This window comes from Mesorhizobium album (assembly GCF_033977205.1).
Classification (GTDB): Bacteria; Pseudomonadota; Alphaproteobacteria; order Rhizobiales; family Rhizobiaceae; genus Mesorhizobium; species Mesorhizobium album.
The window spans coordinates 1-55,609 of the sequence record NZ_JAVIIW010000039.1; the positions used below are offsets into that span (position 1 = coordinate 1).

The following is a 55,609-nucleotide window of genomic DNA, read 5'->3' on the forward strand; positions in this document are numbered from 1 at the left end:
CGCGCCGACCGGCCACACCGTGCCGGTGCGCGAGGTCAGGCTTGCGGCCGGCGCCGGCTTCGTCGTCATCATCTGCGGCGAGATCATGACCATGCCCGGCCTGCCCAAGGCGCCCTCCTCGGAAAAGATCTTCCTCAACGAAGAGGGCCAGATCGAAGGCCTGTTCTAGGGACACCACCCATTCCCCCGGGGCGCCACAAAAGCACCTTCTTTAAGTCTTGGCACAATGTGCCAAGACTTCTTTTGGACGGTTGATTGCCTGCTGCTTTAGAGGGCCGACCCGGTCACGACGACATCGATAATGCGGAGCTTTATTCGCGAGAGGCGTCGCAGGTTCGGCTGGCGGTCCAGGGGATGGATCGAGTCGTACGCCTGGTCACGTGCAAGCCGATGCTTGGCGAACCTATTGGCGAACCGCCCTATAAAGCATTGATAAATAACGACAATGGTGGGCCCGGAGTCGTCGTTTTCTACCGGAAATCAAGAGGTTAGCGGGTGGTTCGCCAACCCATTCCCTTCGCATTCTCTCGTATGGTCTGGCGAACCTAGTGACGAAAGTAAGAAATGATTCAAACCTGGAGGGAATTCCAGCGTATGTCCTAGCGACTCCTTTCCCTTCGCCGCAACACCTCCTGACCGATAGGGCAAGCTTTGAACCGTGCCACTCTCTCCAGCCTCGGCCGATTGCTGCTTTGAGAGCAGACCGGCAACTTTAAGGGGCGGAAAGCCTGACGACACTTTTAGGGCACCCTGATTGCAGGGTCGTGGGATGGTCGTTCGCAGGCTAATGCCTTGGCCGCGTGGAGCATGGCGCCGAACGAAGGAGGCTCAGTCAAAGAAGCCCGCATCCTCGTCCCTGAGATATTTCTTAGCTGCTTCGGCGTCTATATCGAGGCCTAGCCCCGGCGCTTCCAGCAGGTCCACCATGCTGTCCTTCACGATCTGTGTCGGCAGACCGATCACGAGGTCCTCCCACCAGGGGTCGGAGGCGCTGGGGTACTCGAAGGCGATGTAATTGGCGGGCAAGGTGGCGCAGACATTGATAAGCGCACCGAGGCCGAGCAGGCCGTTCGCGGTTCCGTGCGGTGCCATCAGGATCGAGTGCATGTAGGCGTGCTCGGCGACCCATTTGAGTTCGGCAATGCCACCGACATCGGCTGGATCGGGGCCGATGACGCGCACCGCCTGCGTCTCGATCAGCTCCTTGAAATTGTGCCGCAGGTAGATCTGCTCACCGGTATGGATCGGCGTCGAGGTGGAGGTGGTCAGCTCCCTGTAGGCCTGCGGATTGACCCACGGCACGTAGTCGCCGGTGAGCAAGTCCTCGAGCCACATCAAATTGTATTTCTCGACCGCGCGGGCGAACTTGATCGCATCGGGCAGCATCCAGCCCGGGCCGCAGTCGAGCGCCAGGCTGACCTTGTCGCCTAGCACTTCCTTCATCGCAATCACACAGTCGAGCATGTGATTGAAACCGCGCTCACTGATCACCCCCTGATCCATGGCACCGTGATAGCCGGCCTTCTTCTGCGTCACGCCGTAATGGAAGCCCTCGATGGAGTCCTTCATGTTAGAGTGGAACGAGATTCCCTGCTTGATCATGAAGAAGTTCTGCGGCTGCTCCATCATCCATTTGACGTCGGCGGCGTAATCCTCCGGCCGATCGCCCGTGCGCTTCCGGCGGATCGAGCCGTTATAGACGCGCACCTTGTCGCGCACCTTGCCGCCGAGCAGCTTGTAGACCGACGCGCCCGCGGCCTTGCCGGCTATGTCCCACAGGGCATGCTCGATGGCGCTTACCGCCGCGCCATAGGGCTTGAAAGAGCCGCGTTGGCGGATCTTCAGCATCACCCGCTCGACGTCGGTCGGGTCCTCGCCGATCAGCGCGTCGCGGAAATGCAGCACCCAAGGCTTGAGGTAGGTCTTGGTGAACTCGACTTCGCCGAGGCCATAGAGACCCTCGTCGGTCACGATGCGCACGATCGGGTGCTTGCCGATGACGGCGCAGCGGAGGTCGGTGATCTTCATCTTCGGTTCTCTTCGCTTCAGCTCCAGGTGCGGTCCCAGGAATATTCGTTGTCCCAGTAATCCGTGGGCTGCCAGATGCCGGTGACACCCGGCTGCAGATGCTGCGAGATGACCTCGTCGACGACATCGTCGATACCCAGGCCCGGCTTGTCCGGAACAGTGATAAAGCCGTCCTTGACCAGCGGCTTGGGAATACCTGTGACGATGTCGTCCCACCACTCGACATCGGCGGAGTGGTATTCGAGCGCCATGAAGTTTTCGGTCGCGGTCGCGACATGCGCCGCGGCCATCGCAGCGATTGGACTTTCAGCCATATGGATGGCCATGGCGACGCCGTGATCCTGCGCCATGTCGCCGATCTTCTTGGTCTCAAGGATGCCGCCGCTGGTGAGCAGGTCCGGATGGATAACGGAGACGCCGCTGCTCTTGAGCAGAGGCTCGAAGGCCTCCTTGAGATAGATGTCCTCGCCCGTGCAGATCGGCACCGTGGTGGCGTCCTGCAGCTGCCGATACTGCTCGGTATATTGCCATGGGATCACGTCCTCGAGCCAGGCTGGCACGTATTTCTCGATGCGGCGCGACAGGCGTATGCCGTCCTGCAGCGAAATGTGGCCGACATGGTCAATGGCCAGCGGGATCTCGTATCCGATGACCTCGCGCACCTCGTGGATATACTGCTCGAGCAGGTCTATCCCCTTCTCGGTGAAATGCAGGCCCGTGAACGGGTGCTGCACGTTCTGCGTATCGTAGGCGAGATTGCGGGCCTTGCGCTCCTCGAGCGTGCCGCCACGGCCGCGCGGATTGGCGTGAAACCTCTCAAGCGCGCCGGCAGGTGCGACCACGGCGCCCGGGACATGGGCGATCTGCATCAAGCCCAGATCCATCTTCAAGAAAGTGAAACCGCGCTCCATGCGCTCCTTGAGGCGCCTGCCGGTTTCGGTGCCGCTCGGCTTCTCCGCATCGGTATCGCAATAGATGCGCACCTTGTCGCGAAACTTGCCGCCGAGCATTTGGTAGATAGGCACGCCATACGCCTTGCCGGCGAGATCCCAGAGCGCGATCTCAACCGCCGAGACGCCGCCGCCTTGGCGGCCGTGCCCGCCGAATTGCTTGATGCGGCGGAACAGGCGGTCGACATCGCAGGGGTTCTCGCCAAGCAGCCGGCTCTTCAGCATCAGCGCATAGGTGGCGCTGGCGCCGTCGCGTACCTCGCCAAGCCCGACGATGCCCTGGTTGGTGTAAATCTTGAGCAGCGCCGAAGTAAACGGCGCGCCGACGATCTCGGCTACCCGCATGTCGGTGATGCGAAGGTCGGACGGCTTGGAATTCGTGTTCACCCGATCGAGGGCCTCGTCGGCCTCGTCCATCTTTGGCATGACTTATCCTCATTCTCGTCGGCGGGGACCCATAGCTCCGAACGGCCACTGAGCGTTGTTAGTTCAGCTCAATCTCATGGGCCTGAAGGTAGTCGCGGTTCATTTCGACACCGAGACCGGGTTTCGACGTCAGCCTGAGGCTGCCGTTCGAAACGTCGAGCGGTCTGTCGATGAGATGATCGTATTTGCTCAGGTTCCACTCCGAGGTTTCGAGCTTGTAGAAGTTGGGAACCGTCATCATCACTTGCGCTCCCGCAACCACATTGATTGGACCCGCGGCGTCATGCGGCGAGACCGGGATGTAGTAGGCTTCGCAAAGGGCGGAAATCTTCTTGAGCTCGGTGATGCCTCCTGTCCAGGTGACGTCCGGCATGATGTAGTCGGCGAGCTTGTTCTCGAGCACCGGCACGAAATCCCACTTCGTGTGGCCGCGCTCGCCCCACGAGATAGCGGCACTCACCTTCTCACGCACCTGCTTGAGGGCGTTGAGGCTCTCGGGCGGACAAGGCTCCTCGAACCAGTCGATCTGGCCGGCTTCCTCGAGGCTCCGACAGAGGCGAATGGCGGTGGGAACATCGAAGCGGCCATGCGCATCGATGAGGATATCGACATCAGGGCCGGCCGTTTCGCGGATCAGAGCCGTTAGCTCGGCCGCCTCGCGCTCGTCCTTGCGGGTCATGCTGCCGTCGAGGTAGCCGTCCCGTTGCTCGCGCGACAGGCCATCGGCGGTGCGGCCCTGATGGGGGAAAGGATCGAACTTGAGCGCGGTATGTCCGGACTGGACGATGTCCTGAATTTCGCGGACCACTGCCTCCGTGCTGGTGAATTTGGCCTGGTTCGGGTGGGTGTAGAGGGCGATCTCATCGCGCACGGGTCCGCCCAGCAATTCGTAGATCGGCTTGCCGAGGACTTTGCCGCGGATGTCCCAGAGTGCTATGTCGATGGCGCTCACGCATTCGACGGCGGCGCCGCGACTGCCCATGTAGGTGAAGCTGCGGAAGATCTTGTGCCAAAGATGCTCGATGCGCGCCGGATCCTCGCCCGCCACGGCGGTACCGATCTGGCGCAGGATCGTGCAGAGCGCGCGGTTCGCCAGCTTTGTCGTGGTGGTGATTTCTCCCCAGCCACTCACCCCCTCGTCAGTCGTCACTTCGACGAACAGGTACTCTCCCCAGTAAGAAGCACCGGACTTGATCAGCCACGGCCGAACGCTCGTGATTTTCATCTGAACTACCTTATCGAATGGCCAGCTTGACGATGTTCGGGACCGGATATCCTATCCGGCCCGCGCGGCGTTGCGCGCACGCATGTGTTCGAGGATATGCCGGCCGGAGCCCTCGACGTGGCGGGCAACGAGTTCGGCCGCCTTGTCGGCATCTCCCGCCTTTACGAGCGCGATGAGCTCGCGGTGCTCGCGAAGGATCGCGGCACGTCGTGCGAGTGTGAAATCGAAACGCCGGCTCACGGCACGCAGCACTTCCCGATGCTTCCACCACAGCTCGGCGGCATGTCGGTTGTAGTGTCGCTGATACATCACCGTGTGAAAGGCTGTATCCAGCTCGCTGTGCCTAAATGTGTCGGCAAAGTTGTTCTCTTCGATCAGGTCCTGGATACGTTCGAGTTCGGCGATGTCCTCGACGGTGGCCATATTCACAAACCATCGCGTCAGGGCCGGCTCGATCAGAACGCCGATCTCGTAGATATCACGGACAAAATCCTGATCTATGGGTCGGACGCGCGCCCCGCGGTTGGGGGCAAAGGTGACAAAGCCCTCGCCGCGCAACAGCTGCAGGGCCTCGCGCACGGGGTTGGTCGAAGTGCCGTGACGCCGGGCGAGATCGCTGACCACGAGCCGTTCGTTGGCGGCCAGCCGTCCCTCGATGATGTCTTCCCTGATCAGTTCATAGAGCGAGGCACCCTCGCTGGAGGCCCCTATGGGGTCAATCCCCGCTGGTGGCTCGGCTTTAAAATCGCTTGGTTCGGCCAAGGCCCGCTCCCCTAGGCTAATACACACTCTATTCGATTATCACGCAAAGTTTCGATAAACAATGTACGATCCAGCTCGTTGACAGACAATTCACGATCTGAAAACGTACAAGCCAGCCGATGGGATACACAAAACGGTGTCCTGCGGTCGAACGAGCAAGGACCGCTTGCCTCGAAGCAAAGCGGCGTGGGAGAGAACCAGGAGGATACCTATGGCGAGGATTACACTCGGCGGTGCCGTCCTGCGTGGCACCGTTTCCACTACTTTAATGGCATCGTTGATGTCCGCACCGGCGCTGGGTGCGCCGCCGGTCGACCTGAACAAGTGGTCGCCGGAATATGTGCGCTCGATTGCGGGCACGCAGGATTTTGACACGGCGGCCGATTGCGCCAAAGTCACCCCGCTCGACTACAAGGGGCGACTGACTTTCTGGTATCAGGGCGTGTTCGAGGGTGACCCCGATCTTCTGCGCCAGTACTACAAGAACTTCTTCGAGACCTTCCGCAAGACCTACCCGAACATCCAGCTCGAGGAACAAGCCCTCACCTATAATGACCTTCTTGACAAGTTCCGCACGGCGCTGCTCGGCAATGCCGCGCCGATGGCGGTCCGCCTGCAAATTCTGGGCGGCACCGAGTTCGCCTCAAAGGGGTATCTGCAGCCGCTCAAGCCCGAGGATGTGGGGTATTCGACCGAGGACTTCTGGCCAGGCGCCATGAAGGCGGTAACCTGGGACGGCGTGACCTACGGCATTCCAACCAACAACGAAACGATGGCGTTCATCTGGAACGCCGACATCTTCAAGCGCGCGGGCCTGGATCCCGACAAGCCTCCGGCAACCTGGGACGACGTGGTCAAGTATTCCAAGCAGATCCACGACAAGCTCGGCATTGCCGGGTACGGCCTCGTGGCTCGCAAGAACGCCGGCAATACGCCCTACCGCTTCATGCCGCAGCTATGGGCCTATGGCGGCGGCGTCTTCGACGAAGCAACGGCAAACCCGACCTATAAGAAGATCGAGCTCGACAGCCCGCAGAGCAAGGCGGCGCTGCAAGCCTCCTACGACATGTATGTTCGCGACAAATCGGTTCCGGTTTCGGCACTCACCAACCAGCAGGCCGACAACCAGCCTCTGTTCCTGGCCGGCCAACTCGGCATGATGATCTCGCACCCGTCCGACTACAACGTCATGCTCGACCTGCAGAAGAAGGCGACCGGCGCCGACAAGGACAAGGCGCAGACCGTCATCGACAACATGCGCTACGGCCTGATTCCGACAGGCCCCGACGGCAAGCGGGCAGTGGTATTCGGCGGCTCGAACATTCACATCCTGAAGCCCGAATATGTCGAGGGCGGCAAGGTGGACGAGCCGGCGGCAAAAGCTATCATCTGCATGTGGACGAGCCCGGAATGGTCGCTGAAGATGGCCTACGCCGGCTCGAACCCGGGCAACCTCAACGGTTTCAAGACCAAATGGATGAAGGAACGTTTGGACAACATCAAGTTCCTTGATGTCACGACCTCGATGCTGCCATACGGCATCCCATTCCCAGCGTTGCCGCAGTCGCCCGAGATCATGAACATCATCGTCCCGGACATGCTGCAGAATGCCCTGACCGGAGCGATGACCGTCGACCAGGCAGCGGACGACGCGGCCAAGAAGGTCAAAGACCTGATGGGAGACGGGCTCTAGCCCAGGCCTGACCGACGATCCGATCGGCTGCGCCGGAGCGCAGCCGGTTCTTCCCGAAGAACAAGGGCACGCCACAGTGACGATCGTGACCGGCAAGGCTGAGGCTCGCCGAAAATTGCAATCCGACAGGTCCGGCGTGCTCCGGGAGGTGTGGGAGCATCGCGCCGACTACGCTTACGTTCTTCCGGCGATCGCCGTGATGCTCGTCGTCATCGCCTATCCGATCTACTACACGATCGAGCTTTCGTTCTTCAACACGCCGCCTGGCCTGCAGCTTCGCGACAAGATCTTCGTCGGCTTCAACAACTACACGGCCATCTTGACCAGTCAGGTGTTCTGGCAAGTCACCTTGAACACCCTGATCTGGACATTTGTCTCCACCTTCTTCTCCTTTGTCCTGGGGTTTGCCGCCGCGCTGGCGCTCCACCGCGACTTTATCGGCCGTGGTGTCCTGCGCGCTATCCTGATCATCCCCTGGGTCATCAGCGCGGTCGCCGCCTCCTACATCTGGAAGTGGATCTACCATTCGGACTTTGGAATCATCGGCGCGATCCTGGTCGGCCTCGGGTGGGCCGACCGGCCGCCGAACTTCATCGACAGCGTCAGCACGGTGCTGCCCTCGCTGATCGTGGTCAATATCTGGCGCGAGTTTCCGTTTGCCATGATCATGCTGATGGCCGGCCTGCAGACGGTCCCCGATCAGTTGCTGCGCGCCGCGAAAGTCGACGGGGCCAATGCATGGCAGCGCTTCTGGCACGTCACCTTCCCGCATTTGAGGAACGTCTCGACGGTGACGATCCTGCTGCTCGCAGTGGCCAACTTCAATTCCTTCATCATCCCATGGATCATGACCGGCGGCGGGCCGTCGAACGCATCGCATATCTGGATCACCCACATCTATGAGCTTGCCTTCGGCCGCCAGCGCTGGGGGGTGGCATCGGCCTATTCGGTGCTTTTGTTCCTCATCCTGATGACGCTGGGCTACTTCTACGTCCGAGCGCTGAGCGGCAACGAGCGGAAGGATGGGAGCGCATGAGCACGATTACCGCGACAGCCTCTCGAGGCCAGACCCGCCGCCGCGTGCGCATCGATGGATGGCGGTGGGGCGGGCGCATCTTCCTGGTGTTCATGCTGCTCTACACCGCGTTGCCGATGATCTGGATGCTGCTCACCTCGATCAAGTCCGGCTTCGCGGCGATGCAATTCCCGCCGCAATGGTGGCCTGACCAGCCTACCCTTGCCAGCTATCAAAAACTGCTCGATCCGCAGAACAGCGTCGGCCAGGACTTCCTCCGCTTCTTCTGGAACAGCCTTTTCGTCTCGACCGCCACGACCATCCTTTCGGTCATCGTAGCTGTCCCTGCGGCCTACGCGTTTTCGCGCTTCACCTTCCCGGGCCGGAATTTTCTGTTCTTCGCCGTCTTGCTGCGCAACATGTTCCCGGCGGTGATCTTTCTCGTGCCGCTCTTCGTCCTGATGCGCGCCATCGGACTGGTGAACACGCATGGATCGCTCATTCTCACGTACCTGACCTTCGGCCTGCCGCTGGCGATCTGGCTGCTCAAGGGCTTCTACGACAACATCCCGGTGCAGCTCGAGCAGGCGGCTCGCATCGACGGGGCGACGCGGTTCCAGGCCTTCGTCATGATCGTGATGCCGCTCTCGACGCCGGGAATCATCGCCACGGCGATCTATTCCTTCATCGGCGCGTGGAACGAGTACATCTACGCCTACACCTTCCTTTCCAAGAACGAACAGTTGACACTGCCGGTCGGCATCCAGCGCTTCTTCTCGGAAAACACGACGGACTTTCCGGGCCTGATGGCGGCCAGCTTCATGATGAGCGTGCCCGTCGTAGTGCTGTTCCTCGTCCTGCAACGATACTTCGTACGCGCCCTTACGGAAGGCGCGGTCAAGCACTAGGAGCTGCCGATGGCCCACGTGGTCCTCAAAGATCTCGTCAAGACCTACGGCAGCTTCAAAGCCGTCAACGAGGTTTCACTGACGGTCAATGACGGTGAGTTCGTTGCGCTCGTCGGCCCGTCAGGCTGCGGCAAGACGACCACGCTCAATCTCGTCGCGGGCCTGACCCCGATCACATCGGGCGACATCATTATCGGCGACCGGGTGGTCAACGACCTCGACCCCAAGGACCGGGACATCGCAATGGTGTTCCAGAACTACGCGCTCTATCCGCAAAAGTCGGTCTATATGAACCTCGCCTTCCCGCTGCAGATGCGCAAGCTGCCCAGGGATGAGATCGACAAGAAGGTCAGGGAAGCGGCGCGCGTGCTCGACATGACGCAGCTGCTCGAGCGCAAGCCGCGCGAACTTTCGGGCGGGCAGCAGCAGCGCGTGGCGCTCGGCCGCGCCCTCGTTCGAGATCCGGCGGTATTCCTGATGGACGAACCGCTCTCCAATCTCGACGCGAAGCTGCGCGTGCAGATGCGGTCCGAGATCAAGCGGTTCCATCAGGACCTGAAGGCGACGATCATCTATGTGACGCACGACCAACTCGAGGCCGTGACCATGGCAGACAGGATGGCCGTGATGAACGGCGGCTATCTGCAGCAATACGACTCGCCGGCGCAGGTTTTCGCCCATCCCGCCAACATGTTCGTCGCAAGCTTCGTGGGCAGTCCGGCGATGAGCCTTATTCCGCTAGAGGCATCCACGGCAAACGGCGAGACCGTTCTGACGAGCGCCGAGGGCTGGAGCCTTGTGCTCTCGCAACCCAACGCGCGCAAGGTCCTGCGAGCGAGCACCAAGAAGATCGTGCTCGGTGCACGCCATTCGACGATCAAGCTGCACAACAGCGCGGTGACCGGCGCCATCCCCGCCAAGGCTTATACGGTGGAGCCAACCGGAGACGTCACCTTCGTGCAGGCTTTCCTCTCCGGCGCCATCGTCAATATCAGCGTGTCACCCAACATCGCCGTTACACCTGACGAACAGATCTGGCTCGAGTTCGACCAGGAGCGCATGCACCTGTTCGACGGCGAGACGCAGACGGCCCTCGAGGCCAACTGAGACAGGGCGAATGCGCGTGGACCGTGGCGTGAATGACTACCAAGCTTAAGATCACCGCGATCAGGCCCTATCCAATGTGGGTGGGAACGCGTAACCAGATGCTCGTCAAGGTCGAGACCGACCAGGGCATCTTCGGTTGGGGCGAGAGCGGCCTGAGCGGTCGCGAAAGAGCCGTGGCCGGCGCTCTCGAGCACTATCGCGAATTTCTCATCGGCCGCGACCCGATGCAGATAGGCCGGATCTGGCAAGAGGCTTATCGCAGCCAGTACTTCGAAGGCGGGCGTGTTCTGCAGGCAGCGATTTCCGCCATCGACATTGCCCTTCACGACATCAAGGGCAAGGCGCTGGGGGTGCCGGTCTACGAGTTGCTCGGCGGCAAGCAGCGCGATCGCATCCCCACCTTCGCCTCGACCGGAGACGAGGCCGAGGGCGATGTTGCCATCGAACGGGCCCGCGAACTGCGGGCCCAAGGTTGGCAGGCGATCCGCTTCTTCCCGGTCGGGCAAGGCAGCAGGGACATCTTCGAGCCCCGCGAGTCGATAGGCGCAACCGCGAGAATGCTGAACAGGGCGCGCGAGGCGCTTGGCGACGACGTCGTGCTCGGCATCGACTATCATCATCGGCTGTCGGTGGCCGAGGCGGCGAGCTTCTGCAACAAGCTCGACCGCGGCGTGCTTGATTTCCTCGAGGAGCCAATTCGGGACGAGACGCCGGCGGCCTACGAATCCCTGCGCACGATGACCGGGATCCCCTTTGCCATCGGCGAGGAATTTGCCAACAAATGGCAGTTCCTGCCCTACATCGAGCGCGGCATCCATCAATTCAACCGGCTCGATGTCTGCAATGTCGGCGGGCTCACCGAAGCGATGAAGGTCGCTGGCTGGAGCGAGGCGCATTATGTGGACCTGATGCCGCACAATCCCCTTGGTCCGGTCTGTACCGCCGCGACCATGCATCTCGCCGCCGCGGTGCCGAACTTCGCGTGGCTCGAGACGAGAGCACCCGAAAGAAAGCTGGGCTTCGACGATTCCGAGCTCTTCCCCGTGCAGCCACGCCTCGATGGCCCCGACTATCCGGTAAGTGAGCTGCCAGGGCTCGGCGTTGACGTCAACGAAGAGGCCATCCAAGCCCAGAGTTTCCGTTTTTGGGAAGCGCCTCACCTCAAGCGCCGCGATGGTTCCGTCACGAACTGGTAGTTCCTTATCATCTGGAGTCCACAATGACGCATCCTCCCGACATCACGCGTCCGCCCAAAGAGCTGATCGACGCACTGAAGGAAATCGGCGCCGCGACGGTTGCCGGCACGCTCGGCCATATGGGTTTTCGCAACCCGCACATGGTCGGCCCGGTGGCGCAGAACCATGGGAAGTCGATCGTCGGGCCGGCGCTGACGCTGCAGTTCCTGCCGCAGCGGCCGGATCTCTTCACCGAGGGAGAATATGCCAATCCGGAGACCCAACTGCACCGGCACGTGCTCTATCACGCGCAGCAGGGCGACGTAGTCGTGGTCGACGCGCGCGGCGACATGAGCTCTGGCGTCTTCGGCGATATGATGTCGACCTATTTCAAGGGCAGAGGCGGTGCCGGCATCGTCATCGACGGCTGCATGCGCGACCGACCCAATGTCGAGAAGCTCGATCTGCCGCTATGGCTGCGCGGCTGGACGCCGAACTATCATGTGCAGACCAGCATCTATCCCAACGCCGTCAACGTTCCGATTGCCTGCGGCGGCGTCACGGTCATCCCCGGCGACATCATCGTCGCCGACGACGACGGGGTGGTTGTGCTCCCCGTCGCAATGGCCCCGAAGGTCATCGAAGAAGCACAAAAGCATCACGATTGGGAGGAGTTCTCCCGAGAGAAACTGATGCAAGGCGCGCCGCTGCAACGCTACTACCCGCTGCATGACGATGCCCGCGGGGAATACGAGGAGTGGCGCAACTCCAGGCGCCGACACGGCCGTTGACTATTATGATGTTATCCACGCTGCGGAATAGACGACACAGCGGAGGCTGTTGCTCACCGGCCACGCCTCCCTGAGGGCGGGCTCGCAACAGCCCACCAGTCAACAAAATCAAAGCGATGCGCGGAGGTTCGCCCACCCGTAATCCGACCTAAAGCGCATGGAGCGAACCTGAAAGATCGCGTCGCGCTTTAGGCGTTCGATGCCCTTCGCGTCCCCGAGCGCGTCCTGCCGATTGTGAAGATATGCTTCATAACCCATCGACGTTATCGCTGATAGTCGATCGCGGGGGGCAGCGGTAGATCTGGCCATATCTGGCCTCGCACCGCAATTCGGGAGCCCTGGGTGCGCCATCGAGGCCCCAGATGCGCGACGCTCCGTAGAGAAAGAGAAAGACAATGCCAGACGCGACATTTTCCCGACGCGACGTCCTCTGGGCGGGGGCCGCGCTTAGCGTCGGCGCCGCTTTCGCGGAGCCGCTCAAAGCCGCTGCCGCTCAACCCGGCGGAAGTGGCCCGGAGCTGGAGTCCTGGGTGGATTCGGCGATGCCCGAGGTTACGCATCGCATGATCGAAACGAACGGCATCCGGTTGCACGTAGCCGAGCAGGGAGAAGGTCCGCTCATCATCTTGTGTCACGGCTTTCCGGAATGCTGGTATTCCTGGCGGCATCAGCTTGGCGCGCTGGCGAAGGCTGGGTTCCGTGCGGTGGCGCCCGACTTGCGCGGTTACGGGCGAAGCGACCGCCCGGCGGAGGTGGAGAAATATACGATCCTCCATAACATCGGCGACATGGTGAGTCTCGTCGACGCTTTGAACGCCAAACAAGCGGTGATCGCCGGCCACGACATCGGCGCCGCGATAGCCTGGCAAACGGCGCTTCTGCGCCCCGACCGCTTCCGCGCTGTCATCGCATCCAGCCCGCCGTTCCGCTCGCGTGGGTTTGGCGAGCCGGGGCCGCCGACGACGCTCATGCCGCGCACCAAGGACGCCGTGTTTTATCAGCTCTACTTCCAGACCGCGGAGGCCGAGGCAGCGCTTGGGCAGGATCTGCGTCGCACGTTCCGTTCTATGTTCTACTCCCTCTCGGGCGACAGCCCGCCGCCGGCAGAGGCCGGAGGATTTGTCGCCGGGATGGTGCCCCGCAACGGGGATTTCCTAACCAATCCGGTGTCGTTGCCTTCCTGGATCACGGAGTCCGACATCGATGTCTATGTCGAGGCATTCACGCGCAGCGGATTCCGCGGGCCGCTGAACTGGTGGCGCAACATCGATCGCAGTTGGGAACTCATGGCCGCGTTTAGCCAGGCGGTGGTAACTGTTCCGGCGCTCTACATTGCGGGCGATCACGACATCATCGTCGAAGTGTTTCAACCGATCATTGCCAAGCAGTCGGCAATGGTTCCCAAGCTCCGGCCGGCGATCATGCTGCCGGGCTGTGGCCATTGGACCCAGCAGGAACGTGCGCCGCAGGTAAATGCCGCCATGATCGACTTCCTTCGGAGTCTTTAGTCGAGGAAGGTGGCTCGGCCACCGGGCGCGACATTTGAGGCCGCGACAGCTTGCCGGACGAAACCACCTCCCAGGAGCTCACATGTCTTCGCAAATCGTGTTCCTAACCCATCTCGTCCTGGGTTGTGTTCCGTGGCTACTTTTCTTTGGCGCTCACATCTGGCCAAGGCTCAACGCGATGGATCACTTCAATGTGCAACGGGCTATTGCGGCCCTGCACAGCTTCCGCTTCTTCGGCCTTGCCTTTCTCCTTCCCGGCGTCGTCGGCCCCAATCTGCCTGTTGGCTTCGCGATGTTCGCCGCCTACGGCAACTTTGCGCCAGGGGTACTGGCCATACTGGCGCTGCTCGCGGTCCGGATACGTCCGCTGTTTTGGCTGCTTGTGCTCGCCTTCAACCTTGTAGGGGTGGCGGACATTGCCGTCGACTTCTACCACGCGGTCCAGGTCAACCTTCCTGCAGTCGCAGGCGAACTCGGCGCCCTATACGCGTTCCTGATCATCTACATGCCATTGCAGATGATCTCACACCTCACCGCTTTCTATCTGCTCGCGCGTTCTCAATTGAACGCAGTTTCGTCCGGCGTCGGCGATGCGGCCGGGTCCTAGCGCTCTCGGCTTTCACATGCCTCAAAACCTGTCGTCGGCTCTACATCTCCATTTCGCTCAATGGTTATGTCGCCCCAGACCGGCCCACCGGGCGCCTGCTCGGCTAAGAGCTGTCCTTCAACAATCAAACGATGCTCTGAGCTTCGTGATTGCTCGTCACCCGGCGTCGTCGCAAAAGCCGCTGTAGAAGCTCATACCCGCGCGGGACTGGAAGGAACTTGGTGTCAAGGCTAGTGAAAGCAACGGCACTCGCAATCCTTCTGATTGCGACGACAACCGCCGGCCTCGCGGCCGCATATCCGATGGCAGCCGCGATAGCGTGCCCGAGCTGCCTGGGGTTCAAAAAGCCCTCTGGTCAAGTCTATGCCGAGGATGGGATGGCTGCTCAGCAGCAGGCAGCAGTGCTCCAGACGATCGCCATGGCTCGCGATTGGCTTCGCCAATTCTACGGGACGACGGGAAGTGATCCCGAGATCTTCGTCTGCGGCGATGATGATTGCTACCGCAAGATCGGCGGAGGCAAATCGCACGGCATGGCGCTCCTCAATCTCGCGCTATTTCTCTCGCCCGAAGGAATGACCGCCACCATTGCATCACACGAGATGTCGCACATCGAACTTCATACCCGTATCGGACTGATCAAGACTTTTCGTCGTGACGTGCCGCAATGGTTTGATGAGGGCGTTGCGGTCCTCGTTTCGGATGACGGCCGCTACTTGAGGCCAAAATCATCGCCCGATCGTTGCCTGGTGGAACCGGATGGCGCGCTGCCGACGACGCGAAGCGCCTGGATTGAAAGTGCGGCATCGACCAACCTATACGCGAAAGCTGCCTGCCGGGTTAGCAGGTGGATTGCATCGCGCGGCGGCTCCCCCGCCGTGACGCGGCTCTTACAGAATATTGTCGCGGGCGAATCCTTTGAGATGGCGTATTGACGGCCATTTTGCGGCGCTCTGTTGGAGCCATTGCCGACGCAAGTTCCTGGAGCTCCCCGACATCGCCGCCCGCAGGAACGCCTCAGCTGGTTTCCCGATTGCGGTGACGCCGGGAAAGATTGATCCTGTGTTCGGCCTTGAACCTAAGGATCATAATGAGACTAGTTTTCAATACGATCGGTGTCTCTGTCTTGTCCCACCAAGGGTCGATGAATGTATGTTGACCAAGGGTATGAGCGCGGCTGGTTGGGGGCCGCAAGTGGTCAGGCGGCTTTCGGCGTCCGCATGGCGGAAGCGGACATTCGGTTCGAACATATCGGTGAGCGACTTCTTGCTGCTAGCTGACGCGATAGCTCTGCCGACGTGCCCTGTTCGCGCCTTCGTCGCCATTGCGTTGCCCCGCTTTGCCGAAACCGCCCGATTGCGCTAGCCTAAGAACATGCATAATCGCTGATAAACCATTTTCGCTGAGGGGGCGGAAATTCATGGAGATGCAGCAGGTCCGCTATTTCCTGGCCCTGTCGAATACGCTGAACTTCACCAGAGCGGCCGAAGAATGCAACGTCACCCAGCCCGCACTGACCCGAGCCATCAAGACGCTTGAGGAGGAACTGGGCGGGGAGCTCCTTCGGCGCGAGCGCCAGCACTCGCACCTGACCGAACTTGGTCGGCGCATGCTGCCGCTGTTGCAACAGTGCTACGACGCGGCTACTTCGGCCAAATCACTTGCCAAGGCAGTGCAGAGCAGCGATGTCGCGCCACTCAATGTAACGATTTCGAACAGCGTCAATATCGCGCTGCTGGTCTCCATCTTCACGGAGCTTTTTCGGGCTTATCCCGGCGTCCACCTCAAGATCAATCGTGCTTCGCCAGCTGCTGTGATCGAGGCGTTGAAAAGCGGCGAAGTCGAACTGGCAATTGCCGGACCGCTCGGACAGGCTTGGGATCGCCTGGACGTGTGGCCGCTGTTTCAAGAAGGGATCGAACTCGCCGTCAATTCCGATCACCCGCTGGCTCGGCGCAATGAAGCCGATGTCGCGTTGGCTCAGCTTGCGGCGGAACCTGTGCTCAGTCGGATCGACTGGGAGACGAGCGAGGAGCTGTCGCGGTGCCTTTCCGCAAAAGGCTATTCGCCTCGAACTGCGCATGAAGTCGAGACCGACCAAGACCTTCTTGCGTTACTTGAAGCCAACGCCGGCATCGGCTTTGTCTCGCTTACGGCACCGCGATCCCCGAACACCCGCCGCCTCAAGCTTCGCGATCTGGACATTTCGCGGATCGTCTCCGTCTATGCGGTTGCCGGCAGGCAGCGCTCGCCTGTGGCGACAACGTTGCTCAACCTGTTGAGATCGGCCGACTGGTCGTCCTTTGGCGTCAGCGAGCCCGCCTGAGCGCCGCGATCAGCTCGTCAATGTCCATCCGCCGGCGGTAGTCCGGATCGACGAAGCGATCCGTGATGATCCCGTCCGTCCCGATGATGAAGGTTGCGGGTATCGGCAAAAACCAGCTGCTGTTCCCCTGGTAGCTCGGCAGATCAAAACCAACCCCCATCAGCCGCTCCATCTCGGCTCCGACCCAGATCGCAAGGTTGAGGGACAGGGCATAGCCGTTATCCATGTCGATCAGGAACGGAAACTGCGCGCCGACCGCGGCCTTCATCGCTTTGGCGAATTTGCGCCGCTCCGGCATGATCACGACCACCTGGCCGCCCAGTTCCGCGATCTGGCGCTGCACCTCGACAATGCCGATGGCGTTCAAGCGGCAGTAGGGACACCAATGCCCGCGCTGGAAGGTGACAACGGCTGGGCCCTTTGCAAGGATCTCTGCCAGGCTGACAAGCTTGCCCTCGTCATCGGGCAGCAGGAAACCGGGCATGGGCTCCCCGGCGGCCGGAGCCATGGCACCGGCTCCTTGTTTCTCGAGGCGATCCACGAGCCTGTCTACCGCGTCCGCGAATTCGGAATTCAGGCGCCGGACCGCCACGGCAACTACCGCCAGCCGTTCATTGAGAGGCGCATCAAGTTCGATGGCTGCCTGAACGGACTGCTCGAATGTCATTGCCTGGTCGTCGGCTGCCATTTCTGCACTTTCACATGTCGCCCGCAGCCTATCACCGAAGCCCCTCGGCATTTACCATGCTTTTCCTGCATGGTTTCGATGCCCCACGTGCATCAATGCATGCCAGGTTCATGTTCTATTCGCCGCCCGGATCGGCGCGTTACATCATATTCCTGATGTCCGCCGAAAAAGTTGGGAACCCGTAGACCATCTCGGACAGCCCTTGTGCGGGAATGCCGTGTTTCATGGCAAGCGCGAAGATGTGAATCAGCTCCTCGCCGGCATGGCCCACGAGGTGCGCTCCAACGATCCGGTCCGTCGGCTCCTCGATGATGATCTTCGACCATGCGACCGCCTCGGCATAGGTCCTTGCGGAGAGCCAGCCTTGCATGTCGTTCACGTGGACCTTGACGCGAAGGCCCATTTCTCTTGCCTTGGCTTCGGTCAGTCCGACGCTTGCCATGGCCGGAATGCTGTAGAGCGAGGCCGGGATATGACTGTACTCGGGCCGATGCCTCGGCCCGTCGACGATGTTGCGGCCGACGATGCCACCTTCATAGGTCGCCACCGGCGAAAGCTGCGGCGAGTTCCACACCGCGTCGCCGCAGACATAGACATCGGGATTGGAGCGCGAGCGCAGGTGACCGTCGATTTCGATTCGGCCTTCCCGATGCACGACGACGCCCGCACCAAGATCGAGACCCTCGACATTGGCCACACGTCCGGCGCAGTTGACGACGCGATCCGCGTACACCAGGGAATCGATGCCGTCCTTGGCGAAGCTCACCCGCAGCCGTCCGCCGGCCTTGTCGATCCTCTTAACCCAGGCCTTGGTGTGGATGCTGATGCCTAGACGCTCGCTCTCGCCGCGGAGCTGAGCAACGGCATCCGCGTCAAAGCCTGCGAGCAGTTGCGGCAGCGCCTCGAGGATGGTGACGTCGACGCCGGCGCGCGCATAGACATGCCCTAGCTCGAAGGCGATGACGCCGCCGCCGATGAACACCACGGCGCGCGGCAGCACTGGATCGCTCAGAACATCATCGGAAGTCGTCAGATGCTCGGCGCCCGGGATCGGCAGCGGACGCGGCTTCGAGCCGGTTGCGATGACGATGTTCCTGGCCTCGAGCTCACGGCCATCGACACGGATAGCGTTGCTGCCGATGAATGCGGCCTCGCCGGAGATGACATCGACCCCGCGCTCGGCCATCAACCCGGACAGCCTCGACGGGATGTCCCTGATGATGTCTTTTTCCCGTTCAATCAAGGCTCGCCAATCGAGCCTCGCCGAATCGATCTTGATGGCATGACTGCCGGCCCTTTTAATCTCGTCGAGCGCATGGGCCGCCGCGACCAGCACCTTCTTCGGCGTGCAGCCGCGATTGGGGCAGGTGCCGCCGAGATCGCGCGCCTCGACCACAGCGACGGAGAGGCCGGCGGCGCGCGTCGCGACCGTGACGCCCATTCCGGCATTGCCGCCGCCCAGGATCACAACATCGTACTTTTCCATCGCGCCGCCTCCACCCTGCTAGTGAAGCTTGATCCGGGGTCTGGCACGCCTGACGATCATCTCGCCGATCGAAGCCAGCACCGTCTGTGCAAGGCCGTGCACCGTTCTGAGATGCATCTTGTGCAGCGAGCGATAGACAAGCCGCGCAAGCAGGCCCTCGATCTTCAGTCCGCCAATCAGGTTGCCGAAGGCACCGTAGTCGGCGAGCGAGACGAGGGAGCCATAGTCGCGGTAGCGGAATGCCGGCAAATCCCGCCCCGCGAGGCGCGCGGCAACCACCTTCACCAAATGGTCGGCTTGTTGATGAGCTGTCTGGGCACGCGGCGGCAGTGCATTGTCCTCGCCTGACGGCATGCAGCTCGCGCAATCTCCGATCGCAAACACATGCTCATCTCCGACGGCACGCAAGGTCTCGTCGACGATCAGGCGGTTGATGCGGTCGGTCTCGAGACCATCGAAATTTTTGAGGAAATCCGGCGCCTTGATCCCGGCGGCCCAGACCACCAATTCGGCCGGCACAAAAAGCTTCTCGCCGAGCCGGATACCATCCTCAGTTACTTCGGTGACCTTGATGCCGCAGCGGATCTGCACCCCTAGCTTGATGAGCAGGCGTGCCGAGGCGCGCGCCATGTGCTCCGGAAGAGCCGGCAGGATGCGCGGTCCGGCCTCGACGATAGTGATGCGGATCAACCTTTCGAAATCGATGTTGTCGAGATTGTGCGATGCAATTTCCCGCATCGATTTGTGCAGTTCCGCGGCCAGCTCGACGCCGGTGGCGCCGGCGCCGACGATGACGCAATGGAGCTGGCCTGGTGAAAGCTGCTCATGTTGCGCGTTCGCGCGCAGGCAAGCGTCTATCATGCGCCTGTTGAACCGGGCGGCCTGTTCCGCCGTGTCGAGTGAGATGGCATGGCGCGCGGCGCCCGGCGTGCCGAAATCGTTGCTGACGCTGCCGACGGCCATGACCAGCGTGTCGTAGCCCAGAACGCGTGGCGGGATGATCTGCCTGCCGTCTTCATCGAAGCTGGGCGCGACGAAGATCTGGCGCTTTGCTCGGTCGATGCCGACCACCTCGCCGATACGGTATCGATAGCCGTGTCGGCTGGCATGGGCGATGTATTCGACCGCGTCGTGCGACGCGCTCAGCGCACCGGATGCTACCTCATGCAGCAGCGGCTTCCAGATATGGGTGCGGCTGCGGTCGACCAGCGTGACGGAAAGCCGCCCTTTGCCGAACTTGCGGCCAAGGCGGGTCGCCAGCTCCAGCCCGCCCGCGCCGCCACCGACGATGACCACGCGATGCAGTGATCTGTCGCGGTGCGAAGGTGTCTCGTGGATCGTGCGGAAGAGCGCTGCATTGTCGGCAAGCACCGCTTCCGGAATGAGCCGCATGCCCGGAGTTATGATCTGCATCGGAATTCTCCGTTCCTTCTCCGGAACCGTTCACTCTTGGGATTCGTGGATCACGATGCCTTGCAGCATGTCGACTTCGCATTCCCACGGCTTTTCCGTGAGCACGCGCTGCCCGTGCTCGTATCCCGCCTGCCAGCGGGTGCGGATGCCGGCGCGGGTGAAATCGATGTCCTTGGTGTGGTCCTCGCCGTCGAGACGCGGCGAAAGCAGCCGAACCAGGTGCATGACCGAGGGGCAGCCATAGGAGGCGAGTTCCTTGAACATCGGATCGTCGCGTCGCTCCTCCGGGACCAGCTTGCCCATTTCGCGCACGACATGGCGAAGCCGATGCAGTTGCTCCTGGCGGGCGACGTGGCTCCTGCCACGGCTGGCATATTGAAGATCCTTCTGCCGCCCCATGACCTGCCAGATCGATTTCGGCTCGGTGCCGCGGGGCTGCCACATATTGACCGCGAAGATCAGCGCATCGCGCCGCGGCCGCGCGTCGAGCACCACCTCGATCGGGGTATTGGAATAGATGCCGCCGTCCCAGTAAGGCTCGCCGTCGATGCAGACCGCCGGAAAGGCTGGCGGCAGGGCACCCGATGCCATGATGTGCGCCGCCGACAGCGGCATCTGGCTGCTGTCGAAGTATTTGAGTTCGCTGGTGTTGACGTTTACGGCGCCGACCGTCAGCCGCGTCTGTTTCCGGTTCAAACACTCGAAGTCGATAAGATCGTTCAGTGTCCTCTTGAGCGGGTCGGTGGTGTAGTAGGAGGCATTTTCCACGCCGACTTCGCGATTCACCCCGAACATGGCGCTCGGGTTCGGTTCGAAGAAGCCGGGTATCCCGCGCATCACCGTGCCCATATTGGCGAAGATGTTGCTCGGAACCATCATGCGGAAAAACTCGTCGAGTGGGCTGCTTCGAGTGACGCCGTCCCAGAATTCGTGGAGTTTGGGCAGCCGATTGCCCGGCTCGTTTCCGGCGATCAGCGCCGCGTTGATGGCGCCGATCGACGTTCCTATGACCCAGTCCGGCTCGATCCCGCCTTCGGAAAGTGCCTGGTAGACACCGGCCTGATAGGCTCCGAGGGCGCCGCCCCCCTGCAGCACCAACACTGTCTGGCGCTTGATCGAACCATTGGCCACAGGGCCAGCCTCCGGCACAGGTTCCGACGGCGAGGGATTTCGGTTGATCTTGTTCATGGCGCTTTCATTCCTCCTTGCCGGATTTAATGGGCGGTCCAGCCGCCCTCGATCGGCATGATGGCGCCGGTGATCGAGGCCGCGTCGTCCGACGCCAGGAAGAGGCAGAGCGCGGCAACCTGCTCCACGGTCACGAACTGCTTGGTCGGCTGGGCAGCCAGCAGCACGTCCTTGATCACCTGCTGCTCGCTGATCCCCCGGGCCTTGGCCGTGTCCGGTATCTGTTTTTCGACCAGCGGGGTAAGAACGTAGCCGGGACAAACGGCATTGACCGTTATGCCCTGTTCGGCGACTTCGAGCGCGACCGTCTTGGTGAGGCCGGCCATGCCGTGCTTGGCCGCGACATAGGCGGACTTGTATGGCGAGGCGACGAGGGCGTGGGCGGACGCGACATTGATGATGCGGCCCCATTTGCGCGCCTTCATCGTCTGCAGAGCGCGCCGGATCGTGTAGAAGGACGAGATGAGATCGATCGCCACGACTGCCTCCCATTTCTCGATCGGGAAATCGTCGATGGGCGCCACGTGCTGAATGCCGGCGTTGTTGACCAGGATGTCGACCGCGCCGAACTCGGCGATGGCTTTGTCCATCATCGCGGTGATCGCCTCGCCCTTGCTCATGTCGGCGCTGTCATAGCGGACGGTCACTCCGTGGACGGCAGCGAGCCTCGAGCGGAGCAGTTCGATCTCGGCGGCATCGCCAAAGCCATTCAGAACGACATTGCAGCCCTTGGCGGCAAAAGCTTCGGCGATGCCTTGCCCGATACCGCTGGTCGAGCCTGTGATGAGAGCCGTCTTTCCTGTAAGCATCATCGTTTCCTTCTGTCGAAGCTGTGGCCGCAGTGGGCACGCCACCGGTTGCGAACGACGGATGGCAAGCCACCGTTCGCAATCAGTATGGCGAGCCTCCCGAAGCCGCGGAAATGCCGTTGAGACATGGATTCGATAGCTGGCGGTCTGACCGGCGCGGCCACGATGCAGCCTTGCAGGCCGGGTTGTTTGACCTAAGGGCAGCTAGTAAGATCGCCCGGCAACGCGGGTCGTGCGGCATGCATGTCCCAGGGGAAGCGTGCAGTGGAGATCAGCCAGGTCAGATATTTCTTGGCGGTTGCCAAGGAACTGAATTTCACCAGGGCGGCCGAGCAGTGCAACGTCACGCAGCCGGCGCTGTCGCGCGCAATCAAGCTGCTGGAGGACGAGTTCGGCGGGGCGCTTTTCCATCGCGAGCGCCGCTTCACCCATCTCACCGAGCTCGGCCGCATGGTGGAGATGTATCTCGAGGGCGTGTTCGAGAACTCCCGCCAGGCAAAGCAGATTGCCGAGCAGTATGTGAATTTGAAAAGGATGCCGCTCAGACTTGGCATCATGAGCACGATCGCTCCGGACGAAATTATCGAGCTGATCGCGGCCGTCCGTTCGCATCATCCCGGCGTGGAGCTTCACCTTTGCGATTCAGACGCCGTGAGCCTCCGGCGAAGGCTGCTCGAAGGCGATCTCGAGGCCGCCATCTATGCATTGCCTTCCGACGTGCCCGATGAGGAAGTGCACTCCCTGCCGCTGTTTCGCGAGCAGATGGTGATGGCGGTCCACCTGGCTCATCGTCTGGCCAGTCGGCCGGTTGTGCGAGTGAAAGACATGAGCAATGAAAGCTACATTCACCGCAACAATTGCGAATTTGCCGGCTACGCGGATGCTATCCTCGCCGAGCAGGGCGTCACCGTCAGTCCCGTCTATTGGAGCGACCGCGACGACTGGACGCTTGCAATGATCGCCGCCGGACTCGGTTTCGGATTCATGCCCGCACATACCGCCAAGCATCCGGGCGTTGTCGCCTTGCCGATCACCGAGCCGGAATTCTGGCGCGACGTCAATCTCGTAACCGTGCGCGGCCGCAAGCATTCGCCGGCGGTCGGCGCCCTGGTCCGCGAAGCGACCCAGAAGAAATGGTTCGGCGAGCGGGCAAAGGCGTTGTCCGCCGCCGAGTGATTGCGCGGCGCGATACAGGCAGCCTCGAGGATCTAGGATTTCCAACGCATCGCGCCGATCAGTTTTTCCTGATCGAGGAGGTGACGGACTGGATCACCTCGGTCGCCATCTTGAACTGCGCTTGGCGGTCGGTGATGCCGTGCCGCTTCGCAATCCAGTCGAAATCGCTATAGGCGGCGTAGACCGTGCCATCTCCGGTCTGGTAGACCAGCACGCGCACCGGCCAGTCCAGGCCGGCCTCGGGATTTGAGGTGATGAAAGTCGTGCCGAGCGCCGGATTGCCGAACATCACGAGCCGTGACGGCTTGACATCGTTGCCGGCTTTGTTGCCGAGCTTTGCCTGGTCGATCACGCCGAAGAACATGAGGCCCTTCTTGAGGACGTCCTTCTTGATGCGGGCGACGGTCTCGGCGACGGAATAATCGCTCTTCACCGTGACGACGCCGTCCGAAGCGGCAGCAGGGAGGATGACCGTCATCAGCATGGCGGCACCGGCAATCATGGTTTTCAGGTAGATACGCATCTCAGTCTCCGTGGGTTGCTGGGTTGGACTTGGTGAATTGAGTTTTCTGCACGATCCGGCCGGAGGCGGATCGCTTCCCATTCGTCATGCTGTTGGCGTTTTCAGTTTCCGAGCGACCGTGATCGCTACTGCGAGAACCGCAATCAGCGCGGCTACGCATGCCGTCCAGCCGATCCGGTCGTAGACCTGGCCGATGACGAAGCTGCCGGCGAGGCCGCCCGCGTAGTAGGATGCGAGATAGATCCCGCTTGCCGCGGCGCGGTCGCGCGATGCCGTTCTGCTCACATGTCCGGTGGCTATCGCCTGCGCCAGGAAGGTGCCGATGGCGACCAGTGCCATTCCCGCAAGGAAGATGGGAAGGCTGGGCGCGAGCAACAGCAGCAGACCGACGCTCGCCAGCCCGAGCGTCGCGCCGACCCCGGCACGCGGACCGAGAGCCGACGCGACACGGCCGGCGAGCGGGGTCGTCAGCATCGACGGCAGGAAGACGAAATAGACCGCACCCAAGGCCATCTGCGTCAGCGACAGTGGCGGCGCAACAAGCTGGAAGTTCACATAGGTGAAGGTGCCGATGAAGACGAACAGAATGAGGAAGCCGATGCCGAAACAGGCGCGCAGTTCGGAGCTCATCAAGGGGCCTTTCCAGGCGCTGCGTGGATGGCCGCCATTGGCGCTCGCGCGCATCATTCCGGAGGTCTTTTGCAGCGTCGCCCAGACAAGCGCCGCGCCGATCAGGTTGAGGGCGGCGAATGTGAGGAAATTGGTGGAGATGCCGAACGTGTCGGCGACGGCGGCGGACATAAGCCGGCCGAAGAAGTTGCTCGCCACGTTGCCGGTCACATAGGCGGCGAGCGCGCCTGTTGCTTGCCGCGACGAGAAATGTTCGGCGAGATAAGCCATCGTCAGCGTGAAAGCTGTCGACATGCACAGGCCTTGCACCACGCGAAGCAGCGCGAAGATGACGATGCTGTCCGTCTGCGACAACAAGGTCGTCGGGACAGCCAGTGCCACCAGGCTCATCCAGATGCCGTTGCGGCGATCGAGTCCCTGACCGAAAAGCGCGACCGCCACTCCGGCCAGCGCCATGCCGAACGTGCTGGCGTTGACGGCAAATCCCATGGTCGCGCGGCTGACGCCGAACCTTGTCACCAACGCAGGCAGGATGGCCTGGGTGGCAAAGAGGTCGACAAGCGTTAGAAATGCGATCACCGCAATGATGCCGAAGCGCCAGCCGTCTGCGGCAACGATGCGGAGCCGCGTCTGTTCGGTCTGTTCACTGGTCGTCATGACAGGCTCCGTGGCCACGCGTCCCCAGGCGATCGCCCGAGGACGCGCTGTTTGGTTGCTGCTGCTGGGATCTGCTGGCCGCGCGAGCGGCTCACATCATGTGGTCGTTGTGCATCGCAGGCGGCAGGATGTCGGCCGAATAGAGAACCGCCGGAACCTTGCCGTTGTTCTTCCACCAGTGGGCGAGCTGACCGAACTCGGCGGTCACGTCGCCAGCCGGATGCTCGATGCCGACCTTGCAGGTGCTGGCGTATTCCGTGATCGAGCCTTCGACGACGATGATGTTGGCGGGACGAACCGTGTGCTCATGCCACGGCACAACGCCACCCGGCTGAACGACGAGCTTGCGCAGACGCAGCATGTTGCCCTTCCAGGCTTCGCCCTTCGGACTGAGATCGATCGCCGAAAGAACGGTATCGGTCACGCCGACCGGCTTACTGGGATGCTCTTGTATGTCGGTCGTGGCAGCCTGACCGGCCGGGCAGTCGGCGGCGAAAGTGGGGGCTACTGAAAGTGCCGCGGTCGCGGCGAGAAGTCCGAACGCAAGTGCCAGGTTGAGCGGTGTGCGCAATGCAATTGCCTTGGAAGCCATGTCCTATTTCTCCTTTGTCGGTGCCCAAGCGCGGGAGGCGGGGCATGAAAAAGAGAGTGGCTGGAGCCTCGAAGAAAGAGAAATGCTGACTGGCTCTTGAATCGATACCTGAAAACTATCGTCGATCATCTCACGAGCGTAATCACCCATGCCGAGAAACACATCGCGGCGCGGGCTTCTTCTTCAATTTGCTATGCGGCGGTTTTCCTGATCGACGGGTCGATGCCGCTTTCAGGCCAGCTGTGTGCCTTGACGCTGTTCACGAACGTCGAAGTCGCCGGCGAGAACCGGCGCCCGGCCACGACGACCAGCGAGACCTCGCGCCAAACTTCAGGATCGATGACAGGCCTGATTTGCAGGCCCGGGATCACGGCGCTGAACTCCGGGATGAAGCAGATCCCCAACCCACCGGAAACCATGTTCTGGATCCAGTCCTCGCGTTCGCTGGCGTAGGAGATCCTCAGCTTCACGCCACGCTCGTTGCAGAGGCCGGCAAGGTAATCCCGATACTCGCAATTCAGCCGCCTGAGATAATTCTCGCCGTCGAGTTCCGAGATGGCAACATTGTCGTTGCGGGCCAGCCGATGGCCATTGGGGAATGCGAGGACGAAGCGCTCGCGATAGAGCGGCGTGACATCGAAACGTTCCGGGAAACTGTTGCTGGACGCCATGATAGCGACGTCGATTTCACCCGCTTCCAGCAGTTGCGAAAGAGACGCGGGTACGCCTTCCACCAGCTGCAACTGGATGCCCTGCTGGCGCCTGTTGAAGTCGGCCAACAGGCCGGTGAATCGGCGCGGGCCGATGGTGCACATGACCCCGACTTTGAGGTTTGCGTTTTCCAAGCACAGGAATCTCGATGCCTCCTGCCGAACGCCGGTCACCTCATCGAGGATCTGCTGAAATCGTGGCCGGAGCAAAGCACCCAGATCGGTCAGGTGGGTCAGGTTCCGCTCGCGGCGAAACAGCAAGCCGCCGACCTCATCCTCCAGTTGCTGGATTGCCCGGGACAGCGCCGGCTGGGTGACGTTGCACTTCTCGCCGGCGCGCGTGAAATTGCGTGTCTCGCAGACGGCCAGGAAATAGCGGATGTGATGAATGTCCATGCGGGTCGTCCCTCCACTGCAGAGATGCAAGCTCAGGCTCGAACCCTGCCGCAAAGCATTCCATCCCGCCAATGCAGTGGGGCTATAAAGTCGATAGCGTTTCGTCATGACAGATGGCGGGCCAAGAGACCCGCCATCGTAGCGTCCGGTAGGCGGTCGCCGTCTAAGAGTATCAGCTGTGGTGGCCGAGAGCGAAGAGTTGGGCGCAGAACTGAGCGTGCGGCTTGCTCATGGCGGCGTCGTTGCATTCCTTCATCATCGCATCCTGCGTGGTCCTCGGCGTGGCTTTCCACGCGACCTCGAAATCGGCACTCGACTTCATCGTCTGCATGCCGGAATCGGTAAAGAAGGGCTGCATGTTGGACGGCTCGTCGAGCGCGCCAGCGATGGCGACGCCGCCAAGAACGGAAAGTGCAAAAGCGCCAAGGCAGATAGCTTTGATATTCATGTTAAGTCCTTCTCTGGTTAGGCAGTCGTCCTATCGACAACTGTCTTAATGATCGGCAGCAATCCAGATTATCATGTTCCTCATTGCCGGTTGGACTTTGCTTTGGTCCGAGGTCAACTTGCCAATGCCATGTGCGTATGGAGATTATGCCGGTTCTGCATTCCGACGGTGATGGCGGTACTCTCTCGTTAATTGGCTCCGCCCAAGGCCAGGACATTGGCGCAAAAGGCGGCATGGGGCTTGCTCATCGCGGGATCGTTGCAGGCCTTGGTCATCTTGGTCCGGTCGCGCTTGGGCATGGCGAACCAGGCCTTCTTGAATTCCGCCATCGGCTTCATCGTCTTCATTGCAGCGTCCGTATAGAATGTCGGCAAGACCGCCAGATCGCTGAAGGGATCAGCCGAGGCCTGCTGCGCAAGAAGAGCGATGGTGGCAGCAGCCAGGCACGCGATTTTCCTTCCCATGACGCACTCCTTTCCCGTTGCTGGTTTCCAAGCCGCTGTCGTGGGGACGATGACCGACCCGCCGGCACCGCTTCGCCTGGTATGGCCGGGCAAACAATGCGACCACGAAGGGACGGCAGCCAATGCAATCTGCCTATGAACTTCATGCCACCTTGGCATTTCGCCGGGAGAAAAAGCTGCAGCAGTCTCTCCACCAGTCGCCCTGCCGGCGATTTTGGGATGGAGACCAGGAGATGCACGTCCAGTCCGGAACGAGAACCCAACAGGCGATCTTCGCCGAGGCCACTTCTGGGGCCGAAGATCGCCGTTTGATTGACGTTGTCCTTGCAAGTGATGCGCATGGCGCCTTCGTCTGGGGCGTGCTCGACCGTCTGCTGGACGAGCCGAGCTGCAGCTTCAGCGGCGTCACCGCGTCGGGCTTTGCAGCGATGGAGGCGGTGGTCTTTGCCTATGGGCTAAGCGTCGGCGGCCGGCGCGGCGCGCGGACGGCACTCGCCAATTTCTGGCGGCGCGTCAGCCACGCCTCGGTTTTTGCCGATGACAGAGCCAGCCTGCTTCGATCTATCCTGGAACAGTCAATCGAGCTCGAGCCAATCCGTGACCAAGGCTGCCCGGTGAAACTGGGCGTCCTGGCCGTCAACGCGCGCACGGATGCGGTGAAGGTATTCACAAGCGACCAGTTGTCGATCGACGCGATCGTAGCGGCGGCCACGATCCCCTTCCTCTCGCTGCCTGTCGAGATCGACGGCGATATCTATTGGGGTGACGGCGACGTTTTGCAGTCGCCGCCTGTCCTATCAACCGAAGCTCGCCATCGCCTGATGGTCACCGGCAGACCTTCACTGTTCACCACGCCGTGTCCGGATCGCAGCCTCGCAGCCGGCCATTGCATGACCAAATGCGCGCCGGTTCACACCATATTCGACGGTCGATACCGTGCCGGAGCTCCGCTGCTCCTGCGGCCCTGGATCGACTGGGGCGAGCTGACCGACATACGCGACCGCGGGCGGCAACGAGCAGGCGATTGGCTTGCGGCGGATCTTCTCGACGTCGACCAAGCTCCGCCCGCCGACTGCCAAAGCCGATACATCTAGGCGCACCTCCCTCCCGCCTAGCCGCGCCTGCTTCGCCCGCTCCCGAATGCAGGCGCCAAGCCCTCCGGTGTCTCCCGCCGGAGGGCTTTTTCGCGTCGACCTTGGGGACATAGTGGCAATGTATCAATTCCATGCCGAGACAGCATTTCAGCTCCGCATTGCGATCGGAGAGACTGATTTGCGGACGGGCCTCGAGGCCAGTCTTTCTCTCGAAACGCCAACCAGGAGACTAGCCTGTGATCAACACCAAGACCCTGATCGGATCGGCTCTCGCAGCCGCCACCACGCTCGCAGCCTCGGCCGCCTATAGCGGCCCGGCCGCAAAGCCCAACTATGCCTTCGAGAAGTGCTACGGCGTCGTCAAGGCCGGCCAGAACGATTGCCAGACCGCGTCGCATTCCTGCGCCGGCACGGCCACCGCCGACAACCAGCCTGATTCCTGGCTGTACGTGCCGGCCGGCAGCTGCGCCAAGATTGCCGGCGGCAGCGACAAGCCGAAAGCCTGAGCAAATCCCTACTTCGAGCCAACCCACTAGAATGGAGGAGACCGATGTCCAGTGCGTTTCAGCCTCTTGCGATTCCCGCATCAGCGGGCATCGGTCTTCGCTCCCCACACATCAGCGAGATGCTGACCAGGCGACCCTCCGCAGGCTGGCTCGAGGTGCATGCCGAGAATTACATGGGAGACGGCGCCGGCGTCGAGGCGCTGGAAAGGCTGCGCGAGACCTATCCGCTGTCATTGCACGGCGTCGGCCTGTCGCTGGGCAGCGCAGGCGGTCTGGACCGCGACCATCTGGAAAGGCTGCGCAGCGTCTGCGAGCGCTTCCGGCCCGATCTGGTCTCCGAGCATCTCGCATGGAGCGTCGCCGACGGCGCCTATCTCAACGATCTGCTGCCGCTGCGCTATGACGAAGAGGCGCTGTCGATCGTTGCCCGCAATGTCGAGACCGTCCAGGACAAGCTGAAGCGGCGGGTTCTCATCGAGAACCTATCGGCCTATCTCGCCTTTGCGGATTCCTCGATGAACGAGGCCGAGTTCCTGGCCGAGCTCGTGGCGCGGACCGGCTGCGGGCTGCTGCTCGACGTCAACAACGTCCACGTCTCGGCCCACAACCTGCAATATGATGCAAAGGCCTTCATCGATGTGCTGCCGGCGGATGCGGTCGGCGAGATACACCTTGCCGGCCATGCGACCAATCAGGTCGGAGCCGACACGGTCCTTATCGACGACCATGGATCGCGGGTTCCGCCGGTCGTTTGGGCTCTCTATGAGCACGCCATAGCGCGCCTCGGGCCGCGACCCACGCTGATCGAATGGGATACCGACGTTCCGGTTCTCGACGTGCTGCTTGGCGAAGCCATGTGGGCCGACATGCTGACTGCTTCCATCATGTTCAGCCGCAAGCAGGCTGCGAGACAGGCCGCGGCAGCCAAGCCCCGACCCGAGTCCCCTACCCCCTTTGAAAACGTGAAGACCGGCATGCCTGTTCTCGCGGCATTCGCTGCCGCCAAGGCCGGACCTGTCATGTCGGCCGCTTTGACGCCGATGGAGGGAAGATACGATGTTGCCGCTTGAACACCTGCAGACCACCATGGCGCGCTCGGTGCTTGCCATCGAACCAATGGTCTCCGCGAAAATGCTGACTGCCGGCAAGGCCGATCCACTGGCCCGCCTGCGCATCTACCAGAACAATACACGCAGTTCGCTCACCGCAGTGCTGATGGCGGACTTTCCGGTCACGGTTCGCCTGGTGGACGAACGGTTCTTCCGTTACGTGGCGAGCGAGTTCATTCGACGCCATCCGCCGGTTGAATCGCGCCTTTCGCGCTATGGCGCCGGCTTCCCACGCTTCCTCAAGACGATCGACACGCTGTCCGACATACCGATCGTTGCCGAAACGGCGCGGCTCGAATGGGCCATCGCCGAGGCGCTCGATACGGCTTCGCTGCCACCCCGCTCCCTTGTGGACTATGACAAAATCGACCTGGGGCCTTCACCCGACATCTTGCTACAGCCATCGCTCAGGCTGATCGTTTCGCACTGGTCGATCCTGTCGGTGTGGACGGCGCACCAGCAGGGCACGGCAGTCGACCAGCATTGCACTTGGACGAGACGCCCCGAACGCGTGGCGTTGTGGCGGGCCGGGAACAGCGTTCGCCTGGTCCTTCTCGACCGCGCAGACTTCGCCTTCCGCCATTCTCTCAAGCACGGCCTCGGCCTCGAACATGGCGCAAGCCGTGCGCATGCGCTCGATCCTAACTTCGACCTCGTGTCCGCGCTCGTGCGCCTGTTCGCCGACGAGCTCGTCACAAACGTGCGCATCACCGTGCATTCCCTCTCAAACTGATGGAGACAGTCATGACCGCAATTTCAGAGCCTTCCTCGACCAGCCAGGCCGGTTTAGTCGGTTTCTACAGGCGTGTGATCAAGCTGCCCGAACACATTCCGTTCTTGCTGGTTCAGCTCGCCGCGCGCGTCGCGGTGGCCCATGTCTTCTGGCAATCGGCGCAGAGCAAGCTGGCGTCCTGGCCGGTGACGCTGCAGCTGTTCGCCAACGAATACAACCTACCGTTCATCGATCCGTCGATTGCGGCGCCCCTGGCGACAGCGGCCGAACTGACGGGCTCGACGCTGATCTTCTTCGGGTTGTTCTCACGGCTCGCGGCGCTGATGCTGCTCGGCGTCGTCTCTGTCATCCAGATCTTCGTCTATCCGGAGAACTGGGCGGAGCACCTCTTGTGGGCGTCATTGCTGTTGCTTGTGCTGACGCGCGGCGCTGGCGTAGTTTCTGTGGACTATCTCGTCGAACGCCTCTTTCGCTTGGATGATTAACGGTTAGCAGCCGGGTATCCACTTGCGGGGCCAAGCCACCGTTAGCAGCCGTTCTCCGCCAAGTCGCTGACTGGAATGATGACGCATTGGTGCAAGCTTGCCGGCCTGCCGAAAGGGTTGACCCTGCATGGACTGAGGAAGTCGCTTGGCGTCTATCTGGCCGAGGCAGAGGCCTCAACCAGGCAGCTCATAGACGTGCTGGAGCACGACGACATCGAGCATGCTGAACTCTATTCGCGCGAGACATCGCAGGTTCGACTGGCGGTTCAGGGGATGGATCGAGTCGTGAGGCTGGTGACGCGCAAGCCGATGCTTGGCGAACCTATTGGCGAACCTCGTGGCGAACCACCTTATAAAGCATTGATAAATAACGACAATGGTGGGCCCGGAGGGACATTGTTTTCTACAGGAAATCAATACGTTAGCGGGTGGTTCGCCAACCCGTTTCCCTCGTATTCTCTCGTATGGTCTGGCGAACCTGCGGACGAGGAAGAGGACTAGTTTTCCGTGCGAGCGGATTCTCTATCCAGCCCACACAAAGGGTCGACGAACACGTGTTGACCACAAAGGGTACAAGGGCGGGGGGCCGGTAGCGGATGGTCTTATTCGGATACGAGAGGACAAAAAGCTGTCATTCCGCTGCGATCCCGCCATTGCGAAACGACGTCGCCGGCCGTTGCCGTTAGGTAGATGGCGGTGCGATGTACGTGTTCATCCGCACAGGAGGCTGGCCGGGAACCATTTCGGCCAGACCGCCCGGTCCCTCGCTGGTCCGAGCGTGATCGAGCGCCCGGATAACGGCGTCGCGTTCAACCGTGCCAGCCTCATTGACGGCAGCTTCCCACATCTTGATTGCCCTGTAGGGGCCGGTGCGGCCACTTCCTGCCCGGGAACGGTCGCTGTAACGCAAGAGCTCGCTCCCAAAGGCGCTTCAGCGATTGAGCAAAATGTAGATAGATATATATATCTGTTTCGTTGCCGAGGCTTCTATGAGCGAGCAAAATCGCCATTCCTGGCGGGAGCGCATGACGATCCTCGGCGATGTCGAGGCGGCATCCTTCCTTCCGTGGATCGAGCGTCATGCCGCCAAGCTCGGGCTCGCCCAGGCAATATGCGTTGCCGGTCCCGACCGCATCGAACTCGACATTGCCGGTCCGGCCGAGCTCATCGACATGATGGAGATGGGGTGCTCTCTTGGACCAATCGATGTCTGGGTCGAGGCCATCCGGCGGGCGCCGATAGAGGGCGAATCGGGCTAGTTTCCGGCCTGCGGCCTCTCCCTGCGAAAGGGCCATGCACCTTTTTTGGGCATTATTGCCAGTGAGGAAATGTTGTGCAAACGTAACCGGGTCCATTAGCATTCCTTGACCGCGAAGCCGCGCTCGGAAACATGCTGGTGTCGTTTGAAAGTTGATGTATGCCACCCTATCCGACCGGCTCTTGGATGCCTGTTGCCCTCTCCGCGGACTTGCCGGCGGGAACCGTGATGCCAGCGCAATCCCCAGCCGGGCCGATTGCCCTTTGGCGAAGCCGCTCCGGCCGTGCGGCGGCCTTTGCCGACAGATGCCCTCATCGCGGCATGCGCCTCTCCCACGGCTTCGTGCGCGGTGAGACCCTGTCCTGCATCTATCACGGCTGGAGCTATGCCCAGGCGGGAAACTGCCTGCGCATTCCGGCCCATCCGGCACTGACGCCGCCGGACACGATTCGTGTCGTGACACAGCCCGTGGAGGATGGCGGCGGCATCATCTGGATTCCGGCTGGCGAACCCGCCGCCGGGCCGCCACGGTTCGACGGCCTTGCTCCCCTGCGCTCCATGATGGTCGAAGCGGGCATCGCCGCGCTGGAGACGGCCGCCGGGACGAAGGCCGCCGAGGGCCTGCTCGACTACACGCATGCTGGCCGGACGGTGCGGCTGCTGCTTGCTCTCGAAGGAAAAGCGCGGACGCTGATGCATGTTCTGGTGGACCAGGACAGCAATCCGACCAACCGTATCGCCGCGTCGAGGGCCGCCGAGGCGCTGCGGCGGGCGGCCGAGCATTTAGCGGCCAGCGGGACCGCCCGATGACCCGCAACGCGATGGCCGACGAATGGTATCCGGTCGGCCTTGCCAGCCAGCTTGAAGCGCATGGACGCAAGACCGCCCTCTTGGGCGAGCCGATCGAGGTGAGGCTCGGCGAGGACGGGAACGCCAAGGTCACCGGCGGCAACGGACGTGTTCTGCCGGCCTGCATCCGCTATGGCCATGTCTGGGCGTCGCTCGGTAATCCGCAAAAGCCGTTGTTTGCGATCCCCGAGGCCGATCAGCCCGGCCGCCGGCTCGTTGATGTCGGGGTGGTGCGCGTGCGCTGCTCGCCGCTGCGCGCGGTGGAGAACTTCCTGGACATTGCGCATTTTCCGTTCGTGCATACCGACATATTGGGAGCCGAGCCGCATACGGAGGTGCAGAACTACAAGGTCGAGATCCGCGAGGACGAAGACGAGGTATGGGCGACCCAGGTGCAGTTCTACCAGCCGCAGGCCGCCAAGTCGGCGGAAGGCGGCATCACCACGCAATACATGTATCGCGTGCCCGCGCCGACCTGCTCGATCCTCTACAAGACCTGCCCGCCGCGCCCGGGTGAATGGGACGTCATCACCCTTTTCGTGCAGCCGCTTGCCGAAGACCTGTGCGACGTCTGGCCATGGATGGCGCTGTTCGACGACGAAACGCCGATGACGGACCTGATCCATTTCCAGCAGACGATCTTCGTCCAGGACCGGTCGATCCTTGAAAACCAGATCCCGGGGCTGCTGCCGCTCGATCCCGGCATGGAGATTCCCACGCGGGCCGACCTGACCTCGGTTGCCTACCGGCGCTGGCTGAAACGCCACGGCTACACCTACGGCGCGCAACTGGTGGCGCAATGAAGCTCTACGACTACGTGCTGTCTCCGAGCTGCTACAAGGTGCGCCTGATGGCGGCGCTGACCGGTGTGGCGCTCGACATCCGCCCCGTCGACTTCCATCCCGGCGCCGAGCATCGCGGCCCGGAACTCCTGGCGCTCAACCCGGCGGGTTCGATCCCGATCCTGGAGAATGGCGACCTCGTGCTGACCGAATCCTCGGCCATGCTGGTCTACCTCGCCGCGAAGGCGGCGCCGCAATGGCTGGGCAACGATGCGGCCGGGCAGGCGGCACGCGTCCAGCAATGGCTGTCCTTCTCGCATCGGCTGACCGCCAGCCTCGGAGCGGCGCGCCTGCACGAGATGCTGCTGCGTCCGGGCAATATCGATGCGCTTCGGGGGCAGGGTACGGCGGCCCTGCGGGAACTGGAAGCCGGCCTCGTCGAACAGCGCATCCGCGGCCAGCGCTTCCTTGCGTCGGACCGGCCGACGGTCGCCGACATCGCCTGCTTTGCCTATGTGGCGCTGGCGCCGGACGGCGGCGTTTCGCTCGATCCCTATCCCGCGATCCGGCTCTGGTCGCGGGCGATCCGCGGTCTCGAGGGCTTCATCGAGATGCCCGGCATCCACCGGCTGCACGAACTGAAGCCCGAGCCCCTCCTCGAAGCCGGCGAGGCGTGACGTGGCAGGCCACTTGCTGAAGAACTGCGCTGCGGTCATCGTGGACGAGGGCAACGGTCCGGACATACGGCGCAATGTCGATGTGTTGACCGACGGCCCTGCGATACGGGCCATCGGCGAAGGCCTCGACAAGGAAGAGCTGCCCATCGGGACTGTCACGCAGGACGCCTCCGGCTGGTTCGTCTATCCCGGCCTCGTCAACACCCATCACCACTTCTTTCAATGCTTCGTGCGCAACCGCGCCGATCTGGACTGGACGAAGCTGTCGGTCATCGAATGGCTCGACCGCATCTATCCTATTTTCTCGCGGCTGACCGAGGAATGCTTCTACCACGCGTCGGTCACGGCGATGGCCGAGTTGATAAAGCACGGCTGCACGACGGCATTCGACCATCAGTATTGCTTTCCGCGGCAGGCCGGCAAGCGGTTGATCGACCGGCAGTTCGAAGCGGCCGAACTCCTCGGCATGCGTTTCCATGCCGGGCGTGGCGGCAACACGCTGCCGAAATCGGAAGGTTCGACCATCCCCGACGCCATGCTGGAAACGACGGACGAGTTCATCGCCGACTGCGCCCGGCTGATCGACGCCTACCATGATGCCGGTCGCTTCGGCATGCGCCAGGTCGTCGCCGCGCCCTGCCAGCCGGTCAACTGCTATCGCGACACGTTCGTTGAATCGGTGGCGTTGGCGCGCGACCGCAACGTGCGCATGCACACCCATGTCGGCGAGGGCGAAAGCCCGGTCATGCAGGCCCGTCACGGCCTGCGCACGGTCGACTATTGCGCCGAGATCGGCTTCTGCGGGCCGGATGCCTTCTATGCCCATTGCTGGGAGCTGACCCACGACGAGCTGCGCAAGATGGCGGCGAGCGGCACCGGCGTCTCGCATTGCCCTGAGCCGGTCTATCTCGTCGGCGCCGAGATCACCGACATACCGGCGATGTCGGCCCTCGGGCTCAGTGTCGGACTGGGCTGCGACGGCGCCGCCTCGAACGACAATTCCAACCTGATGCACTGCATCCATTCCGCCTACATGCTGCAATGTCTGGCGGCGTCAACACGCGACCATCCGGTGCCGCCGCCGGCCGATTTTCTCGGCTATGCGACGACCGGGGGGGCGGCGCTACTCGGGCGCGGCGACATCGGCAGGCTGGCGCCCGGAATGGCCGCCGACCTCTTCGCCATCGACACCCGGCGCATGGACTATGTCGGCACGAGGCATGATCCGCTGAGCCTGCTGGCCAAGGTGGGCATCGGCGCGCCGACCGACATGACCATGATCAACGGCCGTGTCGTTTGGGCCAAGGGAGAATTCCCGGGGCTCGACGAGGCCAGGATGTTCGCGCAAGCCGAAGCGGCGATCGCGACCGTGCAATTCTAGCAGCCAAAACCAAAAGCAAGGGGAACCGACATGCTGATAAATCTTACCCGCAGAACATTGATGAAGGGCGCCGCCGCTTCCGGCCTCGTTGCCGCGGTGGGCAGCCGCGCGCTTGCCGCCGACGAGCCGCTGGGCATCGCGCTGGTGGTCCCGTCGCCGGTCGGCGATGTCGGCTGGGGCCGCGCGCTCGCCGACGGGCTCGAGCCGGTGAAGGCAGCCTATGGCGACAAGGTGAAGGTCACCATCATCGAGAACATACAGGAGGGACCCGACGCCGACCGCATCATGAACAAGGCGGTCGCAGACGGGAACAAGTTCCTCATCGCCGGCTCCTTCGGATACCAGAACGGCGCCCTGCAGATCGCGCGGCGCAATCCCGACGTCACCGTGCTGCATGCTTCCGGTTTCCAGGTGGCGCCGAACTTCTCGCCCTTCGCGGCCCAATATTCGCAGGGCACCTATCTGATGGGCATGGCGGCAGCCGCGCTTTCGAAGACCGGCAAGCTCGGTTCCGTCTCCGCCTTCGCCATCCCCGAGCTGATCACCTCCATCAACGCCTTCACCTTGGGCGCGCAGGCGGTGAAGCCCGATGTCGAGGTTTCGGTCGTATGGGTGAACTCCTGGTTCGACCCGGCCAAGGAGCAGGAAGCCGCCAAGGCGCTGCTGGCGCAGAAATGCGACGTGATCTTCTCCAACGCGCAGGATACGCCGTCCGTCATCTCGGCCTGCGAGGAGGCCGGCGTCCCCGCCTTCAACCTCAACTCGTCGATGAAGAAATACGCGCCCAAGGCCTATCTCGGCTGCGTGGCGACCGACTGGTCGCCCTTCTTCAAGGCCTCGGTCGACGCCCACCTCGCCGGCACCTTCAAGGGCGCCAACGCTTTCCTGGGCGTCGGCGACAGGGTTGTCGAGGTCGTTGACTGGAACCCGGGCATCCCGGCCGACATGATGGCCAAGATCAAGGAGGTTGAAGCCAAGATCGCCGACGGCAGCCTCTCGCCCTTTACCGGTCCGATCGCCAAGGCCGACGGCAGCGAGGGCGTCCCCGCCGGCAAGACGATGACCGAGGCCGAGATCGTCGCCATGGACTGGCACGTCAAGGGTGTCACCACGCCGCTGCCCAAGTAACCATGACCGCCCCGCTTCTGTCGCTGCGCGGCATCTGCAAGAGCTACGGCCAGATCCATGCCAATCGAGACATCGATCTGGACGTGGCTCCGCGCTCGATCCATGCGATCCTCGGAGAGAACGGGGCGGGCAAGTCGACGCTGATGAAGCTGATCTACGGCGTCGAGCAGCCCGACGCCGGATCGGCGACCTGGAAAGGAGAACCCCTGGCCCTCGCGTCCCCGGCGGATGCGAGGCGCAAGGGGATCGGCATGGTCTTCCAGCACTTCTCCTTGTTCGAGACGCTGACGGTCGTCGAGAACATCCGGCTGGTCGTGCCCGGTGCCAAATCGGATATTGCGCAAGGCATCCGGAAGCTCGGCCGCGACTTCGGTCTAGAGGTCGATCCGCTCGCCCATGTGCACGTGCTTTCGGTCGGTGAGCGGCAGCGGGTGGAAATCATCCGCTGCCTGATGACCGAACCGCAACTCCTGATCCTTGACGAGCCGACTTCCGTCCTGCCGCCGCAATCGGTGGACAAGCTGTTCGAGACGTTGCGGCGGCTGCGCGACGTCGGCGTCTCCATCCTGTTCATCTCGCACAAGCTGGAAGAGATCCGCGCGGTCTGCGACCGTGCGACCATCCTGCGCGGCGGGCGCATCACCGGCCACGTGGATCCGCGCGACCACGACGCGCACGACCTCGCCCGCATGATGATCGGCCGCGACATGCCGCCGCCTATGCCGGCGGTTGCCCATTCCGGCGGGGAAAAGCGCCTTGAAATCGTCGACCTCGACCATCGGCCCGACGATCCCTTCGCCGTGACGCTTTCCGACGTCAGCCTGACGGTCCGGGCAGGCGAGATCCTCGGTATCGCCGGCATATCGGGCAACGGCCAGAGCGAACTCGCGGCGCTGATCTCGGGCGAGACAGTGCTGCCGCGCGAAAAGTCCGAGCGTATCTTCATGATGGGCAAGGACGTCGGCGTGCTTGATGCGGCCGCCCGCCGCCGGCTGGGTTTCGCCTTCGTTCCCGAGGAACGGCTGGGCCGCGGCGCGGTGCCGGAAATGTCGCTCATCCTCAACAGCCTTCTGACCGCCCATCCCTCCGGCCTCCTGAAACGCGGCCTGGTCGACACGCCCCGGGCGAAGGCTTTCACCGAAGACTGCATCCGGCAGTATGACGTACGCACACCGGGCTCCGAAACGGAGGTTGGGGCGCTTTCGGGCGGCAATCTGCAAAAGTTCATCGTTGGTCGCGAGATCATGCTGTCGCCGAAATTGCTGTTCGTGGCGCAGCCCACCTGGGGCGTGGACATCGGCGCCGCGGCCGCCATCCGCCGGCGCCTCGTCGCCCTGCGCAACGAAGGCATGGGCATCCTCGTCATCTCGGAGGAACTGGAGGAACTGTTCGAGCTCTGCGATTCCATCCAGGTGATCCATCAGGGCCGGCTGAGCCCGCCGCTGGTGACGCGCGACACCAGACCCGAGGAGATCGGCCGCTATATGATCGGTGCGCATACGACCGCCGAAAAGGTCCCCGCATGAGCGCTCTGTCCCTGCGGTTCCTTCCCGTTCTGGTTCGCCGCGAACATGCCTCGCTTGCAATCAAGCTGCTCGCCCCGCCCGTGGCGCTAGGCCTTGCGACACTGCTCAATCTCGGGCTCTACCTCCTGATGGGCCGCGATCCGGTAGCCGTTTTCCACGCAATGCTCCTGGAACCTTTCCTGTCCTGGGCTTCGTTCTCGGAAGTCCTGCTGAAGATGGGGCCGCTGCTGCTCATCGCGCAGGGGCTTGCGATCGGCTTTCGCGCCAAGGTCTTCAACATCGGCGCCGAGGGCCAATTCATCCTCGGCGCAATCTTCGCGTCGGCCATTCCCATCTGGCTCCCGCAGGCGACGGGGCAGTGGATTTGGCCCTCCATGCTCGTCCTCGGCGCGCTGGGCGGCGCGCTTTGGGCTTCGCTCACGGCGTTCTGGCGCGTGCGGCTCAACGCGAACGAGATTCTCGTGTCGCTGATGCTGGCGCTCGTTGCCGCGCAACTGCTCAACTACCTGCTTCTCGGCCCCTGGAAGGACCCGGCCGGCTTCAACTTCCCGCAGTCGGTGATGTTCCAGTACGACGCGATGGTGCCGATCCTGATCCCCGGCACCCGCGTCAACGTCTCGCTGCTTATCGCCTGCGCGCTGTCCCTCGCGGCCTGGCTGTTCATGCAGAGGAGTTTCGCGGGTTACAAGCTGCAGGTCGGCGGCCTCGCGCCGCGCGCGGCCGGATACGCCGGCTTCAACGAAGGCCGCGCAATCTGGATTTCCCTCCTCATCGGCGGCTTCGCGGCCGGCCTCGCCGGGGCGGCCGAGGTGGCCGGGCCGCTCGGCCAGTTGCAGCGCTCCATCTCGACCGGCTACGGCTATGCGGCCATCATCGTTGCTTATCTCGGTGGCCTTCACCCGATAGGCATCGTTTTTTCCGCGCTGCTCATGGCGGCCCTCTATATTGGCGGCGACAACGCCATGGTCTCGGCAAATCTGCCGGTCGCCGCGGTCCGGGTCTTCCAGGGCAGCCTGCTGCTCGCCTATCTCGTCGCCATCGCCTTCGTCCGCTACCGGCTCGAATGGCGCCATGCCGCCCACGGAAGCGCTCCATGAATGCCCTCGAGTTCATCGTCGCCGGAATGCTGGCGGCGGCCACGCCGTTCCTTTTGGCGGCGCTCGGCGAAATGGTGGCCGAGCGGGCCGGCGTCCTCAATCTCGGCGTGGAGGGACTGATGGCCTTGGGGGCGGTCACCGCCTTCATCATCGTCTATCACGGCGGCGGCCACCTCCTCGGTTTCCTCGCCGCGGGCCTCGCAAGTGCTGCTCTTTCCCTTGTCTTTGCCGTCGTCGCGCTGGGGTTCCGCGCGAACCAGGTTGCGGCGGGCCTCGCCATAGGCATACTCGGCCAAGGCCTCTCGGCGCTGTTCGGCAAGAGCTATGAGAGCCTCACGGTCAAAGGACTTCCAAAACTCTCATTGCCCTGGCTTTCAGATATCCCGGTCATCGGCGGCTTGTTCGCCCAAGACGTTGTCGTGTGGCTTTCGCTTGCTGCGACCGTCGCCATCTGGGGAATATTCGCCTACACCAAGACCGGCCTTGTCGTTCGCGCCATCGGCGAGAATCCCAAGGCGGCCCATGCGCTCGGCTATCCGGTGATCGCCGTGCGCTTCGCCGCTGTCGCCTTCGGCGGCGTGTTGGCGGGTTTCGCCGGCGCCTACGCGGCCGTGGTCTACACGCCCCTGTGGGCCGATGGCATGATTGCCGGGCGCGGCTGGATCGCGATCGCGCTCGTCGTCTTCGGCACCTGGCTCACCAGCCGTATCTTCCTCGGTGCGTGCCTCTTCGGCGCCGTGTCCCTCGCAAGCCTCGCGGCCCAAGCAACCGGGCTCGACGTTTCCTCGCAACTTCTATCGAGCCTGCCTTATCTCGTGACCATCGTCGTGCTTGGCATCATTTCTTCGAACCGGCGTCTGCTTAAGCTCAACGGCGTGGCTTCGCTCGGAGAGCCTTTCGAACAATAGTGTCGCTCGCGTCCCAAGCGCGCAATAACCCGACATCTGAGCGCAGGCCGCACCGTCCCTGGGGCATGAAGGGCTGCACGCAATCCTCATGCCTTAAAATGCTGAGCTGATCCCGGGCCAATCCTACCGGCAATGCCAGCCTGACCGACACCGCCTTCGTCCGACGTCACACCAATTCTTGCTACTTCACGATGGTGGCGGTTGACGATGATGGCAGGCCGGCAGAGGTGCCGGCTTCAAAACGATGAATGCAACGAACCAACGCCGATTGCGGGCAGCGGAAGTTCGCCGCGAACCGCGTCGCGAGTTCGAGCAACGGTTCGAAGCGGTTGGCCAACGTCAGCGGCAATCCATGTCGGCTTCAGGTAATGAGGATTTCGAGTTCAGCGTCCGACACGCGGCACTTAGCATCCACGGCTCCACTAGGGAATAGAGCCGCGTCTGGTTAGACTTCCGTGGCCTCGTAGATGATCGCCGCTTTGGTCCGCCGCAGCGAATGCGTGCCGTATCCTGGGGCCGAAGTCCGATCGCCACAACCCATTCGTCCACGAGGCGGGCATATTGCCTCGTGCTCATGTGACCCCTTGGGTCGATCCTGCTCGGGAATGCATAATCGTCGACGGTACCGCCGCGCCGTTCCAGCCATGCAAGGAGACTAGAGCGTGCGTCGCTCATCAACTCGAACTGCACCGGTCGGCCTGTCTTTTGCTGCACGACCATCGCCCGTTCGAATTTCCGGCCCGAGAACCAAGGTGCCGATCTTGATTCTGACAAGATCGCAGCCGCGCAACTTGCTGTCGATTGCTAGATCGAAGAGGGCTCGATCGCGCAATCGCTGCTCTCGATCGAGAAAGAATCGGATCGCCCATATCTGTCGAGGTTTTAGCGGGCGTTTCGTTCCGACTTTCTGGCCCGCGTTCCACGCGCGGCGATCGGGTGCGGTGGGGTCATACTGAGAATGTCCCATTTCGTTTCTCCTTTGGCCATGATTGGCCACGGGAGGAACGCCCAGGACACTTACTCGGTTGGGTTGGGGCCGCAAACAGACAGTCCGGTCTTTGGGGTAATCGGAAGAAGCAGACCTTGCATCCGCCGCGATGCAGACCGTTGGTCAGAAGGCAAAACTTCAGGATTTGCCGCTGGGGCACCGCCATATGACTATTCTGCGGCCATTCTGACACCGGATTTATTAGCGAGCAGAACGGCAATCTCATCAACGGCCTGCGCCGCCCGCTTCTGGATCAGTTCGGACCGGAGCACACCATCCGTGAAATCCTTGTCGGTCGCGTATACGGCCGTGGGCAGCGCGAAGGCTTCGAAGAACCCGAACAGCGGCCGCAATTGATGCTCGACAATAAGCGCATGCCGTTCCCCGCCGCCGGTCGCGGTCAGGAGCACGGGCTTTCCCTTGAGCGCTGTCGGATCGATCAGGTCGAAGAAATGCTTGAACAGTCCGGTGTAGCTGCCTTTGTAGGTCGGTGAGCCGACGACGAGCACGTCCGCGGCGAGGACGTCCGAAAGGATCGCTTGCGCCCGCGCGTCGAGGTCGCGTGCCCATTTGGCGGCGCCGAGAGACGGGCCGACGTCATCGATGTCATAGGTTCGGGAGGATAGGCCATGGCGGTTGGCGATATCCTGCACGATGAGGTCGACGAAGGCGCGTGTCTTCGACGGGTTGGTGAGATTGCCGGAAAAGCCGACGATTGCTGGATTTGACATGGGACGGGCTCCGGTGTGGCTCCAGGATTGAGAGACCGGCGGCCCGGTCGGGCCGCCGCTTGGCGAAGCGGTCGAGGCCAGCCTCGAGAGAACAGCGCGATCAGCTCCAGGCGTGCAGCGGCGGCCTCTCGCCATTGAGGAAATACTTGCCGAGGATCGCGTACTTCCAGCGTACCGGATCGTGCAGCGTGTGGGTGCGGGCATTGCGCCAATGTCTGTCGAGATTGTGCTCGGCAAGCGTCGAGCGCGTGCCGGCCAGCTCGAACAGCTTGTTCGTCGCCGCAATGGCGATCTCTGTCGACAGGACCTTCGCTTCGGCGGTGACGATCTGGGCATGCGCTACCGTCTCGGCGGTTGGCTCGGCCACTGCCCGGTCGATCGCCAGGCCGGCCCTCTCCAGCAGCGCCTGCGCCGCGTGAAGGCGAAGCGTTAGATCGCCGATAGCCTGGATCGTGTAGGGATCGTCCCAGGCATTGTCGACGCCGCTGTCGATCCAGGCGCGGCTCTTGGTCCTGACGAATTGAACCGTCTCGTCGATCGCCGCCTGCGCGATACCGGTGTCGACCGCGACCTGGATGATCTGGAAGATCGCACCATCCGCGGTCGGCTTGTCGTAGCCTTTGTAGCCGGGCACAAGATGCGTCTTCGGTACCTTGACGTTGTCGATGATGACAGTGCCCGACAGTGTCGTGCGCTGGCCGAAGCTCGACCAGTCGTCGATCACCGTCAGCCCGGGCGCGCCACGATCGGCGATCGCATACCAGGCACGGCCCTCGCCATCGAGCGCCACGATCGGCACCAGATGCGCGAGCAGCGCGCCGGACGAATAGAATTTCTGGCCATTGACGATCACATGGTCGCTAGCGTCGGTGAACTTCGTTTCGAAATCGGCCGCGCGCTTGGAGCCGAATTCGGAAAAGGCATTGCCGAACCGCGTGCCCTTCAGCACTTCGGCGAAGAGCAGCGCCTGCTGATCCTTATCGGAGACGGTGCGGATCGCCGCGACGACGCCGAGATGGTTCTGCGCGATCTGGCCGATCGAGGAATCAGCCGCCGAAATGATCTCGATCACCTTGGCGAGCGTCGCGTAGGACACTTCCGGTCCGCCGAAGGCCTTCGGCACGTTGATCGACCACAGGCCGCTCTGCGAGAATTGATCGAGCTCGGCCACCGGCCAGACCCGATCGCGGTCGCGCCTCGAAGAATCCTTGATGAACTCCGCTGCCAGGCGGTGCGCGATGGCAATCGCCTCGGCGTCGTTCTTCACGATATGCGCTAGCTCGGCAGGACGGGGGACCGGCGGCACGGCGGCCGCGGCCTTGTCGGTCTTGACGTTGGAAACGGTCATGTCATGGCTCCTCGGAGTTGTTTCAGGCGACGGCGTGAAGGTGGGTGGGCTGGGTAGCAGGCGAAGCCTGCTGGCCGAGATAGAAGGCGCGCATGTCCTCGCGCTGGCGTAGATCGGCGGCAGCTCCCGTCAGGACGGAGACGCCATTCTCGAGAACGGTGGCGTGGTCGGCATATTTGAGCGCGACGGCCGAGTTCTGCTCGGCCACCAGGATCGACAGGCCAGTCTCGCGATTGAGCTTCTTCAGCGCCAGGAAGATGTCCTGGACGACCAGCGGCGCGAGCCCCATCGATGGCTCGTCGAGCACCAGCAGCCGGGGACGCGACATCAGCGCCCTGCCGATCGCGGTCATCTGCTGCTCGCCGCCAGAGGTCAGGCCGGCGAGCGTGCGGCGCTTTTCGGCAAGTCGCGGGAAGAAATCGTAGATCCGCTGAAGGTCCTGGTTGATCTCGGCGCGACGACCGCTTCGGCCGATGCCGCCCGAAACCAGGTTTTCCTCGACGGTGAGGCTCTTGAAGCAGTGGCGGCCCTCCAGGACCTGGACAAGCCCGGCGCGCACGAGATCGCCCGGCCTGCGGTGCGAGACATCGCCGCCCTCGAAGCCGATCGCGCCGGCATTGATCTGGCCGCGCTCGGCGGGGAGCAGATTGGAGACCGCCTTTAGCGTCGTGCTCTTGCCGGCGCCGTTGGCGCCGAGCAGCGCCAGGAACTCGCCGCGCCTCAGCTCGAAGCTGACGCCGTGCAACGCGGTGATGGCGTGGTTGTAGGTGGCATGGACATTGTCCACGACAAGGATGACGTCATTGCCTGGCATCGCGTCTTTCCCGCTTCTTGCAGAATGGATGAGCGGGCGCCGGAGCTTGCTCCGGCGCCCGCTCTGTTGGATCAGTTGGTCGCTACCGCGTCGGCATCTGCGGCGGTGCGCAGCTTGATGCCCTTCTCCGCCGCGTAGGCCTCGGACGACTTCTCGATAATCGGCCGCAGCAGCGCCCAGTCCGGCGCGATCCAGTCGGAGACGACGTTCCACTTCTTGCCGTCCCACTGCTGGAAGGTCACGTAGCCTTCGCCTTCATGATTGTCCCAGCTGACATTGATGGAGTGGAACAGATCCTTGGCGCCGAGCGCCTCGACCTTGGCGGGATCGAGCTTGAGATGCTCGAAGCCCCAGCGGACCTCGTCGCCGGTCAAAGTGCGATGGCCGAACTTCTCCTGCGCGATGCGGATGGCCTCGACATTGAGAATGCCATTGACGATGCCGAGATTGTGGTAGACCGAGCCGATGCGCGACTTGTCCTCGAGGTTGCCCTTGCCGGCGCCGTAGACCGTCTTCACAATTTCCTGCACCACCGGATAGGTGTTGCCGGAGGCTTGCGTGGTGATCGCCGTATAGCCCTTGGCGGCGTCGCCCGCGGGGATGACGTCCTCTTCCGAGTTCGACCAGACATTGCCGATGATATGGTCGACCGGATAGCCCACCTTCACCGCCGTCTTCAGCGCCACCGGGTTCATCACGCCCCAGCCGCGCAGGACGACGAAGTCCGGCTTGGCGCGACGGATCGTCAGCCACTGCGACTGCTGCTCGTTACCGGGATGCGGCACTTCGATCTGCTGTACGGTGAAGCCGTATTTCTGCGCCAGCAGCTCATAGATCGGGATCGTTTCCTTGCCGTAGGGCGAACCATGATAAAGCACGACGATCTTCTTGCCCTTCAGCTTGTCGATGCCGCCTTCCTTGGAAGCGATGTAATTCACGATGCCTGACGTCTCGCTGTAGGGGTTGAGCAGCAGCGGGAAGACGTAAGGAAACACCCGACCGTCCGTGGAATCGGTGCGGCCGTGATTGACCGTGATCAGCGGCACCTTGTCGGAAGTGATGCGGTCGATCATGGCATAGGCGATGCCAACCGAAAGCGGGTTCCAGGCGGCAGCGCCGGCATGGCTCTTCTGCCGCTCGTAGCATTCGACGCCGCGCTCGACCTCGTACTGGGTCTCGCATTCGTCCCAGGTCAGCTTGACGCCGTTGACGCCGCCGTCGCGGGTGTTGATGAGGTTGAGATAGTCGATGAAGCCGCCGAAGAAGCCGGTGCCGCCGGCCGCATAGGGTCCGACGCGATAGCTCTGCAGCGGGAAATATTGCTCGTCGGCGTGGGCGGCCGGCAGGGCCACCGACATGGCCAGCGCCGCCGACAGCGCGACCGCCTTGACTGTGCTGAGGAACGTCATGGTTTGAGGTACTCCAGTATGGGCTCTGATCGCCCTGGTTCATTTTCCGATGTTTTGATGGGTTGGGAGCGTATTGCCCCGAAACCGGCTCAGCTCGATTGCCAGGCGAGAGAGAGCCGTCTCCGGACCCTGTCCCACAGGGCGACCAGCCCATCCGGTTCCAGGATCAGAAAGAGGATGATGAGCGCGCCAACCACGATGCGCTGGCTCATGTCGAGCACGCCGGAGTCGAAGAGATCGCCGAGCAGGAAGCCGCCGAGGCGCGACAGCGCGAGCGGAAAGACGACGATGAGGGCTGCGCCCAGGAAAGCGCCGCGGATCGAGGCCAGCCCACCGATGATAATGATGAACAGGATCTGGAACGAGCGGTCGAGATCGAAGCCTGCCGGCTCGACGGTCCTCAGATAGGCGAAAGCCCAGATGACGCCGGCGACACCGATGATGAAGGACGAGATTGCGAAGGCGAGCAGCTTCGTCCTCAACACCGGAATGCCGATGATGCGAGCTGCCGTCTCATTGTCCCGGATGGCGATGAAGTTGCGTCCGGTCTGCGACGAGACGAGCCGGTGCGCAAGGAAAGTCAGGATGACGACGACGGTGAGCGCGAAGAGATAGCGGCCGACCGCGCCGTCGAACTCGAAGCCGGCAATGGACAGCTTCGGCGCGTCGATGACGCCCGATGCCGACTCGTTGGAGAACCAGGAAAACTTGGTCAGCGCCCACTGCACGAAGAACTGCGCGGCAAGCGTGGAGACCGCGAGGTAGAACCCTCTCAGCCGCAGGCTCGGCAGACCGAACACGATGCCAATCGCGGCGGCGACAATGCCGGAGAAGACGATGCTGGCGACGAGCGGCAGCCCTTCGACGCGAAGGTTGAAATTGTAAGCGGCGAAGGCGCCTGTCGCCATGAATGCGGCACTGCCGAGCGATACCTGGCCGGCATAGCCAGTGAGGATGTTCAGCCCGACGCCGGCCAGGCTGAGCGCCAGGAACGGCAGCAGGATCGCCTCGAACAGATAGGAGCCGTCGATGAGCGGAATGACCGTGTAGGCGAAGGCGATGAGGATGAGCGGCGCCAGCCATTTTGGCAGGCCTGCGCCCTTGGACAATTCGGCTGCTGACAATTCGGTTGCGATCGCGGTCATGCTCAGACCCTTTCGACAAGCTTCTGGCCGAACAGGCCGGAGGGGCGGATCAGGAGGAAGACGAGCGCGACGACATAAGCGAACCAGCTTTCGATGCCGCCGCCGAAATAGTCGCCGATATAGACCTCTGCGAGCTTTTCGCTGGCGCCGATCAAGAGGCCGCCGACGATGGCGCCGAGGATGGAATCGAAGCCGCCAAGCACCAGCACCGGCAGCGCCTTGAGCACCACCAGCGAGAGAGAGAACTGGACGCCGAGCCGAGCGCCCCACAGCAGCCCCGCCACCAGGGCGACGAGGCCTGCCGCGGCCCACACGCTCGCCCATATCAGCGGCAGCCTCAGCCCGACGGCCAGCGCCGCGAACTGGTCATCGGCAACGGCGCGGAAGCTCAAGCCGATGCGGGTGTAGCGGAAGAACAGCGAGAGCAGCAGGACCATGGCGGCGGCCACGGCGGCGGCGAAGATGTCGAACTGACTGATCAGCACTCCGCCGACTTCCAAGGGCACGTCCTCGATGCCAAGCTCGAGGCCATGAACCTGCGTGCCCCAGATCAGCTGGGCGGCACCCTCGATGATGTAGGAAAGGCCGAGCGTCGCCATGAACAGCGTGATCGGCGGCTTGTTGGTGAGCGGCCTCAGCACCGCTCGCTCGATGCCTATGCCGAGCGCCACCATCATGGCGAAGGTCGCGGCTAAAGCCAGCGCGAACGGCACGCCGCGCTCGACCAGGCTGACGAAGGTCAGCGCCGCAAACAGAAGCAGCGCGCCTTGGGCGAAGTTGAGCACGCCGGACGTCTTGTAAATCAGCACGAAGCCGATCGCGACCAGCGAATACATGACCCCGGAGAGCAGGCCGCCGGTCAGCACCTCGAGGAAGAACTGGTAGTCGAAATCGCCGATCATATGCCTGCCCCCTCTTCATTGTCGGAGGCGACACCGAGATAGGCGTCGATGACGCGCTGGTCGTTCCTGATCTCGTCAGGCGTGCCGTCGGCGATCTTGCGGCCGTAGTCGAGCACGGCGATGCGATCCGATAGCCCCATGACGACGCCGACATCGTGCTCGATCAGCACCACGGTGGTGGCGAAGCGGTCGCGCGCGGCGCGCACAAAGGCCACCATCTCGCTCTTCTCGTCCGCCGTCATGCCAGCCATCGGCTCGTCGAGCAGCAACAGCCGAGGTTCGGCGACCAGCGCGCGGGCAAGCTCGACCCGCTTCTGCAGACCGTAGGGCAAGGTGCCAGCGAGTCGGTCGCGGACGGCAGTCAGGTGCAGGAATTCGAGGATCCGATCCGCGCGACCGCGCTGGTCGGCCTGCTCGCGGCGCGATCGGCCAATCCCCAGAATCTGGCCGGCGAAATTCGATCTGGTCCTGTAGGCAATGCCGGACGCCACATTGTCGAGGACGTTGAGGCCTTTGAACAGGGCGAGGTTCTGGAAGGTACGGGCGACTCCAAGGCGCGCCAGCTGCTGTATCGGAACCTGGGCGTAGCGCGCGCCATTGAGACGGACATGGCCGCGGTCCGCCCGGTAGACGCCGCTGATGACATTGATCAGCGAGCTCTTGCCGGCGCCGTTCGGCCCAATGATGGCGCGTATCTCGCCGGGACGAACCGACAGGTCCACATCCGCCAACGCCACCACGCCGCCGAAAGACAGGCCTATGCCTTCAAGTGCAAGCAAAGGCGCGGATGCTTCCGCGCCGGCGGCTACCGACTCGTCGTCTCGGGCTTGCCCGTCTCGGTCCGGCAGGCCTTGCGCGAATGTCTCCGGCGCGTAGACCGAAGCCTCGGCCACTCCAAAGGCATAGTTGGCGATCGGCATTCCCGGACGTCCTCGATGGTTTCGTGGCGCGCGAAACCCCTTTGCCGCCCGAAAGTTCGGGCGCGCCGGGGTAGTTGCTGTTGGGGGCGGGCGCTGCGGCCCGACCGAGGTTGGCTATTCGGCGGCGAGAACCGTTTCGGCCTGCGCGGCTTCAAGCTCGCGAACAAGCGGGATCACGTGCTTGCCGAAATACTTGACCTCTTCCTGGAAGTGCAGGAAGCCGAGCAGGATGAGATCGGCGCCGGCGCGCTTCAGGTTGACGATGCGCTCGGCAACCTGTCTTGGAGTGCCGATCAGGTTCGAGCGGAAGCCGTCATTGTATTGCACCAGGTCGTCGAAGGACGACTTCGCCCAGTTGCCCTCGCCTTCCGGCGAAGCCTTGCCGGCGTTCTTGACCTCGTGGCCGAAGGCATTGACCGCTTCCGGATTGGCTTTGGCGATGATCTCGGCAAGCACGGCCTTTGCCTCTTCCTCGGTCTCGCGCACGATGGCGAAGGCGTTGACGCCGACCTTGACCGAATGATTGTTGGCCTTTGCCTTGGCTTGGATATCGTCGACCTGCTTGGCGATCTCAGCGGGCGTGTTGCCGTTAGTGAAATACCAGTCCGAGACGCGCGAAGCCATGTCGCGCGCCGCCCGCGACGAGCCGCCCTGGAAGATTTCGGGCAGCGGCTTTAGCGGCTTCGGCTTCAGCGAATACTGGTTGAAGCGGTAGAAATCGCCGCGGAAGGTAAAACTATCCTCGGTCCAGATCCCGCGCAGCGCGCGGATGAACTCTTCCGACCGGCGATAGCGCTCGTCATGGTCGAGCCAATGCTCGCCGATAGCGTGGAATTCGCCTCGGAACCAGCCGGAGACGAGGTTGATGGCGACGCGACCATCGGTCAGGTAGCTGATCGTGGCGAGCTGCTTTGCCGCCAGCGCCGGATTCCACGGTCCAGGCAGGATCGCGGCGATGACTTTCAGGGTCTTGGTGGCGGCGAGCAGGTCATGGCTGAACGACACCGACTCGTGCTGCTCTTCGGCGCCGTAGCCGGCGGTGAAGCGGATCTGGCTCAGCGCATAGTCGAAGCCGGCTCTCTCGGCGATCTGCGCCAGCTTGCGGTTGTATTCCGCCGAATGGTTGGTCCTCTGCTCGATGTTCGAGATGACGAGCCCGCCCGAGACGTTCGGCACCCAATAGGCGAATTTGACTGCGTCGCGATCGTTCTGTGGCATGGAAATCTCCCGGCTTGGCCTGTCCCAACGATGGATCCGGCCGTGGCCGAAACCTGCCATCAATTATTAGTCTACTGATTATATATACAAAGTAGATTTTTCCGTTTTCACGATCGCGCCTGAACGGAAATACCAATTTTGCGCACCCGCAATTGCTGCGGATTTTCAGCGCGCGCCCTCGATTGATTGCATGGCGCCGAGACGGCTTTCGATTTCGGAGGCCACTGCCTGAGCGTGGCGTGCGACTTCCGGCAATCCCATCAGCTCTCCGAAGGTGCCGCGCGCCAGCGGGCCGACAACGAACAGCCCGTGCAGCGACCCGCCATCCGGACCAATGGCGCGGCTGTCGAGGCCGGTTTCTATGCCGAGCCCATGCCGGTCGATCCGGATCAGGCCGGCATCGGCGATCGAGCGCAACGCAGGATTGGTCTGAAGCGCCTTGCCATGCGCCGGTCCCGTGGTGTTGATCACGGCGTCGAAACGCAAGGTTTCAATCCGGCTCCTACCACGTCGCCGCAGGCTGACGGTCAGGCGGTCTCCCTCATGCGCAGCAACGAGACTCGCCGCGATATTGTCGAACATGCCTTCGGCGCGGCGGCGATCGAGCACGGCCTCTACCTGCGGCGCGATCCGGAAGCGGTGCACGTCCCAGAAGGCACGCAGCCGCCGCACCAGGCGCGTGCGTTCATCCGGCTCGAGCGCGGACCACAGCTGCGGTCCCTGCAGGCGCAACTGATCGAAGACCGACTGCCAGTTGACGCCGCCGGCACAGGCTGCCGCCAGCGTCGAGCGGATATTTTCGAGCAAGCCGAGCGCGGTGGTAGCCGGTGTCGAGGCGAAATCACCAAAGGGCTGGCCGCGCAGGTCCGGATGCCCGCGCGACCGCAATCCATGGCGCGACACCGCCAGGATACGCCCGCGATGCCCGCGGCGGTCGAGCTCGGCGACGGTGTCGGCGGATGTCAGGCCCGAACCGACGATCAGCACCGAAGCCTCTGGGGCGATGGAACCGAGCGCATCTGCGCAATAGACATCGGCAACGAAGCCATGCGCCTCGGCGAGCGGCTTCAGGGCCGCCGGGATATCGGGCGAAGGGTGCGTCATGGCGAGAACGACCATGTCAGCGGCGATCGACTGACCGGAAGTGGTCACGGTCCAACCATCGGCGCTGCGTCTTATCTCCAGGCCATGCTCGCGGACATGGCGGATCGTTCCATTGTCGAGATAAGGCGCCAGTTGTTCGGCAACGTAACGGCCGAAAACCCGGCGCCTGGGAAAGACATCGCTGTTGCGCCAAACCGAATCCGGATCGCGTCCAGCCTCGCCGTCATGCACCAGCCAGCGTGAAAAATGCTCCGGTTCATCCGGCAACAGGCTCATCCTGGCGGCGGGCACGTTGACGCGGTGCGATGGCTCCTCGCTGGAATAGGCGAGGCCGCCGCCCAGGAAGGGGCGCGGCTCGACAACCGTGATGGAAGGGCGCGAAAGCTGCCGGGCAAGGTGCCAAGCAACGGCCGCGCCGGTGAAGCCCCCACCAAGGATGACGACAGGGCTCCGCGGCCGGGGCGGCAGCGCGTTCACGAGGCGCTGGCGAGCGATTTCGGCCGATGGTCGCCGGCGATGGTTTCGCCGAACGGCCCGGTGTTGACGGATGAGCCAGCTGTCTTGACGGGATGATCGGCGGGCAATTTGGGCAGCACCAGTTCACCGAAGCGGTAGGCTTCTTCCAGATGCGGGTAGCCGGAGAGGATAAAGGTGTCGATGCCAAGGCGCCGGTACTCGTCGATCCGCTCGGCAATGGTGTCGGGGTCGCCGACCAGTGCCGTGCCGGCGCCGCCGCGCACCAGGCCGACGCCGGCCCAAAGGTTGGGCGAGATCTCGAGCTTCGAGCGGTCGCCGCCATGCAGCGCGCTCATCCGCGCCTGGCCGACCGAGTCCATGCGGGCAAAAACCTTCTGCGCCGAGGCGATGGTCGCATCGTCGAGCCGACTGATCAGCCTGTCGGCCGCCGCCCAGGCTTCCCCGGTGGTCTCGCGGGCGATGACGTGCAGGCGGATGCCGAAGGAGAGCTTGCGGCCCGCTTTCTCGGCGAGCTTGCGCACGCCGTCGAGCTTGCGCTCGACATCGGCCGGCGGTTCACCCCAGGTCAGGTATTTGTCGATCTCTTGCGCCGCCACGGTCGACCCGACGTCCGAAGAACCGCCGAAATAAAGCGGCGGATATGGTGTCTGCACCGGCGGGAACAGTAGCCTGCCGTCTTCGATGCGGAAATGCCGGCCCTCGTGCTCGACCGTCTCGCAGCTGAGCAGGCGCTTGTAGATCTGCAGAAACTCCTGCGTCACCTCGTAGCGCTCGGCATGCGACAGGAAGATGCCGTCGCCCTTGTTCTCAAGCGGGTCGCCGCCGGTGACCACGTTGATCAGCAGCCGGCCGTTGGAGATGCGGTCGAGCGTCGCCGTCATGCGGGCGGCAAGCGTCGGCGATTGCAGGCCCGGCCGCACCGCGACCAGGAAGCGCAGCCGTTTCGTGAGCGGAGCCAGCGCCGAGGCGACGACCCACGAATCCTCGCACGACCTACCGGTCGGCAAAAGCACACCATAGTAGCCAAGCGTGTCGGCCGCTTGGGCCACCTGGGTCAGATAATCGAGATCGACCGCCCTGCCACCCTCGGAGGTGCCGAGATAGCGGCTGTCGCCATGAGTCGGCAGGAACCACAGAACTTTGATGCGATCAGGAATTTCGGCAGCCATGTCCGTTCTTCTCAATGAGACCAAACCAGTTTGCGACAGCATGCGCCATGGCCCCGCCGACGCTTCATCAAGCATAAATCTAGTTTGTCTGTAGAGATTGTATTTTCTATTTCATGGCTAGAGGCTGGAATTTCTCTATCAAAGGACACTGGTTTTCAAGCGGAGCGGCCCGTCGCGGTTTCCCCGGCGACCAGGAGTCGAGGTCATCGCGTCAAGGTCTGCTATCGGACGCGGGTGATGCTGGCCTGCACGTCTGAGAGGCGCAAAGCTGCCATTGGCCCAATTCCGATCAGACTGGCGCATTGGTGAGCAAGCTTGCGGGTCTGCCGAAGCTGTCCTCGTCCAGCAAAGCGAAAGCGGCGCGACGCACCCAGAACGTCGTCGATGAGCGACTGCGGGACGCCATGGCCTGAAAGATAGAAGAAGCCCACATCCCGCGCCGCGCGCCGCAGCTCTTCGAGAAACTGCCTTCGGGAGTCCGGATCGGCTTGATAGCCGGAAAAATCCAGCACTGGAATTGCGTCGGCGGACATGCTCATTTCCATCCTCTTTGTCTGAGGAGGAAAGCGCCACCACCGACGCGGCAAACAAAGAAAATGCCGACTTTTTCGGCGACAGCCCAAAGAATTCGCGTATCACGGACGCATCCGCAAAGGCGAATTTTGTTAATTCTATAAAATTTGTAGACTTTTGGCGTGATCGCGCACAATATCAGCTGAGGTGTGGGGCTGCCGCTTCGAGGAGGAGACCTTATGACCACACGCCAATTGCCCGCGCTGCACGAAGGGCACGCGCCCGTCATGCTGCATGGAGCGTTCGACGAGGCGTTGGAGGCCTACCAGGGCTGGGCGCCAGGCACCGATGAGCCTCAGGTGGGATTCGAGGGACGAATGATTCCGATCAGTTCTGTCTTCGGCAGAATGCGCACCTGCACCGACATCCTTCCCTGGCGCATCGAGGGCGATGTCTCGGCACTTCTGGGCTGCCCGGCAATCGGGAATGGAGAGGGCCCATCTACCTATGCTGATGCAGCTCGTTTGCTCCGCGCGCTCTGCGTAGAGCGGCTGCGCAATGCGATGCAATAGCAGCGATTGGTATGCACGGTCGTGTCCAGGCATTTTGAATGCCGGGCACGGCTCTGCGCCGATCGGCTGACTTGAAACCGAGGCTAATCTCGATTGTTCTCGAAGGCGTCGATGCCTTGGGCGATGAGATTGGTGGCCATGACCAACGAAACGATTGCCGCCGAATTGAAGACAACCACCCACCATTTGCCGCCGGTGAGGAAGCCATAGCCTTCGGCCACAGCGAGGCCCCAATCGGCGGACGGCGGCTGAATGCCAAGGCCCAGAAAACTCAGCGTCGCGATCGAGAAGAAGGCGTAGCCCAGGCGGGTGACAAGTTCGATGAGGATCGTCTCCCTGATGTTGGGCAGGATCTCCAGGACCATGATGGCGAAAGCGCTTTCGCCACCGAGACGCGCGGCGCTGACATAGTCGCGCTCGCGCTGCTCGCGCACCGCGGCGCGAACCGTCCTCGCCACCAGCGGCGTGTAAGCTACGGCGATAACCAGGATGACCGTGAGGTTCGAGGGCCCAAGCGCAACCAGCGTCATTGTGACGAGCACGATGAAGGGAAATGCCATCAGCGTATCGAGCAGCCTCGCGCCTATGGCGTCGGTGAGACCATCGAAATAGCCAAGCACCAGCCCGACGATAGTGCCGCCGGCAACACCACCGACCGTGGCCAGCGGTGCGACCAGCAGGATATCGCGCGACCCGACGACAATGCGGGAGAACACGTCGCGGCCAAGCTGGTCGGTCCCGAACCAGTGTGCGGCATCGGGCGGCGCCAGCATGGCGAGAAAATCCTCGGCGTAGGGATCGTAGGGAACCACTCGATCGCCAAGCAGGGCACAAGCGATCCAGAACATAAGAATGAGCGAGCCGATGACCACGGATGGAGCAAGGCAGCGAAGCGCGCGGCCAACCTCGCCTTTTATCCGCGACACCAACGGCACATGGCGAGGCGCCGGGAATTCCAAAAGCTCCATCATGGCGACGCCCGCCGGCGTTGCCGCGGATCGAGCAGCGCCTGCACCAGATCGCCCGCCGCCGCAGAGAGCACGAAGATCGTCGCCATGACGAGGA

Annotated in this window: 56 protein-coding genes and 4 pseudogenes (1 of these 60 cut by a window edge); 29 read left to right on the top strand and 31 right to left on the bottom strand. The window is 62.6% G+C overall.

From position 1 onward, the window contains the following. Together RFN28_RS26035 and RFN28_RS26040 are read left to right on the top strand one after the other, a co-directional pair. On the top strand, window positions 1–169 hold a 169-nt coding region (locus tag RFN28_RS26035), incomplete at its 5' end, for a formate--tetrahydrofolate ligase (RefSeq protein WP_320290103.1). A gap of 113 nt (window positions 170–282) precedes the next feature. Next, window positions 283–375 (top strand): annotated as a pseudogene (locus tag RFN28_RS26040) (tyrosine-type recombinase/integrase); the annotation flags it as partial. Between the two features lie 453 nt (window positions 376–828). Here RFN28_RS26040 and RFN28_RS26045 read toward each other — a convergent pair. From RFN28_RS26045 to RFN28_RS26060, 4 genes are read right to left on the bottom strand one after another with little or no spacing between them, the layout of a single operon-like run. Then, on the bottom strand, window positions 829–2,028 hold the full coding sequence (locus RFN28_RS26045; RefSeq protein ID WP_320290049.1) for a mandelate racemase/muconate lactonizing enzyme family protein: 1,200 nt from the start codon (window positions 2,026–2,028) through the stop codon (window positions 829–831). A 17-nt stretch (window positions 2,029–2,045) separates the two neighbouring features. Beyond that, a complete protein-coding gene (locus RFN28_RS26050; RefSeq protein WP_320290050.1) occupies window positions 2,046–3,404 on the bottom strand; it encodes a mandelate racemase/muconate lactonizing enzyme family protein in 1,359 nt (452 codons plus the stop codon). Between the two features lie 58 nt (window positions 3,405–3,462). Next, complete coding sequence (locus tag RFN28_RS26055) at window positions 3,463–4,629, bottom strand: mandelate racemase/muconate lactonizing enzyme family protein (RefSeq protein WP_320290051.1); 1,167 nt, start codon at window positions 4,627–4,629, stop codon at window positions 3,463–3,465. Window positions 4,630–4,680: 51 nt separating this feature from the next. Further along, window positions 4,681–5,391: a GntR family transcriptional regulator gene (locus RFN28_RS26060; RefSeq protein ID WP_320290052.1), complete on the bottom strand. Its 711-nt coding sequence runs from the start codon at window positions 5,389–5,391 to the stop codon at window positions 4,681–4,683. 211 nt (window positions 5,392–5,602) lie between these two features. On the opposite strand from RFN28_RS26060, the gene RFN28_RS26065 reads away from it, so the two are divergent. The 10 genes from RFN28_RS26065 to RFN28_RS26110 all read left to right on the top strand — a co-directional run bounded on the left by RFN28_RS26065 (window position 5,603) and on the right by RFN28_RS26110 (window position 16,521). Next, the gene (locus RFN28_RS26065) at window positions 5,603–7,084 is read left to right on the top strand and encodes an ABC transporter substrate-binding protein (protein WP_320290053.1); all 1,482 of its coding nucleotides are present in this window, start codon (window positions 5,603–5,605) and stop codon (window positions 7,082–7,084) included. 76 nt (window positions 7,085–7,160) lie between these two features. Continuing rightward, a complete protein-coding gene (locus tag RFN28_RS26070) occupies window positions 7,161–8,120 on the top strand; it encodes a carbohydrate ABC transporter permease (protein ID WP_320290054.1) in 960 nt (319 codons plus the stop codon). Continuing rightward, window positions 8,117–9,007 (top strand): carbohydrate ABC transporter permease, encoded by an 891-nt coding sequence (locus RFN28_RS26075; RefSeq protein ID WP_320290055.1) that lies wholly within the window; start codon window positions 8,117–8,119, stop codon window positions 9,005–9,007. Before RFN28_RS26070 ends, RFN28_RS26075 begins: the two co-directional genes overlap by 4 nt. A 9-nt stretch (window positions 9,008–9,016) precedes the next feature. After that, window positions 9,017–10,114, top strand: coding sequence for an ABC transporter ATP-binding protein (locus tag RFN28_RS26080; protein WP_320290056.1), 1,098 nt, complete (start codon window positions 9,017–9,019; stop codon window positions 10,112–10,114). 32 nt (window positions 10,115–10,146) lie between these two features. Beyond that, window positions 10,147–11,310 (top strand): mandelate racemase/muconate lactonizing enzyme family protein, encoded by a 1,164-nt coding sequence (locus tag RFN28_RS26085; RefSeq protein WP_320290057.1) that lies wholly within the window; start codon window positions 10,147–10,149, stop codon window positions 11,308–11,310. Between the two features lie 23 nt (window positions 11,311–11,333). After that, the gene (locus RFN28_RS26090; protein ID WP_320290058.1) at window positions 11,334–12,080 is read left to right on the top strand and encodes a ribonuclease activity regulator RraA; all 747 of its coding nucleotides are present in this window, start codon (window positions 11,334–11,336) and stop codon (window positions 12,078–12,080) included. A gap of 395 nt (window positions 12,081–12,475) precedes the next feature. Continuing rightward, window positions 12,476–13,588, top strand: a complete 1,113-nt coding sequence (locus RFN28_RS26095; RefSeq protein ID WP_320290059.1) for an alpha/beta fold hydrolase — start codon at window positions 12,476–12,478, stop codon at window positions 13,586–13,588. An 82-nt stretch (window positions 13,589–13,670) separates the two neighbouring features. Further along, window positions 13,671–14,195: a DUF8737 domain-containing protein gene (locus RFN28_RS26100; protein WP_320290060.1), complete on the top strand. Its 525-nt coding sequence runs from the start codon at window positions 13,671–13,673 to the stop codon at window positions 14,193–14,195. 377 nt (window positions 14,196–14,572) lie between these two features. Then, the gene (locus RFN28_RS26105) at window positions 14,573–15,130 is read left to right on the top strand and encodes a hypothetical protein (protein ID WP_320290061.1); all 558 of its coding nucleotides are present in this window, start codon (window positions 14,573–14,575) and stop codon (window positions 15,128–15,130) included. A 485-nt stretch (window positions 15,131–15,615) separates the two neighbouring features. After that, on the top strand, window positions 15,616–16,521 hold the full coding sequence (locus RFN28_RS26110; protein WP_320290062.1) for a LysR family transcriptional regulator: 906 nt from the start codon (window positions 15,616–15,618) through the stop codon (window positions 16,519–16,521). Here RFN28_RS26110 and RFN28_RS26115 read toward each other — a convergent pair. The 5 genes from RFN28_RS26115 to RFN28_RS26135 all read right to left on the bottom strand — a co-directional run bounded on the left by RFN28_RS26115 (window position 16,505) and on the right by RFN28_RS26135 (window position 22,105). Next, complete coding sequence (locus tag RFN28_RS26115; protein ID WP_320290063.1) at window positions 16,505–17,209, bottom strand: peroxiredoxin-like family protein; 705 nt, start codon at window positions 17,207–17,209, stop codon at window positions 16,505–16,507. The two genes, RFN28_RS26110 and RFN28_RS26115, sit on opposite strands and share 17 nt — an antisense overlap. A 139-nt stretch (window positions 17,210–17,348) precedes the next feature. Further along, entirely contained in the window at window positions 17,349–18,695 is a 1,347-nt protein-coding gene (locus RFN28_RS26120) for a dihydrolipoyl dehydrogenase family protein (RefSeq protein ID WP_320290064.1), read from the bottom strand. Window positions 18,696–18,713: 18 nt separating this feature from the next. Then, window positions 18,714–20,108 (bottom strand): NAD(P)/FAD-dependent oxidoreductase, encoded by a 1,395-nt coding sequence (locus tag RFN28_RS26125; RefSeq protein WP_320290065.1) that lies wholly within the window; start codon window positions 20,106–20,108, stop codon window positions 18,714–18,716. 30 nt (window positions 20,109–20,138) lie between these two features. Next, entirely contained in the window at window positions 20,139–21,296 is a 1,158-nt protein-coding gene (locus tag RFN28_RS26130) for a patatin-like phospholipase family protein (protein WP_320290066.1), read from the bottom strand. A 26-nt stretch (window positions 21,297–21,322) separates the two neighbouring features. After that, entirely contained in the window at window positions 21,323–22,105 is a 783-nt protein-coding gene (locus RFN28_RS26135) for a 3-hydroxybutyrate dehydrogenase (RefSeq protein WP_320290104.1), read from the bottom strand. Between the two features lie 264 nt (window positions 22,106–22,369). On the opposite strand from RFN28_RS26135, the gene RFN28_RS26140 reads away from it, so the two are divergent. After that, complete coding sequence (locus RFN28_RS26140; protein WP_320290067.1) at window positions 22,370–23,281, top strand: LysR family transcriptional regulator; 912 nt, start codon at window positions 22,370–22,372, stop codon at window positions 23,279–23,281. Between the two features lie 58 nt (window positions 23,282–23,339). Here the strand turns inward: RFN28_RS26140 and RFN28_RS26145 are convergent, their stop codons facing one another. The 6 genes from RFN28_RS26145 to RFN28_RS26170 form a co-directional block, all read right to left on the bottom strand. Next, window positions 23,340–23,804: a DUF302 domain-containing protein gene (locus RFN28_RS26145; RefSeq protein WP_430678897.1), complete on the bottom strand. Its 465-nt coding sequence runs from the start codon at window positions 23,802–23,804 to the stop codon at window positions 23,340–23,342. Window positions 23,805–23,888: 84 nt separating this feature from the next. Next, window positions 23,889–25,091: an MFS transporter gene (locus RFN28_RS26150; RefSeq protein ID WP_320290068.1), complete on the bottom strand. Its 1,203-nt coding sequence runs from the start codon at window positions 25,089–25,091 to the stop codon at window positions 23,889–23,891. A gap of 91 nt (window positions 25,092–25,182) precedes the next feature. Further along, window positions 25,183–25,683, bottom strand: a complete 501-nt coding sequence (locus RFN28_RS26155) for a cupin domain-containing protein (RefSeq protein WP_320290069.1) — start codon at window positions 25,681–25,683, stop codon at window positions 25,183–25,185. A 191-nt stretch (window positions 25,684–25,874) separates the two neighbouring features. Further along, a complete protein-coding gene (locus tag RFN28_RS26160; RefSeq protein WP_320290106.1) occupies window positions 25,875–26,789 on the bottom strand; it encodes a LysR family transcriptional regulator in 915 nt (304 codons plus the stop codon). A 172-nt stretch (window positions 26,790–26,961) separates the two neighbouring features. Further along, on the bottom strand, window positions 26,962–27,237 hold the full coding sequence (locus tag RFN28_RS26165; protein ID WP_320290070.1) for a hypothetical protein: 276 nt from the start codon (window positions 27,235–27,237) through the stop codon (window positions 26,962–26,964). Between the two features lie 188 nt (window positions 27,238–27,425). Further along, a complete protein-coding gene (locus RFN28_RS26170; protein ID WP_320290071.1) occupies window positions 27,426–27,701 on the bottom strand; it encodes a hypothetical protein in 276 nt (91 codons plus the stop codon). A gap of 308 nt (window positions 27,702–28,009) precedes the next feature. On the opposite strand from RFN28_RS26170, the gene RFN28_RS26175 reads away from it, so the two are divergent. From RFN28_RS26175 to RFN28_RS26200, 6 genes and pseudogenes are all read left to right on the top strand, one after another. After that, window positions 28,010–28,795, top strand: coding sequence for a patatin-like phospholipase family protein (locus tag RFN28_RS26175; RefSeq protein WP_320290072.1), 786 nt, complete (start codon window positions 28,010–28,012; stop codon window positions 28,793–28,795). A 236-nt stretch (window positions 28,796–29,031) separates the two neighbouring features. Next, on the top strand, window positions 29,032–29,301 hold the full coding sequence (locus RFN28_RS26180; RefSeq protein ID WP_320290073.1) for a BufA1 family periplasmic bufferin-type metallophore: 270 nt from the start codon (window positions 29,032–29,034) through the stop codon (window positions 29,299–29,301). A 44-nt stretch (window positions 29,302–29,345) separates the two neighbouring features. Continuing rightward, a complete protein-coding gene (bufB, locus tag RFN28_RS26185) occupies window positions 29,346–30,371 on the top strand; it encodes an MNIO family bufferin maturase (protein WP_320290074.1) in 1,026 nt (341 codons plus the stop codon). Window positions 30,372–30,387: 16 nt separating this feature from the next. Beyond that, a complete protein-coding gene (locus RFN28_RS26190; RefSeq protein WP_320290075.1) occupies window positions 30,388–31,143 on the top strand; it encodes an HvfC/BufC family peptide modification chaperone in 756 nt (251 codons plus the stop codon). 11 nt (window positions 31,144–31,154) lie between these two features. After that, complete coding sequence (locus tag RFN28_RS26195; RefSeq protein ID WP_320290076.1) at window positions 31,155–31,628, top strand: DoxX family protein; 474 nt, start codon at window positions 31,155–31,157, stop codon at window positions 31,626–31,628. A 45-nt stretch (window positions 31,629–31,673) separates the two neighbouring features. Beyond that, window positions 31,674–31,922: pseudogene (locus tag RFN28_RS26200) on the top strand (tyrosine-type recombinase/integrase); the annotation flags it as partial. Window positions 31,923–32,325: 403 nt separating this feature from the next. Here RFN28_RS26200 and RFN28_RS26205 read toward each other — a convergent pair. Further along, a pseudogene (locus RFN28_RS26205) lies at window positions 32,326–32,514 on the bottom strand (ABC transporter substrate-binding protein); the annotation flags it as partial. A 103-nt stretch (window positions 32,515–32,617) separates the two neighbouring features. Here RFN28_RS26205 and RFN28_RS26210 point away from each other — a divergent pair. From RFN28_RS26210 to RFN28_RS26250, 9 genes are all read left to right on the top strand, one after another. Then, window positions 32,618–32,887 (top strand): acylphosphatase, encoded by a 270-nt coding sequence (locus tag RFN28_RS26210; protein WP_192249794.1) that lies wholly within the window; start codon window positions 32,618–32,620, stop codon window positions 32,885–32,887. Window positions 32,888–33,045: 158 nt separating this feature from the next. Further along, the gene (locus tag RFN28_RS26215; RefSeq protein ID WP_320290077.1) at window positions 33,046–33,696 is read left to right on the top strand and encodes a Rieske 2Fe-2S domain-containing protein; all 651 of its coding nucleotides are present in this window, start codon (window positions 33,046–33,048) and stop codon (window positions 33,694–33,696) included. After that, window positions 33,693–34,538, top strand: coding sequence for an aromatic ring-hydroxylating dioxygenase subunit alpha (locus RFN28_RS26220; protein WP_320290078.1), 846 nt, complete (start codon window positions 33,693–33,695; stop codon window positions 34,536–34,538). The genes RFN28_RS26215 and RFN28_RS26220 overlap by 4 nt, the downstream gene beginning before the upstream one ends. After that, on the top strand, window positions 34,535–35,194 hold the full coding sequence (locus tag RFN28_RS26225) for a glutathione S-transferase family protein (protein ID WP_320290079.1): 660 nt from the start codon (window positions 34,535–34,537) through the stop codon (window positions 35,192–35,194). The genes RFN28_RS26220 and RFN28_RS26225 overlap by 4 nt, the downstream gene beginning before the upstream one ends. A gap of 1 nt (window position 35,195) precedes the next feature. Continuing rightward, window positions 35,196–36,575, top strand: a complete 1,380-nt coding sequence (locus tag RFN28_RS26230) for an amidohydrolase (RefSeq protein ID WP_320290080.1) — start codon at window positions 35,196–35,198, stop codon at window positions 36,573–36,575. Window positions 36,576–36,608: 33 nt separating this feature from the next. Next, window positions 36,609–37,703 (top strand): BMP family ABC transporter substrate-binding protein, encoded by a 1,095-nt coding sequence (locus tag RFN28_RS26235; RefSeq protein ID WP_320290107.1) that lies wholly within the window; start codon window positions 36,609–36,611, stop codon window positions 37,701–37,703. 2 nt (window positions 37,704–37,705) lie between these two features. Further along, entirely contained in the window at window positions 37,706–39,229 is a 1,524-nt protein-coding gene (locus tag RFN28_RS26240; protein WP_320290081.1) for an ABC transporter ATP-binding protein, read from the top strand. Further along, complete coding sequence (locus tag RFN28_RS26245) at window positions 39,226–40,326, top strand: ABC transporter permease (RefSeq protein WP_320290082.1); 1,101 nt, start codon at window positions 39,226–39,228, stop codon at window positions 40,324–40,326. The genes RFN28_RS26240 and RFN28_RS26245 overlap by 4 nt, the downstream gene beginning before the upstream one ends. Further along, complete coding sequence (locus RFN28_RS26250) at window positions 40,323–41,234, top strand: ABC transporter permease (RefSeq protein WP_320290083.1); 912 nt, start codon at window positions 40,323–40,325, stop codon at window positions 41,232–41,234. Before RFN28_RS26245 ends, RFN28_RS26250 begins: the two co-directional genes overlap by 4 nt. Before the next feature lie 181 nt (window positions 41,235–41,415). On the opposite strand, the gene RFN28_RS34935 is transcribed toward RFN28_RS26250, so the two are convergent. From RFN28_RS34935 to RFN28_RS26315, 13 genes and pseudogenes are all read right to left on the bottom strand, one after another. Then, the gene (locus RFN28_RS34935) at window positions 41,416–41,583 is read right to left on the bottom strand and encodes a hypothetical protein (RefSeq protein ID WP_430678904.1); all 168 of its coding nucleotides are present in this window, start codon (window positions 41,581–41,583) and stop codon (window positions 41,416–41,418) included. Between the two features lie 105 nt (window positions 41,584–41,688). Beyond that, window positions 41,689–42,201: pseudogene (locus RFN28_RS26260) on the bottom strand (tyrosine-type recombinase/integrase); the annotation flags it as partial. A gap of 191 nt (window positions 42,202–42,392) precedes the next feature. Continuing rightward, window positions 42,393–42,953: an FMN reductase gene (gene msuE / locus RFN28_RS26265; RefSeq protein ID WP_320290084.1), complete on the bottom strand. Its 561-nt coding sequence runs from the start codon at window positions 42,951–42,953 to the stop codon at window positions 42,393–42,395. 100 nt (window positions 42,954–43,053) lie between these two features. Continuing rightward, complete coding sequence (locus RFN28_RS26270) at window positions 43,054–44,301, bottom strand: SfnB family sulfur acquisition oxidoreductase (RefSeq protein ID WP_320290085.1); 1,248 nt, start codon at window positions 44,299–44,301, stop codon at window positions 43,054–43,056. A gap of 22 nt (window positions 44,302–44,323) precedes the next feature. Further along, entirely contained in the window at window positions 44,324–45,115 is a 792-nt protein-coding gene (locus RFN28_RS26275; RefSeq protein WP_320290086.1) for an ABC transporter ATP-binding protein, read from the bottom strand. Window positions 45,116–45,186: 71 nt separating this feature from the next. Next, window positions 45,187–46,524, bottom strand: a complete 1,338-nt coding sequence (locus tag RFN28_RS26280; protein ID WP_320290087.1) for an ABC transporter substrate-binding protein — start codon at window positions 46,522–46,524, stop codon at window positions 45,187–45,189. A gap of 89 nt (window positions 46,525–46,613) precedes the next feature. Continuing rightward, a complete protein-coding gene (locus tag RFN28_RS26285) occupies window positions 46,614–47,669 on the bottom strand; it encodes a branched-chain amino acid ABC transporter permease (protein WP_320290088.1) in 1,056 nt (351 codons plus the stop codon). 2 nt (window positions 47,670–47,671) lie between these two features. Next, window positions 47,672–48,568 (bottom strand): branched-chain amino acid ABC transporter permease, encoded by an 897-nt coding sequence (locus tag RFN28_RS26290; protein WP_320290108.1) that lies wholly within the window; start codon window positions 48,566–48,568, stop codon window positions 47,672–47,674. Continuing rightward, entirely contained in the window at window positions 48,568–49,491 is a 924-nt protein-coding gene (locus RFN28_RS26295) for an ABC transporter ATP-binding protein (RefSeq protein ID WP_320290089.1), read from the bottom strand. Before RFN28_RS26295 ends, RFN28_RS26290 begins: the two co-directional genes overlap by 1 nt. Before the next feature lie 114 nt (window positions 49,492–49,605). After that, complete coding sequence (gene sfnG / locus RFN28_RS26300; RefSeq protein ID WP_320290090.1) at window positions 49,606–50,709, bottom strand: dimethylsulfone monooxygenase SfnG; 1,104 nt, start codon at window positions 50,707–50,709, stop codon at window positions 49,606–49,608. A 165-nt stretch (window positions 50,710–50,874) separates the two neighbouring features. Then, entirely contained in the window at window positions 50,875–52,290 is a 1,416-nt protein-coding gene (locus RFN28_RS26305) for an FAD/NAD(P)-binding protein (RefSeq protein WP_320290091.1), read from the bottom strand. Further along, a complete protein-coding gene (gene ssuD, locus RFN28_RS26310) occupies window positions 52,287–53,459 on the bottom strand; it encodes an FMNH2-dependent alkanesulfonate monooxygenase (RefSeq protein ID WP_320290092.1) in 1,173 nt (390 codons plus the stop codon). Before ssuD ends, RFN28_RS26305 begins: the two co-directional genes overlap by 4 nt. A gap of 221 nt (window positions 53,460–53,680) precedes the next feature. Then, the gene (locus tag RFN28_RS26315; RefSeq protein WP_320290093.1) at window positions 53,681–53,992 is read right to left on the bottom strand and encodes a 2-oxoglutarate and iron-dependent oxygenase domain-containing protein; all 312 of its coding nucleotides are present in this window, start codon (window positions 53,990–53,992) and stop codon (window positions 53,681–53,683) included. Window positions 53,993–54,211: 219 nt separating this feature from the next. Between RFN28_RS26315 and RFN28_RS26320 the strand changes: the two genes are divergently transcribed. Continuing rightward, window positions 54,212–54,544, top strand: coding sequence for a BRA0787 family protein (locus RFN28_RS26320; protein WP_320290094.1), 333 nt, complete (start codon window positions 54,212–54,214; stop codon window positions 54,542–54,544). 83 nt (window positions 54,545–54,627) lie between these two features. Here RFN28_RS26320 and RFN28_RS26325 read toward each other — a convergent pair whose 3' ends face one another. Together RFN28_RS26325 and RFN28_RS26330 are read right to left on the bottom strand one after the other, a co-directional pair. Continuing rightward, window positions 54,628–55,515, bottom strand: coding sequence for an ABC transporter permease (locus tag RFN28_RS26325; protein ID WP_320290095.1), 888 nt, complete (start codon window positions 55,513–55,515; stop codon window positions 54,628–54,630). After that, window positions 55,512–55,609, bottom strand: the 3' portion of a protein-coding gene (locus tag RFN28_RS26330) for an ABC transporter permease (RefSeq protein ID WP_320290096.1). It continues 862 nt past the right edge of the window; the window shows 98 of its 960 coding nt (coding positions 863–960); its start codon lies beyond the right edge, outside the window; it ends in the stop codon at window positions 55,512–55,514. Before RFN28_RS26330 ends, RFN28_RS26325 begins: the two co-directional genes overlap by 4 nt.

What these genes read in the sequence shown, in the direction of transcription:
- RFN28_RS26045 (WP_320290049.1), bottom strand. Translation starts at nt 2,028, where the DNA reads ATGAAGATCACCGACCTCCGCTGCGCCGTCATCGGCAAGCACCCGATC.
- RFN28_RS26050 (WP_320290050.1), bottom strand. Translation starts at nt 3,404, where the DNA reads ATGCCAAAGATGGACGAGGCCGACGAGGCCCTCGATCGGGTGAACACG.
- RFN28_RS26055 (WP_320290051.1), bottom strand. Translation starts at nt 4,629, where the DNA reads ATGAAAATCACGAGCGTTCGGCCGTGGCTGATCAAGTCCGGTGCTTCT.
- RFN28_RS26065 (WP_320290053.1), top strand. Translation starts at nt 5,603, where the DNA reads ATGGCGAGGATTACACTCGGCGGTGCCGTCCTGCGTGGCACCGTTTCC.
- RFN28_RS26075 (WP_320290055.1), top strand. Translation starts at nt 8,117, where the DNA reads ATGAGCACGATTACCGCGACAGCCTCTCGAGGCCAGACCCGCCGCCGC.
- RFN28_RS26080 (WP_320290056.1), top strand. Translation starts at nt 9,017, where the DNA reads ATGGCCCACGTGGTCCTCAAAGATCTCGTCAAGACCTACGGCAGCTTC.
- RFN28_RS26085 (WP_320290057.1), top strand. Translation starts at nt 10,147, where the DNA reads ATGACTACCAAGCTTAAGATCACCGCGATCAGGCCCTATCCAATGTGG.
- RFN28_RS26090 (WP_320290058.1), top strand. Translation starts at nt 11,334, where the DNA reads ATGACGCATCCTCCCGACATCACGCGTCCGCCCAAAGAGCTGATCGAC.
- RFN28_RS26095 (WP_320290059.1), top strand. Translation starts at nt 12,476, where the DNA reads ATGCCAGACGCGACATTTTCCCGACGCGACGTCCTCTGGGCGGGGGCC.
- RFN28_RS26100 (WP_320290060.1), top strand. Translation starts at nt 13,671, where the DNA reads ATGTCTTCGCAAATCGTGTTCCTAACCCATCTCGTCCTGGGTTGTGTT.
- RFN28_RS26105 (WP_320290061.1), top strand. Translation starts at nt 14,573, where the DNA reads ATGGCTGCTCAGCAGCAGGCAGCAGTGCTCCAGACGATCGCCATGGCT.
- RFN28_RS26110 (WP_320290062.1), top strand. Translation starts at nt 15,616, where the DNA reads ATGGAGATGCAGCAGGTCCGCTATTTCCTGGCCCTGTCGAATACGCTG.
- RFN28_RS26115 (WP_320290063.1), bottom strand. Translation starts at nt 17,209, where the DNA reads ATGGCAGCCGACGACCAGGCAATGACATTCGAGCAGTCCGTTCAGGCA.
- RFN28_RS26120 (WP_320290064.1), bottom strand. Translation starts at nt 18,695, where the DNA reads ATGGAAAAGTACGATGTTGTGATCCTGGGCGGCGGCAATGCCGGAATG.
- RFN28_RS26125 (WP_320290065.1), bottom strand. Translation starts at nt 20,108, where the DNA reads ATGCAGATCATAACTCCGGGCATGCGGCTCATTCCGGAAGCGGTGCTT.
- RFN28_RS26130 (WP_320290066.1), bottom strand. Translation starts at nt 21,296, where the DNA reads ATGAACAAGATCAACCGAAATCCCTCGCCGTCGGAACCTGTGCCGGAG.
- RFN28_RS26135 (WP_320290104.1), bottom strand. Translation starts at nt 22,105, where the DNA reads ATGCTTACAGGAAAGACGGCTCTCATCACAGGCTCGACCAGCGGTATC.
- RFN28_RS26145 (WP_430678897.1), bottom strand. Translation starts at nt 23,804, where the DNA reads ATGCGTATCTACCTGAAAACCATGATTGCCGGTGCCGCCATGCTGATG.
- RFN28_RS26150 (WP_320290068.1), bottom strand. Translation starts at nt 25,091, where the DNA reads ATGACGACCAGTGAACAGACCGAACAGACGCGGCTCCGCATCGTTGCC.
- RFN28_RS26155 (WP_320290069.1), bottom strand. Translation starts at nt 25,683, where the DNA reads ATGGCTTCCAAGGCAATTGCATTGCGCACACCGCTCAACCTGGCACTT.
- RFN28_RS26160 (WP_320290106.1), bottom strand. Translation starts at nt 26,789, where the DNA reads ATGGACATTCATCACATCCGCTATTTCCTGGCCGTCTGCGAGACACGC.
- RFN28_RS26165 (WP_320290070.1), bottom strand. Translation starts at nt 27,237, where the DNA reads ATGAATATCAAAGCTATCTGCCTTGGCGCTTTTGCACTTTCCGTTCTT.
- RFN28_RS26170 (WP_320290071.1), bottom strand. Translation starts at nt 27,701, where the DNA reads ATGGGAAGGAAAATCGCGTGCCTGGCTGCTGCCACCATCGCTCTTCTT.
- bufB (WP_320290074.1), top strand. Translation starts at nt 29,346, where the DNA reads ATGTCCAGTGCGTTTCAGCCTCTTGCGATTCCCGCATCAGCGGGCATC.
- RFN28_RS26190 (WP_320290075.1), top strand. Translation starts at nt 30,388, where the DNA reads ATGGCGCGCTCGGTGCTTGCCATCGAACCAATGGTCTCCGCGAAAATG.
- RFN28_RS26195 (WP_320290076.1), top strand. Translation starts at nt 31,155, where the DNA reads ATGACCGCAATTTCAGAGCCTTCCTCGACCAGCCAGGCCGGTTTAGTC.
- RFN28_RS26210 (WP_192249794.1), top strand. Translation starts at nt 32,618, where the DNA reads ATGAGCGAGCAAAATCGCCATTCCTGGCGGGAGCGCATGACGATCCTC.
- RFN28_RS26215 (WP_320290077.1), top strand. Translation starts at nt 33,046, where the DNA reads ATGCCACCCTATCCGACCGGCTCTTGGATGCCTGTTGCCCTCTCCGCG.
- RFN28_RS26220 (WP_320290078.1), top strand. Translation starts at nt 33,693, where the DNA reads ATGACCCGCAACGCGATGGCCGACGAATGGTATCCGGTCGGCCTTGCC.
- RFN28_RS26225 (WP_320290079.1), top strand. Translation starts at nt 34,535, where the DNA reads ATGAAGCTCTACGACTACGTGCTGTCTCCGAGCTGCTACAAGGTGCGC.
- RFN28_RS26240 (WP_320290081.1), top strand. Translation starts at nt 37,706, where the DNA reads ATGACCGCCCCGCTTCTGTCGCTGCGCGGCATCTGCAAGAGCTACGGC.
- RFN28_RS26245 (WP_320290082.1), top strand. Translation starts at nt 39,226, where the DNA reads ATGAGCGCTCTGTCCCTGCGGTTCCTTCCCGTTCTGGTTCGCCGCGAA.
- RFN28_RS26250 (WP_320290083.1), top strand. Translation starts at nt 40,323, where the DNA reads ATGAATGCCCTCGAGTTCATCGTCGCCGGAATGCTGGCGGCGGCCACG.
- msuE (WP_320290084.1), bottom strand. Translation starts at nt 42,953, where the DNA reads ATGTCAAATCCAGCAATCGTCGGCTTTTCCGGCAATCTCACCAACCCG.
- RFN28_RS26270 (WP_320290085.1), bottom strand. Translation starts at nt 44,301, where the DNA reads ATGACCGTTTCCAACGTCAAGACCGACAAGGCCGCGGCCGCCGTGCCG.
- RFN28_RS26275 (WP_320290086.1), bottom strand. Translation starts at nt 45,115, where the DNA reads ATGCCAGGCAATGACGTCATCCTTGTCGTGGACAATGTCCATGCCACC.
- RFN28_RS26280 (WP_320290087.1), bottom strand. Translation starts at nt 46,524, where the DNA reads ATGACGTTCCTCAGCACAGTCAAGGCGGTCGCGCTGTCGGCGGCGCTG.
- RFN28_RS26285 (WP_320290088.1), bottom strand. Translation starts at nt 47,669, where the DNA reads ATGACCGCGATCGCAACCGAATTGTCAGCAGCCGAATTGTCCAAGGGC.
- RFN28_RS26295 (WP_320290089.1), bottom strand. Translation starts at nt 49,491, where the DNA reads ATGCCGATCGCCAACTATGCCTTTGGAGTGGCCGAGGCTTCGGTCTAC.
- sfnG (WP_320290090.1), bottom strand. Translation starts at nt 50,709, where the DNA reads ATGCCACAGAACGATCGCGACGCAGTCAAATTCGCCTATTGGGTGCCG.
- ssuD (WP_320290092.1), bottom strand. Translation starts at nt 53,459, where the DNA reads ATGGCTGCCGAAATTCCTGATCGCATCAAAGTTCTGTGGTTCCTGCCG.
- RFN28_RS26315 (WP_320290093.1), bottom strand. Translation starts at nt 53,992, where the DNA reads ATGTCCGCCGACGCAATTCCAGTGCTGGATTTTTCCGGCTATCAAGCC.
- RFN28_RS26320 (WP_320290094.1), top strand. Translation starts at nt 54,212, where the DNA reads ATGACCACACGCCAATTGCCCGCGCTGCACGAAGGGCACGCGCCCGTC.
- RFN28_RS26325 (WP_320290095.1), bottom strand. Translation starts at nt 55,515, where the DNA reads ATGATGGAGCTTTTGGAATTCCCGGCGCCTCGCCATGTGCCGTTGGTG.